The organism is Amycolatopsis acidiphila, from assembly GCF_021391495.1.
Lineage (GTDB): Bacteria > Actinomycetota > Actinomycetes > Mycobacteriales > Pseudonocardiaceae > Amycolatopsis_E > Amycolatopsis_E acidiphila.
On record NZ_CP090063.1, the window covers coordinates 676046 to 732732 of the forward strand.

The window sequence follows — 56687 nt, forward strand, 5'->3', positions numbered from 1 at the left end:
CCGCACCGCCGCCCACCGAGTGCCCCGCCAGGCCCAGCTTCGCGGGGTCGACGCTCAGCCCACCCGCCCCGAGCCGCACCCCGGTGACGACGTCCAGTGTCGAGCGCAGGTCCGCCGCGAAGATCCGGTGCGACGGCAGCGGACCACGTTGCGTCGACGGCGCGGCCGCCACGACGCCCCAGCTCGCCAGGTGACTCAACAGCTCGCGGTAGCGCCCCGGCGGCTGCAGCCAGCCGTGCCCGAACGCGATGCCCGGCAGGCCAAGGCCACTGCGCGGGGTGAACACCACGCCGGGCAGTCCGGCGAGGGCGAGGTTGCCGCGCACGACCTCGTGCGGTCCGCGGTGCGACAGCTCCTCGAGCAGATCCTTGGGCTTGCTGGCCATGGCCGGGAGCCTAGCGGACCGGTCCGACCGGCGCGGGGAGGCGGAAGTGAGCCGGACGAGGGGACGCGGTGTACCTCGTCAGGGCCAGCCGCTTCCCCACCACCACCCTCGAGGGAGACGCTTCGCGCCGCAGTAGTCTCGCTCGGGTGTGCGGAATCGTGGGATACGTCGGTCACCGGCCGGCACTCGACGTCGTGCTGGGCGGGCTCCGGCGGATGGAGTACCGGGGCTACGACTCGGCGGGCGTCGCGGTGCTGGACGGCGCCGGGGCGCTGACCGTCGAGCGCAAGGCGGGCCGGTTGGCGAACCTGGAGAACGAGCTGGAGATCACCGGGCGTGACCGCTTCGCCGGCACGGCCGGGATGGGCCATACCCGCTGGGCGACGCACGGCGCCCCGGTCGACCGCAACTCCCATCCCCACCGCGACGCGAGCGAGCGGGTCGCCGTCGTGCACAACGGCATCATCGAGAACTTCGCCGTCCTGCGTGCCGAGCTGGAGGCCGACGGGGTCGAGCTGAGCAGCGACACCGACACCGAGACCGCGGCGCACCTGGTCGCCCGCGCGTACACCGAAGGCCCGACCGCGGGTGACCTGCCGGCCAGCGTCCGCACGGTCTGCCGCCGCCTCGAAGGCGCGTTCACCCTGGTCGTGACGCATGCCGACGAGCCGGACCTGATCGTCGCGGCACGCCGGTCGTCGCCGCTGGTGGTCGGGGTCGGCGCGGGGGAGACGTTCGTCGCCTCCGACGTGGCCGCGTTCATCGAGCACACCCGCGAGGCGGTGGAGCTGGGGCAGGACCAGCTCGTGGTGATCAGCCGCGACGGCTACGAGGTCACCGACTTCGCGGGTGAGCCCGCGCAGGCCAAACCGTTCACCGTCGCGTGGGACCTGTCGGCCGCCGAAAAGGGCGGGCACGACTACTTCATGCTCAAGGAGATCGAGGAGCAGCCGGAGGCGCTGGCCAACACCCTGCGCGGGCACTTCGACAGCGGCCGCATCGTGCTCGACGAGCAGCGGATGTCCGACCAGGACCTGCGCGACGTCGACAAGGTGTTCGTCGTCGCCTGCGGGACCGCCTACCACTCCGGCCTGATCGCCAAGTACGCCATCGAGCACTGGACCCGGTTGCCGGTCGAGGTCGAGCTGGCGAGCGAGTTCCGGTACCGGGACCCGGTGCTGGACCGCGACACCCTGGTGGTCGCGATCTCGCAGTCCGGCGAGACGGCGGACACGCTGGAAGCCGTCCGGCACGCGCGCGGCCAGAAGGCGCGGGTGCTCGCGATCTGCAACACCAACGGCGCGCAGATCCCGCGCGAGTCCGACGCGGTGCTGTACACGCACGCCGGGCCCGAGGTCGGTGTCGCCGCGACGAAGACGTTCACCTCGCAGATCGCCGCCAACTACCTCGTGGGCCTCGCGCTCGCGCAGGCGCGCGGGACGAAGTACCCGGACGAGGTGGCGCGGGAGTTCGCCGAGCTGGAGGCGATGTCCGCGGCCGTCCAGAAAGCACTGTCCACTGTGGAACGAGTGCGGGAGCTCGGGCGGGACATGGCCGACTCGAAGGCCGTGCTGTTCCTCGGCAGGCACGTCGGTTTCCCGGTGGCGCTGGAAGGTGCGCTCAAGCTGAAGGAACTGGCGTACATGCACGCCGAGGGTTTCGCGGCCGGCGAGCTGAAGCACGGTCCGATCGCGCTGATCGAGAGCGGGCTGCCGGTGGTCGTCGTGATGCCCTCGCCCAAGGGGCGCGCGGTGCTGCACGCGAAGCTCGTGTCGAACATCAGCGAGATCCAGGCCCGTGGCGCCCGCACGATCGTGATCGCCGAGGAGGGTGACGACACCGTGCGCCCCTTCGCCGACGAGCTGGTCGAGGTGCCGGCGGTGCCGACCCTGCTGCAGCCGCTGGTGTCGAGCATCCCGTTGCAGGTGCTGGCCGCGGAAATCGCCCGCACGCGTGGTTACGACGTCGACAAGCCGCGCAACCTGGCGAAGTCCGTGACCGTGGAGTAGACAAGGCCCGGTGCGGCAGGGAATCTGGACGACGGACCGAATTCGCAAGGCTGAGGAGCGGCTGCTCGCCGCGACTCCGGAGGGCGCGCTCATGCAGCGCGCCGCGTTCGGGGTGGCGGTGCAGGCGGCCGATCTGCTGAGCCAGCACACCGGGCGGGTCGCCGCGAGTCGGGTCGTGCTCCTGGTGGGCGCGGGCAACAACGGCGGCGACGCGTTGTGGGCGGGCAGTTTCCTGCGCAAGCGCGGCGTCGGCGTGACGGCGGTGCTGCTCAAGCCCGAGAAGGCACATCCGGCCGGTCTCGCCGCGCTGCGCCGCGCGGCTGGTCGAGTCGTGACTCTCGAGGACGCGCCGCGTGTACTCGAAGCGGCTGATCTCGTGATCGATGGGATCGTCGGCCTGTCCGCGCGTGGGCCGCTCCGCGAGGACGCCGCGAGCCTGCTCGACCACATCAGCGCACCGGTGCTGGCCGTCGACCTGCCCAGCGGTGTCGACCCGGACAACGGCAAGGTGGACGGGCCGGCGATCACGGCGACCCGCACGGTGACGTTCGGCGCGCGGAAACCGTTGCACGTGCTCAACCCCGACCGCTGCGGCGAGGTCGTGTTGATCGACATCGGGCTCGGGCCGGAGCTGGGCGAACCCGACCTGCGGCAGCTGGACGCCGTGGAAGTCGGCGCGGCCTGGCCGGTGCCGGGGCCCCAGGACAACAAGTACAGCCAGGGCGTCACCGGGATCGCGGCCGGTTCGGCGACCTACCCGGGCGCGGCGGTGCTGGCCACCGGGTCCGCCGTGCTGGCGACCTCGGGCATGGTGCGGTATGCGGGTCCGGCCGCCGACGCGGTGCGGGCGCGGTGGCCGGAGGTGATCGCGACGGGTTCGGTGACCGATGCCGGCCGGGTGCAGGCGTGGGTCGTCGGGCCGGGGATCGGCACCGGCAACGACGGGCGCAGCGTGCTGCGGCACGTGCTGTCCGCGGGGGTGCCGGTGTGCGCCGACGCGGACGCGACCACGCTGATGTCGCGGTATCCGGACGTGCTCGACGCGCGCGACCCGGGCACGCCGCTGGTGCTGACGCCGCACGCCGGGGAGTTCGAGCGGCTGACCGGCGCCGCACCCGGCGAGGACAGGGTCGGCGCGGTGAAGGCGGCCGCGCGCCGGTTCGACGCCGTGGTGCTGCTCAAGGGCAACACGACGCTGATCGCCGCGCCCGACGGACGTGTGCTGGCGAACGTGGCCCGCGGCTCCTGGCTCGCGACGGCCGGTTCGGGCGACGTGCTGTCGGGGCTGGTCGGGTCGTTGCTGGCCGCCGGGCTGGACCCGTGGCTGGCGGCGGGGGCGGCCGCGTACGTGCACTCGCTGGCCGCGGATCTGGCCGCCCGGGGCGTCCCGGTGCCGGCAGGCGCGGTCGAGGCCGCGATTCCGGACGCGATCCGCCGGGTCCGCAAGTTCTGCTAGCTCGCGCAAGAACTTATCGAGTTATGTGTTAACAACCGCGTCTTCCTCTGGTAAGAATGAAGCCGTCAAGGGTGCTACCTCGGGAGCGGTTGCTGGTGAGCGAAGCTATGAGGGTCGCGGTCCTGCACGGTGTGCACGACGTGCGGCTGGAGGAGCGGCCGGTGCCGCAGCCCGGTCCCGGTGAGGTCCTGATCCAGGTGCGGTCCGTGGGCACCTGCGGCTCCGACGTGCACTACTACGAGCACGGCCGCATCGGCGACTTCGTGGTCGAACAGCCGCTGGTCCTGGGGCACGAGCCGAGCGGCGTCGTGGTGGCGCGCGGCAGCGAGGCGCGGCTGCACGAGGTCGGGCAGCGGGTCGCGATCGAGCCGGGCGTGCCGTGCTCGGTGTGCGCGCAGTGCAAGGCGGGCCGGTACAACCTGTGCCCGCGGATGCGGTTCTTCGGTACCCCGCCGATCGACGGCGCGTTCTGCGAGTACGTCGTGCTGCGGGAGGATTTCGCGCACCCCGTCCCGGATTCCCTCAGCGATGACGCGGCCGGTCTGCTGGAGCCGCTGTCGGTCGGCGTGTGGGCGAACCGCAAGGCGCGCACCGCGCCCGGTAGCCGGGTGCTGATCACCGGTGCGGGGCCGATCGGCCTGGTCGCGACCCAGACCGCGCGGGCGTTCGGCGCGAGCGAGGTCGTGGTGACCGACGTGAACCCGCGACGGCTGGAGGTCGCGAAGGAGCTGGGCGCGACGGCGACGGTCGACGTGTCCGAGGAGAGCCTTACGGACACCGACTTCGACCCCGACGTGCTGCTCGAATGCTCGGGCGTGCCGGCGGCCGCCGGCCAGGCCATCCGCAAGGTCGGCCGCGCGGGCCGGATCGTGCTGATCGGCATGGGCGGTGACGAGATCCCGCTGCCGCTCGCGCACGTCCAGAACTTCGAGATCGAGGTGACCGGCACCTTCCGCTACGCCAACACCTGGCCGACCGCGATCGCGCTCGCCGCCGGCGGCGAGGTCGACCTGGACCGGCTGGTGACCCACCGGTTCGGTCTGGACCAGGTCGAGGAGGCGCTCACGGTGGCGGCCAAGGACGACACGGTGATCAAGGCCGTGGTGGTGCCCTGACCATGCCCAGACCATCCGAGGCCGAGGTCGAGCAGCGCAGGCAGGACGTCCTGAGCTACGTGATCGAGCACGGCGAGGTGCGCATCGACCAGCTGACCGAGCAGTTCGGCGTCAGTCTGATGACGATGCACCGCGACCTCGACGACCTCGCCGAGCGCAGGCTGCTGCGCAAGCTGCGCGGCCGGGTCGAGGCGTATCCGGCGCTCACCATCGAGACCGCGAAACGCTTCCGCGAGACCGAGCACGTCGACGTCAAGGAGGCCTTGGCGGAGGCCGCGAGCCGCGAGGTTGCGCCCGGCCAGACCCTGTTCCTGGACGACTCGACCACGCTGTTCCCCCTGGCACGCAAGCTGATCGGCCCGCAGGTGGTGATCACGAACTCGCTCGAGGTGGCGCGGATCCTCGGCGACGCCGACGGGATCGAGGTGCGGCTGCTCGGCGGTCGCTACACCGACTTCGACTCGTGCGTCGGCCCGGACACCATCGACGCGCTGAGCCGGATGCGCGCGGACGTCGGCTTCGTTTCGGCGACCGCGGTGGCCTGCGGCAGGCTGTACCACCCGGATCGCGAGTACGCCGAGCTCAAGACGACGGCGCTGCGCGTCGCGGACCGCAACGTGCTGGTCGTGGACCACTCGAAGTTCGGCCGGACCGCGACCTACGCCTACGGCGACGTGAGCGACTACGACCTGGTGATCACCGACGAGGAGACGCCGGGCGACGAGCTCGCGGCGATGGACACCAAGGTCCGGCTGGCCAAGCCGGGCCATCCGCGCGCGGATCACGGAGGTTCCCAGGGATGACAACAGGGCCGTTGGTCGCCGGTGTCGACTCCTCCACCCAGTCGACGAAGGTCGTCGTGTGCGATGCGGGCACCGGCGCCGTCGTGCGCGAGGGCCGGGCCGCGCACCCGGACACCACCGAGGTGGATCCGCGGGTCTGGTGGCAGGCGTTCACCGAGGCGAGCGCGGGGCTGCTCGACGGGGTGCAGGCCATCGGTGTCGGTGGCCAGCAGCACGGCATGGTCACCCTCGACGAGGCCGGCGAGGTCGTCCGGCCCGCCCTGCTGTGGAACGACACCCGCTCCGGCAAGGCCGCCGACAACCTCGTGACCGAGCTCGGCGGCCCACACGTCTGGGCGGAGGCCGTCGGTTCGGTGCCGGTCGCCAGCTTCACCGTGACCAAGCTCCGCTGGCTGGCCGAGCACGAACCGGAGCTCGCCGACCGCGTGGCGAGCGTCCTGCTGCCGCACGACTGGCTCACCTGGCAGCTGACCGGCGAGGCCGTCACCGACCGCGGAGACGCGTCCGGCACGGGTTACTTCTCTCCGGCGGAAAACGTCTACCGCGAGGACATCCTCGCCCGCGCCTTCGGCGGCCGGAACCCTCGGCTGCCCCGGGTGCTGGGGCCGCGCGAGGCCGCGGGCCGCACGGCGGACGGGATGCTGGTGTCCGCCGGCACCGGTGACAACATGGCCGCCGCGCTCGCGCTCGAACTGGGCGAAGGCGACGTCGTCGTGTCGCTGGGCACCAGCGGCACGGTGTTCGGTGTCTCCGAGACGGCGGCCGCGGACCCGACCGGCATCGTGGCCGGGTTCGCCGACGCGACCGGCCGGTTCCTGCCGCTGGCGTGCACGCTCAACGCCGCCCGCGTGCTCACCGCGACCGCGAACATGCTCGGCGTCGACCTGGCCGGGCTGGACCGGCTCGCGCTCGACGCGCGGCCGGGTGCGGGCGGGCTGACCCTGTTGCCCTACCTCGACGGCGAGCGCACGCCGAACCTGCCCGACGCGGCCGGTTCGCTGCACGGCATGCGCCGCGCAAACATGACCCCGCAGAACCTGGCCCGCGCCGCTGTCGAAGGCATGCTGAGCGGGCTGGCCGCCGGGCTGGATGCCGTGCAGGCACACGGGATCACCGCGCGCCGCGTCCTGCTCATCGGCGGTGCCGCGCAGTCCGCGGCGGTGCGCGCGGTCGCGCCGACGGTGTTCGGCCTGCCGGTCGCGGTGCCCGCACCGGCCGAGCACGTCGCGCTCGGCGCGGCCCGCCAGGCCGCCTGGGTGCTGGCCGGCACGGAGGAACCACCCGCGTGGGCGGGAAACAGCAGTCTCGAGCTGGCCGCCGGGGACACCGCCACCGGCGAGGAGCTCCGTCAGCGGCACCTCGACACCCGCGAACTCGTGCATCACGTAGCAGTCAAAACAGGAGAGGACACCTGATGGCCACGATCACCTATGACAAGGCGTCCCGGCGTTATCCCGGTTCCGACCGTCCGGCCGTCGACGCACTCGATCTCGAGATCGCCGATGGTGAGTTCCTCGTGCTGGTGGGCCCTTCCGGCTGCGGCAAGTCGACGAGCCTGCGCATGCTCGCGGGCCTGGAGGATGTCGACGACGGCTCGGTGTGGATCGGGGACCGGGATGTGACGCAGCTGCCGCCGCGGTCGCGGGACATCGCGATGGTGTTCCAGAACTACGCGCTGTACCCGCACATGACGGTGGGGCAGAACATGGGGTTCGCGCTGAAGATCGCGGGCAAGCCGAAGAGTGAGATCAAGCAGCGGGTCGCGGACGCGGCGAAGCTGCTGGACCTGGAGGACTACCTCGACCGCAAGCCCAAGGCGCTCTCGGGTGGTCAGCGGCAGCGGGTCGCGATGGGGCGGGCGATCGTGCGGGAGCCGCAGGTGTTCCTGATGGACGAGCCACTGTCCAACTTGGACGCGAAGCTGCGGGTGTCGACCCGCACTCAGATCGCCGCGCTGCAGCGGCGGCTGGGCACCACCACTGTCTACGTCACGCACGACCAGGTCGAGGCGATGACGATGGGCGACCGGGTGGCGGTGCTCAAGGACGGGCTGCTGCAGCAGTGCGACACGCCGCGGGCGTTGTACGAGCGCCCGGCGAACGTGTTCGTGGCGGGGTTCATCGGTTCCCCGGCGATGAACCTGGCGTCGGCGCGAATGAGCGATGGTGGTGCGACCCTGGGCGGGATCACGGTGCCGCTCTCGCGGGAGACGGTGTCCGCGGCCGGTGGTGAGGACGTCACGCTCGGTTTCCGCCCGGAGTCGCTGGAGCTGGCCGACGAGGGCGGCATCGCGGTGAAGGTCGAGCTGGTCGAGGAACTGGGTTCCGACGCCTACGTCTACGGCAAGATCGCCGCCGACGGGATCGCCAAGGACACGAACGTCGTGGCGCGGGTCGACCCGCGCAAGACCCCCGCCATGGGCGAGACCCTGCGCCTGCGCATCCGCCCCGACGAGCTCCACGTGTTCTCCACCAGCACCGGCCTCCGGCTGGACTGACACTCACACACCGCACGCGCGTGGCCGGGGTCGACCGCGAGCCCGGCCACCCGCGTGTTGTGGGAAAATCGACGGCGATGAGCCCCGAATCCTTCCGCACCGAGGTCGTGATCGACCTCGCGGCGATCCGCCACAACGTCCGCCTGCTGGCCGAGCGGCCCGCGCACGCCGCGACGATGGCGGTGGTCAAGGCGGACGGGTACGGCCACGGTGCCGTGCCGGTGGCCAGGGCCGCCCTCGACGGGGGCGCGACCTGGCTCGGAGCGTGCTCGCTCGCCGAGGGGCTGGCGCTTCGGGAGGCGGGAATCACCGCGCCGGTGTTCACCTGGCTGGACGCGCCGGACGTCGACTTCACGCCCGGCATCACCGCGGACATCGACCTGTCGGCCAGCTCGGCCGATGAGCTCGCGAGGGTCGCCGACGCGGCGCACCGCGCGGGCAAGCGCGCCCGCGTGCACCTGAAGATCGACACCGGGCTCTCCCGCAGTGGCGCGCCCGCCTACGCCTGGCCGACGCTGGTGAAGGCCGCCGCGGCCGAGCCCGGCATCGAAGTGGTCGCGATCTGGTCCCACCTGGCCTGCGCGGACGAGCCCGGGCACACGTCGATCGACCAGCAGGCGCAGCGTTTCCAGACGGCGTACGACATCGCGCGCGAAGCCGGGCTGAACCCGTTGCGTCACATAGCGAACTCGGCCGCGACGCTGACCCGGCCGGACCTGCACTTCGACCTGGTCCGCCCCGGTATCGCGATCTACGGGCTGAACCCCGTGCCGCAGCAGGAAGATCTGCGTCCCGCCATGACGTTCCGGGCGCAGGTCGTGCTGACCAAACGGATCGAGGCCGGCGAGTCCGTCTCCTATGGACAGACCTGGACGGCCGCGCGGGACACCACGCTGGCCCTGGTCCCGGCGGGCTACGCCGACGGCGTGCCGCGGACGTTGTCCGGCCGGATGGAGGTGTGGCTCGGCGGCAGGCGGCGCCCGGTCGTCGGCCGGGTCTGCATGGACCAGCTGGTGGTCGACTGCGGGGACGACGAGCCTGCCGTCGGCAGCGAGGTCGTCCTGTTCGGCGCGGGTGCGAACGGCGAGCCCACGGCGCGCGAATGGGCGGACACCATCGGCACCATCGACTACGAGATCGTCACCGGCATGTACCGGCCGCGGGTCCGGCGGCGGTACGAGGGAGAGTGATGATGCCGTCCCGCCGACTGCTCACCGTCGTCGGCGGTGCCGTCGCGCTCGTGACCGGCGCGGCCGCGGCGGGTATCGCCGTCACCGCCCGGAAGGGCGCTGAGGTCGTCCAGCCGGGGGAGCAGCTCGGCGAGCTGCGGCCGGACCGGGTCTCGACGGTCGCCGCGGACGACGGGACGCCGCTCGCGGTGTCCGAGATCGACCCCGACGACGGCAAGCCGGAGCTCACCGTCGTCGGCGTGCACGGCTTCGCGCTCTCCCAGCGCAGCTGGTACTTCCAGCGCCGCGACCTGTCGTCGCTGACGCTGCCGCGCGTGCGGCAGATCTACTACGACCACCGCGGCCACGGGCTTTCCGGTGCCGCGAACGCCGAGACCAGCACCATCGAGCAGCTGGCCAGGGACCTCGACGCCGTGCTGCGGGCCGTCGCACCGGACGGGCCGATCGTGCTGCTGGGCCACTCCATGGGCGGCATGGTCCTCATGGAGCTGGCGCAGCAGAACCCGGAGCTGTTCGCCGAGCGGGTGTGCGGGGTCGCGTTGATCGCGACCGCCGCCGGCGAGGTGGGCGCCCGCGGCCTGCCGCGCAGCCTGCTGTCGAAGTACAACCCGCTGACCCGGGGCGTCGGTGAGCTGGCCGGATGGCAGCCGGGCCTGGTGGAGTTCGTGCGCGCCGCCGGCGGCCAGTTGACGCGCCCGGCCGTGCGGCGGCTGTCGTTCGGGTCGCGGGACGTGCATCCGAAGGTCGTCGACTTCCTGCTGGAGATGCTGGCCGTGACGCCCGTGCGGGGGCTGGTGAACTACATCGACACCCTCGGCAGTCACAACCGGTACGCGGCCTTGGCGGGTCTGAAGCACGCGCACGTGCTGGTCGTGCACGGCGACGCAGACCGGCTCACCCCGTTCTCGCATGCGGAGCGGATCGCCGCCGAGCTGCCGGACGCGGAGCTGGCGCGCGTGCGCGGGGCGGGGCACATGGTCCAGCTCGAACAACCCGAGCTGGTGAACAGCCACCTGATCGACCTGCTGCAGAAGTGTGCTGGAGTGGACGACATGAGTTCCTCACAACGGATCTGGCGATGGCTGAACAAGTAGTCGAACTGCCCGCGGAGCGGGACACGGTCGCCTTCGGCGAGTCACTCGGCGAGCAGCTGCGCGCGGGCGACCTGGTGTTGCTCGCCGGGCCGCTCGGCGCCGGTAAGACGGTGCTGACCAGGGGTATCGCCGCTGGACTCGGCGTGTTGGGGCGGGTCAGCTCGCCCACGTTCGTGCTCGCGCGGGTGCATCCCGCGGGTGCGCGCGGGGTGCCGCTGGTGCACGTGGACGCCTACCGGCTGGGCGGCGACCTGGCCCAGCTCGACGACCTGGACCTGGACACCGATCTGGAGGCGTCCGCGGTCGTCGTCGAGTGGGGCGAGGGCTCGGCGGAACGGTTGTCGGCGGACTACCTGGTGGTGCGGCTCGAGCGGCGCGAGGACGACGTCCGGGTCGCGACGCTGGAGCCGCACGGCGCGTGGAAAGAGCGGGTATGAGCCGGGCCGTCGTGATCGAACGCCCGCGTGAGCTGCGGCTGGTGCGCATCGAACCGCAGCTGCCGGGGCACGGCGAGGCCGTCGTGCGCGTGGCGTGGTCGGGCATCTGCGGGTCCGACCGCGAGGTGTTCGCGGGCACGCGGGCCGAGGGGTACGTCCGGTATCCGGTGACGCCGGGGCACGAGTGGTCGGGCACCGTGGTCGAGCTGGGCCCCGGCACGGACCAGTCGCTGCTGGGGAAGCAGGTGGTGGGCGAGGGTTTCCGCAACTGCGCCCGCTGCGACGCGTGCCGCCGTGGTGACACGAACCTGTGCGAGGCCGCGTACGACGAGACGGGTTTCACGCGGCCCGGCGCGTGGGCGGACGAGCTCCGCCTGCCGGCGCGGTTGCTGCACGAGCTGCCCGCGGACGCCGACCTACGCGCGGCGGCGCTGCTCGAACCCGCGGCGTGCATGGCCGCGGCGGCGCTGACGGCGAACGTCGTGCCGGGCGAGCGCGTGGCCGTCGTCGGTGGCGGGACGCTGGGGATGCTCGCGGTGCAGTTGCTGGCGGCGAGCAGCCCGGGTTCGCTGGTGGTGGTCGACCCGCGGCGGGACAGGCTCGAGCTGGCCCGGCGGTTCGGTGCCACGTCGGCCGCCCCGGAGGACGACCTGGACCCGTTCGACGCGGTCGTCGAGGCGGCGGGTGCCCCGGGGACGGGCAGCCTGGCGGTGGGCCTGACCAAACGCGGCGGCCGGACGGTGCTGACCGGTCTGGCGGGTACGGAAACCGTGCCACTGGTACCCGCGGACCTGGTCGCCGCGGCGGTCACGGTGCACACGGTCTTCGGCGCCTCCTCGGCGGCGTGGACGCACGCCGTCCGAGCCTTCGCGACCGGCCTCCTCGACCCGGCGCCCCTCATCACGCACGAGTTCGCCCTGGAGAACGCGGAAGACGCACTGGCCACAATCGTGGGGAAGGTGCTGCTGCACCCCTGAGTGGTGGGTCTTGCCTTGGGGTTGGGGCTTGGGTGAGCTCATCGCTGTGGCTGGTGTGCTCGGGTCGCGAAGCTGCCGTCGTCCGAGCCGGGTGCTCCCACCCGCGCCGGTATTTCGCGTACTAGGCGAGTTGCGGCTTCTGGGCGTTCGCCGCCGTGGTTTTCGCGTAGATCGGGAGGGTGCGACAGGCTGAGCCCGGGTGCTGCCATCTGGGCTGGTGCTCTGTTCCCGAGAGGTTCCGGCTGCATGGGGTCGCTTGCCGCTGCCTGGGCTGATGTCTCGCGTTGTGCGTGAGCCGCGGCATCCGGAGTGTTCGCCGCCACGGCTGGTGTTTCGCGTGGTCGGGAAGTTGCGGCGTGCCAAGTCTGTTTGCCGCTGCCTGGGCAGATGTCTCGCGTTGGTACGTGGGCTGCGGCGTCCAGAGTCCCCCCGCCGCGGGGGCGCTGTTTTGCTTTCGTACCAGGCGACCCGGCCGCCCGAATTGCTCGCCACCGCCTTGGGCCTACACGATTCCTTCTGCGACGCCGAGTTCCACCAGATCCTGCGGCCGCAGCCGAAGCTGGTTCGCCGTCGCCGGGACTTCCTCGGGGCCGCGCTTCAGGATCGCCGTGGCGGCCTCCGGTGACGTCACCGAGAAGTAGCTGTCCGGCGTCACCCACGTCCGGCCCGGCGCGGCGAACGCCAGCGCGCCACCCGATCCGCCTTCCCCGATGACCAGCGTGGTCACCGGCACCGAAGCGCCCGCCACCGCGGCGAAGACCTCCGCGATGGCCGCCCCGGCGCCGGCCCGTTCCGCCGCGCCGTCGTTCGCCGCGCCAGGGGTGTCGACGAGGGTCAGCACGGGAATGCCGAGACGGTCCGCGAGCCGGATCAACCTCGCCGCCGTCCGGAAGCCGGAGGGAAGCGTCGCCGTGCCGCACTGGGCGGCGTAGGCGATCGTGACGCCGTCGCGGGAACCGAAACCGCAGCGAACGCCGTCGTCCACGCCGCCGCACCGGTCGCCGCTGATGTTCTCGCGCCAGTCGAAATACGCGTCGAGGTAGTCGTCCGCGTGCGGACGGTCCGGGGCGCGCGCGGCCCGCACCGCGTCCCAGCTCGTAGCCGGCAGATTCGAAGTACCAAGCGCGGCAGGCGGTTCCGGCGCGGTCCCGGAGGCGTTCGTCAGGAGGGTGAGCCAGCGTGCCAGCGTGCCGGGGAGATCCTCGACGATCTGGTCCACGTGACCGGACGCGAGCTGCGACTCCGCGGTGTAGGCCGAAGCGTCACCCGCGGGCCGCACCCGGGAGCCGGCGAACCCGACCTGCGCGCCCGGCAAGGCGAGCACGACATCCGCGCCCGCGCCGAGGGTCGCCCAGCCGCCGCCGGTCGTCGGATCACGCAGAACCGAGAGCAGCGGAATTCCGGCCGCCCGGGTGAGGGCGGCCTGCCGGGCGATGCGCTGGAGCTGGGACAGCGCGGCCATGCCCTCCTGCATCCGGCTGCCACCGGTCGCGATCAGGGACACCACCGGGGTGCGCAGCTCACGCGCCCGGGTGAAGGCGGCCTCGATCCGGTCACCGGTTCGCCGCCCCAGCGAACCACCCAGGAAGCCGAACTCGAACACGATCAGCGTCGCCTCGACATCACCGATCTTGCCCGCGCCGCAGATCACCGACTCTCGCTCGCCGGTGCGCTCCTCGGCTCGTTCCAGCGCGGAACCGTAGCCAAGCCAGTCGATCGGTCCGTCCACATCGGACTCCGACAGTGGTACGTCGAACTCGGTGAAGCCCGAGCAGACGGACTCGATCAGTTCACGCATTCAGCGCCCGCTTCATCACCTTGCCCATGTCGTTGCGGGGCAACGCATCCAGGTACCGCACGACGCGGGGCCGTTTGTGCGGCGAGAGCAACCGCGCCACGTGATCGGCCAGCTCCTGCTCGCCGGGCGGCGGCCCGGCGGGGACGATCCAAGCCACGATGCGCTCGCCGAGATCCGGGTCGGGTTCGCCGGTGACCGCGGCCTCGGCGACGCCGGGATGCTCCAGCAGCGCGTTCTCGATCTCGCCGGCGCCGATCTTGTAGCCGCCGCTCTTGATCAGGTCGGTGGCCTTGCGCCCGACGATCCGCAGGTAGCCGTCGGCGTCGCGGGTGGCCATGTCGCCCGTGCGGAACCACCCGTCGGTGAACACGTCAGCCGTCGCGTCAGGGCGGTTGAGGTACTCGGTGAACAGGTTCGTGCCCCGCACCTGGATCTCGCCGACCGTCTCCCCGTCGCCGCCCGAGATGACCGCGCCGGACTCCTCGACCAGCCGTACCTCGACGCCGCGCAGCGGCACGCCCACCGTCCCCGGCTTGCGCTCGCCGTCGGCGCGGACGCTGGTGTTCATCAAGGTCTCGGTCATGCCGTACCGCTCGACGACCTGCTGCCCGGTCGCGGCCGTGATGCGCTGGTGGTCGTGCACCGGCAGTGCCGCCGAGCCGGAGACCAGGAGCCGCGCGTGCCCGAATGCCTTCGCGAGCCCGGGGTTCTCGGTGACCTCGCCCGCGATCCGGTGGTACATCGTCGGAACGCCGAACATCATGGTCGCCCCGCCCGTGAGTTCGTCGGCGGCGGCTTCGACGGAGAACCGGCCCAGGTGGCGGACACTGCCGCCGCGGCGCAGCGGACCGAGGATGCCGAGGATCAGCCCGTGCACATGGAACAGCGGCAGCCCGTGGACGAGCACGTCGTCGCCGGTCCACTGCCACGCGTCTTCGAGAGCGTCCAGGGTGGTGGAAATGGCGCGTCGCGGCAGGACGACGCCCTTGGGCGGGCCGGTCGTGCCGGAGGTGTAGACGATCAGCGCTGGCGCTTCAGCCTCCGGCTCGTCCGGCAGGTCGCCGGGGTGGGCGGTGGGCTCGCCGGTGAGCTCGATGTCGGTGCGGGGGAGCGCGGCCAGGGCGTCCGGAAGGGTGACGCCCGCTTCGGCGAGCACGAGTGAGGGGGTGCTGTCGGAGACGATGTGCCCGAGCTCGCGCTCGCCGATCTTGGGGTTGATGGGCACGGCGGCCACGCCGGCCAGCAGCGCCCCGATCACGGCGATGCTCGTGTGGATGGTCGGCGTCGCCCAGACGGCGACGCGGAGCGGCTCGGCCTCGCGCAGCTCCCGCGCCACCTTTCCGGCGACGGCGGCCAGCTCGGTGTAGCTGAGCGAGACCTCGCCGAAGCGCAGCGCCTCCTTGTCGGGCTTCGTCGCCAGCGCAGGGAACAACCGTTCGGCCACGTCATGCCTCCTCGGGCGGAAATTGGCTAAGTGGCTGAACCACTTTGCGGCTCCAGGGCGGCCGCTGTCAAGCGCGGGCTTTTGGCGGCGTTGGACGGAATGGGCCGGCGGGCGGACGGCTTCGCGGGGGCGACGGGTGGATGGCGTGGTGGGTGTGGTGCGGGAAGGCTGGGGTGGCTCCGCCGGCTGGGCCTGGGGAGGGCTGGGTGGCTCCGCGACCGAGGCTGGGGAGGGCTGGGTGGCTCCGCCGGCTGGGGCTCGGGAGGGCTGGATGGCTCCGCCGACTGGGGCTGGGGGAGGGCTGGATGGCTTCCGTCGACCGGGGCTGGGGAAGGCAGGGGCGGCTCCGCCGGCTGAAGCTCGGGAAGGCTGGAAGGCTGGAAGGCTGGATGGCTAGCGGCGGGCATGTCGGGACGGCTCGCGGCAGGCACGTCGGGTTGGGCCGCAGGGGCATGTCGGGACGGGTTTCGGCGGGCATGTCGGGAGGGATTTCTGTGGGCACGATGGGATGGACTCCGGTGGCCGGCCGGCACGGCTTTCGCAGGCGCGACGGAATGGGCCGCGGCGGGCGCGTCAGGACGGTTGCGGCGGTATGGGGCGGACGGGCCTCTGTGGGTGGCGGATGCGGGGCCGGGAGTGGCGCACGTGGGTCGTGATGAGTGAGAGCTTGCGGCGACGTGGGAGTGCTGTCGGTGAGCGCGGGGTGGGGAAGGGCTTCCGGCGGGCATGCGAGGGGGAGAGCGGATGGTCGACCATGCCGGTGAGACGGCTTGCGGCGGCGGATGACGCTGCTTCCGAGGGGCGCGGCTGGGGCGTCCGGCGGGTGGCGGGTGAGGTGGCGTTCGTGAGGGGTGCCCGGCGGGTGAGTGACGTCGGGGGCTCGTGGGCGAGACGGCTTCCAGTGGTGCGGCGCGTTGAGCGGCCCACGGGGGAGGGGCGCCGTGTGGAGGGCATACCCTGGTACACCGTGCTGGTACTCGCCATCGACACTTCTACGCCTGCGGTCACCGCGGGGCTGGCGACGCTGGCGGGTGCCGACGTCACGGTGCTCGCCGAGCGTGTCACCGTCAGTCCTCGCGCGCACGGGGAGTTGATCACCCCGCACGTGCTCGACGCCGCGAAGGAAGCGGGCGTGACGTTGCGCGAGGTGGGCGCAATCGTTTGCGGCGTTGGCCCCGGACCGTTCACCGGGCTTCGCGCCGGGATGGCCACCGCCGCGGCGCTTGGGCACGGGCTCGGCATCGACGCGTACCCGGTGTGCAGCCTCGACGCGATCGCGGCAGCCACCGACGCCACCGAACCGTTCCTCGTCGTCACCGATGCCCGGCGCCGCGAGGTCTACTGGGCCTCCTATGACGCGAAGGGCGCGCGGACCGACGGCCCGCACGTGCAGCCGCCGGAGTCGCTCGGCTTGTCCGTCGCCGCCGGGGATGGGGCTCGTCTGTACGCCGAGAAGCTCGGCGTCCGCGTGCTCGAGCCGCACTACCCGACCGTCGCCGGCCTGGTCACCGCCGCCCGTGGCGCCTTTGACGCCGAGCCGGCGGCGTTGACGCCGTTGTATCTGCGTCGGCCCGACGCTGTGGAGCCCGCGGCTCGGAAGCGGGTGACGGCGTGAAGCTTGCCCTGCTTGGCCCTGAGGACATTGCGCGCCGCGTGGAGATCGAGAGGCAGCTCTTCGCGGGTGACGACCGGTGGGGCGCCCGCGTGTTCCAAGTCGAGCCGGCCGCGTTGACGCCGTGGTATCTGCGTCGGCCTGACGCCGCGGGGCCGACTGTCCGGAAGCGGGTGACGGTGTGAAGCTCGCACCGCTTCGTCGTAAGGACATCCCGCGCTGCGTGGAGATCGAGAGGCAGCTCTTCGCGGGTGACGACCCGTGGAGCGCCCGCGCGTTTCAATCCGAGCTCGACGCCGGTGGCTACTACATCGGCGTGTACACCGACGAGGACGAGCTGGTCGGCTATGCCGGCCTCGCGACCGTCGGACGGCCCGGCGACTTCGAGTCCAGCGTGCACACCATCGGCGTCGACGAGGACTACCAGGGGCAGGGCATCGGCACCGCGCTGCTGCGCGCCCTGCTGGCTCGCGCCGACGAGCTGCACGCGCCCGTCTTCCTCGAGGTCCGCACCGACAACGAGCGCGCCCTCGAGCTGTACGCCCGGCACGGTTTCACCCGGATCGGGGTCCGCAAGCGCTACTACCAACCCTCGGGTGCCGACGCCTACACCATGAAGCGCCCCGCCCGCTCCGAACAGGAGGTCGGCTGATGTCACGGATCATCATGGGCATCGAGAGTTCCTGCGACGAGACGGGCGTCGGCCTGGTCCGGCTGCACGACGACGGCGCCGTGGAGCTGCTCGCCGACGAGGTCGCCTCCAGCGTCGAGCAGCACGCGCGCTTCGGCGGCGTGGTGCCCGAGGTCGCGAGCCGTGCACACCTGGAAGCCATGGTGCCGACGGCGAACCGCGCCTTCGAGAAGGCCGACCTCAAGCTGTCCGATGTGGACGCCATCGCCGTCACCGCCGGGCCCGGCCTCGCGGGCGCGCTGCTCGTCGGGGTCTCCGCGGCCAAGGCCTATGCCGCCTCGCTCGGGGTGCCGCTGTACGGGGTGAACCACCTGGCCGGCCACATCGCCGTCGACACGCTGCAGCACGGACCGCTGCCGAAGCCGTGCCTGGCCCTGCTCGTCTCCGGTGGCCACACGCAGCTGCTGCGGGTCGACGACGTCGCCACGAGCATCACTGAACTCGGGTCTACTGTGGACGACGCGGCCGGTGAGGCCTACGACAAGGTCGCACGCGTGCTCGGCCTGCCCTATCCGGGCGGCCCGCCGATCGACAAGGCCGCGAAGCTCGGCAACCCGTCGGCCATCGCCTTCCCGCGCGGCATGACCGGCCCCCGCGACGCGAAGTTCGACTTCTCCTTCTCCGGCCTGAAGACGGCCGTGGCGCGCTGGGTCGAAGGTGCCGAACGTCGCGGCGAGGAGATCCCGGTGAACGACGTCGCGGCCTCGTTCCAGGAGGCCGTGGCCGACGTGCTGACCGCGAAGGCGGTGCGCGCGGCCAAGGAGTACGGCATCGGCACCCTGGTCATCTCCGGTGGGGTCGCGGCCAACTCGCGGCTTTCGGAGCTGGCGCGCGAGCGCTGCGAAGCCGCCGGTATCGAACTGCGGGTGCCGCGGCCCAGGCTGTGCACCGACAACGGCGCGATGATCGCCGCGCTCGGGGCGCATGTAGTGGCGGCCGGTGCCCGTGAGTCCTCTTTGGACATCTCCGCGAACCCGGCCCTGCCGGTGCACGTCGTCTCGGTTTGACCTCTTCACGCATCCCAGTTCACACGCGGGCGGTCCGGAACTGAATCCCGAAACCGCCCGGCTGTGGACAACCGGGGTGCTGTGGACAACTCGTCAGGGCCGGCCGACCACCACGTCGTCCGCCTTCACGTAGGCGACGCGGTGCCCGAACTGGATCTGGACGTACTCCGTCTTCCCGCGCACCACGACGTGGGTCGACGGGTCGAACGTCGTCGCCCAGTAGTACTCGCCCGGCAGCACCGGCCCGGCCACGTACTTCTGGCCCGCGGCGAACGTGTATTGCAGCGGCGTGAGGTCCTGCGGCGGGATGTTCGCCGGGTACGCCTCCGCTTCGGGATACGCCCGGCCGTAGACCGGAACCGTGGCCAGGCCCGGCTTCGGCGTGACGACCTGGCCGAGCGCGGGCACCGCGGCCGAGCTGCGGAACCAGCCCTTCTGGCCCAGGTACCAGATCGCCGTCCAGTCCCCGCGGACCTCGGCCACCGCGTACTGCTGCCCGGTCGAGGCGCGGCTGCCCACGTCGGAAACGCCCATCGTCGACGGCGAGCCGTCCGGGTGCAGGCCCAGGTCCTGCAGCAGCGGCGCGTCGTCGCGCGGTTCGGTGTGCAGGATGACGGCGGACGACCCACGCAGCGTGCAGGCGGCGCCGGCGGTGTCGCAGTCGGTGAAGCCCGGCCGGTTGGTGGCGAAGTCCGGCTTGATCATGACCAGCCCGGTGTTCTGCCGTGCCCAGCTGCGCAGCGGCGCGCCGAGCAGGTCGAAGTAGTGGCCCCAGTCCCAGTACGGGCCCGGGTCCCAGTGCATGCCCGCCACCGTCGAGGGGATCGTGCCCGGCACGTTGTCGTGCCCGATGATGTGCCGGCGGTCCAGCGGAATGCCGTACCTGTCGGCCAGGTAACGCACCAGCTTCGCCGAGGTGCGGTACATCGCCTCGGTGTACCAGGTGCCCTGCGCCCCGAAGCCCTCGTGCTCGACGCCGATGGACTTCGCGTTGACGTACCAGTTCCCGGCGTGCCAGCCGACGTCCTTGGTCTGGATGTGCTGGGCGATGTGCCCGTCGCTCGAGCGCAGCGTGTAGTGCCAGCCGAGGTACGTCGGGTCCTGCACCAGGGCCAGCGCCGCGTCGTAGCTGCACTCGGTGTCGTGGATGACGATGTGCGTGACCTGCTGGCTCTGCGGGCGCTCGGCCTTGTCGTAGTTGCCGTAGTCGCCGGCGCCGTCACCGGTCTGCTGGTACGGCGCGGGAATCCACTCGGCGGACACGTCCGGCGGCGCTTCGACGTCGCCGCGTGCGGCGGCAGGCAGGCCGAGGGACCGCAGCTGACCCCGCGCGGGCGAGACCTGCTGGGCGTCCAGGCGCACGGACTGGCCGTCGTCGGTGACGCGGCCGGCGCCGCCGGTGATCGTGCCGAAGACCTCGTCGGCGAAGAACGCGGCGGCGGTGGAGTCCGTCGCTCCGCTGTAGCGGGCGACCGCGCCGTACCAGTCGGCCGGGTTGTCGCTGGTGATGCCGAGCTCTCGTTGGTACTGAGCCAGAACCGCCGCACCACCGCGGATGTTCTGGGTGGGGTCCGTGCGCAGCGCGGCCGGGTTCGCGCCGGTCAGTTCGGCGGCGAGGTCGACGGTCTGCAGGGTGGGCGCCGGGGCGGCCTGCTGCGGCTCGGCGGGGTGCAGCGTGGCGCGGGCGAGGTCGCCGCGCGGGTCCTCGGAACCCTTGTCGTGGTGACTGCCGCCGGCGGCGACGGCACGAAGGTCGGTGAGGTGCATGGGTCCGAACCCGGCGCCCGTGCTCGGCGTGCCCGCGTTGTAGTCCCAGCGGGACTTCAGGTACGAGACCCCGAGCAGCACCTGCTCCGGCACCCCGAACTCCGCGGCGGCGGCGGCGAAGGCGCGCTGCCGCGCCTGGTCGGCGGCGACGCTCGCGCCCGCGATGCCGGGAACGGTGACGGCGAGCCCGGCCGTGCCGGCTGCGGCGACGCGCAGAGCGGTGCGGCGAGTGAACGGATCCATGAACTCTCCTCGCATGCCGATGATGCGAGAAACCTACACACCGCCTGCGTACTCCGGGAGCGCCTTTCGTAGTTTCCGAAGATCGGGCCCCTGGTCCCGGCGGGGGACCAGGGGCCCGTCGATTCAGCCGGTCAGCACTTGCCGCAGCAACCGCAGTTGGAGCCGGAGCACGAGCTGCAGCAGTTGCATCCACTCATGTGGAGACACCATCCCTTCGGGTTCGGCCCGGGCCGTGTCCCAAGCTAGGGAGGCGATGGAATGACGGGAAACCGCCCAATGAGTGACAGTGCCATTACGTCCTGTCACAGCAGCTCGGTCTCGCAGGAGAACTGGTCGCCCAGTTCCTCGAGCACCTTCCGCAGTGCCTCACGCCCGCCCCGGCGGTGCCCGCGACCAACGGTGAACGGCACGAGCCGGCCGGAGACGCCACGGGCGAGGTTGTACGTCCGATACACGATCCGCGCACCGGCGGGGTCGTCGCGGACCTCGAACCGACCGCACCACCACCACTGCCCGCGGGCCTCGATCCACCCCTGCTCGAGGTCGACGTCGACGCGCAGCGGTATCGGCGTGGTGCGGAAGGGGCCGTGCTGCACGCTGAGCACGGCGTCACGGACCTGCTGCACGGGCGCGTGCACGAGCCCGGCGTGCTCGTGGAGGATCCTCATGCGCCGAGTATGGCGTGCGGACGGCAGCTCGAACCCCCACTTCAGGGCGGCGGCCCCGGCCAAAACCGACCCTCCTTGCGCGGCTAGCACTCGCGTGGCTAGAGTGCTAATTGCACGGCACCGCACACGCCCCGGCACCCGCGACGGCGGGGGTGGTAGGCGCCAAAACCTGTAAGTACCTGCCAACGCTTTCGACGACCCGTGGAGGTCAACCCGGTGAGCGTGAACATCAAACCGCTCGAGGACAAGATCGTTGTCCAGACGAGCGAGGCCGAGGAGACGACGGCTTCCGGTCTCGTCATCCCTGACACCGCTAAGGAAAAGCCCCAGGAGGGCAAGGTTCTGGCCGTGGGCCCGGGCCGCGTGGACGACAAGGGCAACCGCATTCCCGTGGATGTCAGTGTCGGCGACGTCGTCATCTACTCCAAGTACGGCGGCACCGAGGTCAAGTACAACGGTGAGGACTACTTGATCCTGTCCGCTCGCGACGTGCTGGCCGTCGTCAACTGACGTCGGTACCTGCGCTTGATGCCCCGGGCCCCGCATTAGCCGGGGACCGGGGCATTTCGCACTGAGAGGACTCAAATGCCTAAGCAGATCAACTTCGACGAGGACGCTCGTCGAGCCCTCGAGCGCGGGGTGAACAAGCTCGCCGACGCGGTCAAGGTCACCCTCGGCCCGCGTGGCCGGCACGTCGTGCTCGACAAGAAGTTCGGCGGCCCCACCATCACGCTCGACGGCGTGACGGTGGCCCGTGAGATCGAGCTGGACGACCCGTTCGAGAACCTGGGCGCCCAGCTCGCGAAGAACGTCGCCACGAAGACCAACGACGTCGCCGGCGACGGCACCACCACGGCCACCGTGCTGGCGCAGTCCCTGGTGAAGGTCGGCCTTCGCAACGTCGCCGCCGGCGCCAACCCGACCGCGCTCGGCCGGGGCATCGAGGCGGCCGCGGACAAGGTCATCGAGGTGCTCAAGAGCAAGGCGACCCCGGTCAAGGGCCGCGAGAGCATCGCCCAGGTCGGCACCGTCACCTCCCGTGACGCCACGATCGGCGCGCTGCTCGGCGAGGCCGTGGAGAAGGTCGGCGAGGACGGCGTGATCACCGTGGAGGAGTCCTCCACGATGGCCACCGAGCTCGAGATCACCGAGGGCGTGCAGTTCGACAAGGGCTACCTGTCGGCGCATTTCGCGACCAACCCGGAGGAGCAGCGGGCGATCCTCGAGAACGCCTACGTGCTGCTGCACCGCGAGAAGATCTCCGCGCTCGCGGACCTGCTCCCGGTGCTGGAGAAGGTCGTCGAGGCCAAGCGGCCGCTGCTGATCATCGCCGAGGACGTCGAGGGCGAGGCGCTGTCCACCCTGGTGGTCAACTCCCTGCGCAAGACGATCACCGCGGTCGCGGTGAAGGCGCCGTTCTTCGGAGACCGCCGCAAGGCGTTCCTGGACGACCTCGCCGTCGTCACCGGTGGCCAGGTCGTCTCGGCCGAGATCGGCATGAAGCTGTCCGAGATCGGGCTCGACGCGCTGGGCTCGGCCCGCCGCATCGAGGTCACCAAGGACACCACGACGATCGTGGACGGGGCTGCCACCAAGGAGGACATCGCCGCGCGGATGGCCCAGATCCGCAAGGAGATCGAGACCACCGACTCCGACTGGGACCGCGAGAAGCTGCAGGAGCGGCTGGCCAAGCTGGGTGGCGGCGTCGCCGTCATCAAGGTCGGCGCGGCCACCGAGACCGAGCTCAACGAGCGCAAGCACCGCATCGAGGACGCCGTGGCTTCGACCAAGGCGGCCGTCGAGGAGGGCATCGTCCCCGGTGGTGGGTCGGCGCTCGTGCACGCGGTCAGGGAGCTCGAGGACGGCCTCGGCCTCACCGGCGACGAGGCGACCGGCGTGAAGATCGTCCGCGACGCGCTGTCCGCGCCGCTGTTCTGGATCGCCAGCAACGCCGGCCTCGAGGGCGCGGTCATCGTGTCCAAGGTGCAGGAGCAGGGCTGGGGCCACGGTCTCAACGCCGCCACGGGTGAGATCACCGACCTGCTCGCGGCCGGCATCGTCGACCCGGTGAAGGTCACCCGCTCCGCGGTGGCCAACGCCGCGTCGATCGCCCGCCTGGTGCTCACCACGGAGAGCTCCGTGGTCGAGAAGCCCGTCGAGGAGGACGAGTCCGCGACCGGCCACGGTCACGGGCACGCGCACTGACGCTCGCGTTCAGCGCCTGGGAGGGGCGGTGTCCCGGAAACGGGATACCGCCCTTTCCGCATTCGGTGCACAGTCGTGCACCGCAGTCCGGAATTCACGCATGAAAAAAGGGGTGACGCCCCTGCGACGTCACCCCTTTTTCCTCCCCCTCACTGGCCGGAAAGACTCAGTTGGCGCTTGCCGGTCTTGAGGATGTTCTCCCGCTCGGCCTCGGAAAGGCCGCCCCAAATTCCGTAGGGTTCGTGCACGGCCAGTGCGTGCGCGCGGCACAAGCGCAGGACCGGGCAGGACTGGCAAATCGCTTTCGCCCGGGCCTCCCGTCGTGCCCTGGCCGGTCCGCGCTCCCCGTCGGGATGGAAGAAAGCCGCACTGTCCATCCCTCGGCAGGACCCCTCCAGCTGCCAGTCCCAGATGTCCGCATTGGGGCCTGGAAGCCTGCGCGTGTCTGCCATCGTGACCGCCTCCGTTATTCGGTCGGATCCCCTCGTTGTCGCACTGCGACTACTCCATTTGGTGCAACGGCGGTAACGTTAGAAGCGCGCCAATAGTTGTTCAAGGGAATCGTCCGGATTCATCCTTTGGATATCCCCCGCAAGCGTGAGAATCAGATGTTTCGCAGGTCGTGGGGCATAACTTCCAGGTTGCTGGGTAGTCAGACCTCCGCAATATTGGAGCGAATGGATCGTGCACGGGAGGCAGAGCCGACGATGCCGGTGGCCGCAGTGGCCCGCCGGCTCGGTGTCGCCCCCGCGACGCTCCGGACCTGGGACAGGCGCTACGGGCTCGGCCCGAGCAGGCACACCGGTGGCAAGCACCGCCGCTACGGCGCCGCCGACATCCGCCGCCTCGAGCTGATGCAACGAGCCCTGCTCAGAGGTGCCTCGACGGCCGAAGCCGCCCGCTTCGCGCTCGCAGCACCCGTCACCGACGCCCCCGCCGAAACCGCCCAGCCCGTACGCGCCGAGCCGGACCGCTCGGTCGCGCGGCGGCTACGCGGCGCGGCGCTCGCCATGGACGCCGCCGCGACGCAGCGGCTGCTGGCCGAGGCGATCGCCGACGCCGGCGTGCTGGCCGCCTGGGAGAACGTCATCGAGCCGGTGCTGACGGCGTTCGGCGCCGGCTGGCACGGGGCGCACTCCGGCGTGGAGGCGGAGTACCTGCTGACCGAGTGCGTGCTCGGCGCACTGATCCGCGCGACGCCGCTGCTCGACGAGCCGCGCAACTCCCGGCCGGTGCTGCTGAGCGGGGTGCCGGACGAGCGGGTCAATCTGCCCCTCTACGCACTCGCCGCCTGCCTGGCCGAGCGGGGTATCGCCGCCCAGCTCTTCGGAACGCCGCCGCCGGCCGAGGTCCTCGCCGTCGCCGTCCGCCGCAGCGCCCCGGCCGCCGTCGTGCTGCGGGCGCAGCGGAGCACGGTCGCCGACGGCAGGCTGTTCCCGCGCGTCTCGCGTGGCCGACAGCGCAGCCGGGTGTTCGCCTGGGGGCCGGGCTGGGTCCACACCCCGTTGCCCGAGAAGGTCGAGTTGCTGCCCGGCCTGCGCACGGCCGTCGATCGCATCGAATATGTCCTACTGGGTCGCTAGGGTTTCGGACGTGTCCACGGACGAGCTGCGGCAGGCGGCCTTCGGCGACGCGCCGGTGGTCCCCGTCGGCGCGCCCCGGTCGCCACGGGCGAAGTTGCTGACCGCCATCGTGCTCGGCGCCCAGGGCCGCTACGCCGGCGCGGCGTCCCTGCTCGGCGAGGTCGCCAAGGGACGAGACCCGGTGCTCGCCGCATTGGCCCTCTCGGCGTTCGCCTCGCACCGCCGCCAGCTCGGCGGGCACCGCGCGGCCTTCGGGCCGGACGGCGCCGCGCTGCGGCTCGTGGCCGGGCTGTCCGGCCATGCGGAACCCGACGGGATCGACGCCGCGGGGGCGCGGGCCGACGCGCTGCTCGGGCTGGCCGCGGACAACCTCGGCGTCGGCCGCCTGGCGGTCGCCCGCCGGCTGCTGGCCCGCGTGCGGGCGGAGAGCTGGCGCTCCCAGGTCCGTCGCGGCTGGGTCACCGCGGAGATCGAACTGGCCGACGGCCAGGCGAGGGCCGCCGTAGCGCCGGCGGAGGCCGCGCTGGGCCTCGCGACGGCGTCCGGCGCGCTCCGGCACGTCGTGAAGTCGCAGCTGGTCCTGGCCGCCGCGCTGGGGGCGACAGGGGAGCGGGAACGAGCGGTGCACCTCGTGGACGAAGCCCTCGGCGTGTCGGACAAATACGCACTACGCTCGCTTGGTTGGCCCGCCGGGCTGCTCGCCGCCGAGCACGGTTCCGACCTGTATGGCCGGGATCGATTCAGGGTCGACGCGGTGCTGCACGCTGTGTTACTACGGTCTGACCCGGAGGGGAGGCGGCTGGCGCGTGATTCGCCCTGGGTCCCGGTGTGACGCCGGTTGGAGCAGTCGAGGCGGCCATACCGACATCCGGGCGAAGATCTTCCAAAAAAAGCCACCGGATCGTGTCAAGGTGCGGCCTAAAGCGTCCGATAGGGGATATGGAAGGTCACCCGGCTGCAGGAAGGAAACCCCGTGACTACGGTCTTGATCTGCGACGACCGACGCAGTGTCCGCGAAGGGCTCACTCGCGTGATGTCTGCTGTCCCTGGCGTCAGTCGCATCGACTGCGTAGCGCACGGTGACGAGTTGCTGGCCAGGTATTCGCGCCAGCCGGTGGACGTCGTCCTCGTCGGCACCCAGCGCGCGATGCCGGCCGGGGTGGAGGCGACTCGGCGGCTGGTGTCCGCCAATCCCCAGGCGAACGTGATCGTCTTCGGCGCGCCCGACGATGCCAGCAGCATCGCCGCCGCGATCGCCGGTGGCGCCCGCGGTTACCTGAGGTGGGACGCCTCTCGCCCCGAACTCGTGGCCGCACTGGCGCACACCCTCGCGAGCACCTCGGTGCCCGCGCCGCGCCAGCCCGCCGACCCCGGCGTCCAGCTCACCGAGCGCGAGCTGCAGGTACTGCGTGGTATGAGCCAGGGCAAGAGCAACGGCCAGATCGGCCGCGAGCTCTACCTGTCGGAGGACACCGTGAAAACCCACGCCCGACGGCTGTTCCGCAAGCTCGGCGTGCGGGACCGCGCGCAGGCGGTCGCCCACGGTTTCCGCCGCGGGTTGGTGTCCTGATTCAGAAAGTGCTTTTCTGAGCATCTTTCATCTTGTAAGCTGCGCAAGTCGTTGAATTCTTGAACACCTTGATGTGACCGCTCGCCGGCGCGTCCCGGTTTCCGGGGCGCGCCGAAGGCGACCGTGCACGAGCGATGTCGATGCCGGACGGTACGGTGGGCATCACCGGTGCGAGGGATGTCTATCTCGCGCGCCGTCATTTTGTACGCCTACACGTAACGCTGGGACTGTTGTCTGCGATGGCCAATGTGGGGGACGGACTGGAGGAGTCGGTCGCCGCCGCTGTCGAGGGAGATCCTCAGGCGGTCGAGCGGCTGCTGGCCGCCATTCGTCCCTTGGTGGTGCGGTACTGCCGCGCCCGAGTAGGACGGCAGGAGCGTTCGTTCGCTTCAGCAGACGACGTAGCTCAGGAGGTGTGTCTCGCGGTGCTCACGGCCCTGCCCTCGTACCGTGACCAAGGACGCCCGTTCCTGGCATTCGTGTACGGCATCGCCCAGCACAAGGTGGCCGACGCGCATCGCGCTGCCGCTCGCAACCGGGCCGAGCCCGTGGCCGAGATCCCCGACGAGATCGAGGGTGACATCGGTCCGGAGCAGCACGCCTTGCAAGGGGAGTTGAACGAGCGCATGGCCCAGTTGCTGCGGGTGCTGCCGGACAAACAACGCGAAATCGTGGTGCTGCGAGTGGTCGTGGGGCTTTCCGCTGAGGAGACCGCGGAAGCGGTCGATTCGACGCCGGGCGCGGTCCGGGTCGCTCAGCACCGGGCTCTCGCGCGGCTCCGCAAGGCGCTGGCGTCCGAGGAGGTGGCCTGAGTGACCGACCGCGACAGCCGCGACGAGGTCAGACGCGAGCTCGGTGAGTTCCCGTTCGACGACAGCATGAGCGCGTCCAAGGCCGCGTTCGAGGCCGACCTCTCCGCGGTGCACGCCGACGACGCGCTGCTGGACGCGCTCGGCGGTTCCGACCCCAAGGTCGCCGACGGGCTCGGCGACCAGGAGCTCAACGCGCTGCTGCTGGCCTGGCGGCGGGACATCGACAGCGAGCCGCTCGCCGAGCTGGTGGACACCGACACCGCCGTCACCACGGTCAAGACGGCGGCACTGGCCCGCAGGCACGGCCAGAAGGCGCGCAAGCGCCGCATCCTGGTCCCGGTGGCGGTCGCCGCCGCCGTGCTGGCCATCGCCTTCAGCGGCACCGGCATCGCCGCACGTGACGCGCAGCCCGGGGACACGCTGTGGGGTCTGACCAAGGTCCTCTACGCCGACCACGCCCGCTCGGTCGAGGCCGCCTCCGCGGCGCGCACCGACCTGCAGCAGGCGAGCATCGCGCTGTCCCAGGGCCGGATCGCCGAGGCGCAGCAGGCGCTGGCCGAGGCGGCCGCGAAGCTGCAGCAGGTGTCCACGGAGGACAACCTGGCGCAGCTGATGCAGGAGCACCAGCAGCTCACCGCGATGCTGCAGAACCCGGCGTCGCCCCAGTCGCCGCCGAGCTCGTCGCAGCAGTCCTCGCCGAGCGTGCCGGTGACCTCGACCACGACGTCCCCGCCGCCGACCTCGACCACGACCAGCCCGCCGCCGACCTCGAGCACGACGTCCCCGCCCGACACCTCGACCACGACGCCGCCGTCCACGGACAGCAGCTCGGTGTCCGCGGCGGGCACCAACAGCGGCGACAACACGATCCGCTACGACTCGACCGACTCCGGCGGCGAGGCGCCGGCGCAGGTGGGTACCGGCGGCAACTGACGAAGCCCATGAGAAGGGCCCGGCTGCGAAGCCGGGCCTTTTCTCATGCGGGCGGTGCTCTCAGTAGGCGCTCTCGGTGGCCGTTACGCCGTCAGCGAAACCACGGCAGTAATCCCAGCTGACGTAGTCGGCCGGGGCCGGGTCGTAAGCGGGCTCGTGCGGGCGCATCCGCCCGTCGGCGAGCAGCTGTTCGAGGCTGGCGCGCAGCAGGTGCCAGTCGTGGTAGTGCGGCTGGTCACACTCGCCGCAGTCGACGACAATGCCACGAACCCCGCGCGGCTCCAGCAAAGCCTGGTAGACGGCCAGGTCGGACAGGTCCGCCAGCAACTCGGTGCGGGCCTGCGAGTCCATGGGTTCATCCAGGTCATCGCCGAAAGCGGCCAGGTCCTTGGCGGGGTCGTCGGGGTCGTCGGCGAACGGGTCCGGGGGCAACACGTCGTGCGGCACGGCCTGCACGGTACCGGGCGGGGGTGGGGAGCTGTCCAGATACCATCGGCAAGGAGTTCTCCGAAATGCCGAGGAAGGTCAGTCACCAGCCATGACGAGCGAGTTCACCCAGGAAGACAAGTTCGCGATGCTGGGCCTGACCTTCGACGACGTACTGCTGTTACCGGCGGAGTCGGACGTGGTGCCCAGCAGCGTCGACACCAGCACCCGGCTCTCCCGCAACGTCACCCTGCGCATCCCGCTGGTCTCCGCGGCGATGGACACCGTGACCGAGGCCAGGATGGCCATCGCGATGGCCCGCCAGGGCGGGATGGGCGTGCTGCACCGCAACATGCCGGTCGACGAGCAGGCGGCGGCGGTCGAGGTGGTCAAGCGGTCCGAGGCCGGCATGGTGACCGACCCGGTGACCTGCTCCCCGGACGACACCCTCGCCGAGGTCGACGCGCTGTGCGCCCGCTTCCGCATCTCCGGCGTGCCGGTCACCGACGCGGCCGGCCAGCTCGTGGGCATCATCACCAACCGCGACATGCGCTTCGAGGTGGACTACAGCCGCCCGGTCAGCGAGGTGATGACCAGCGAGAACCTCATCACCGCGCAGGTGGGGGTCACCGCGGACGCGGCGCTCGGGCTGCTGCGCCGGCACAAGATCGAGAAGCTGCCGATCGTGGACGGCGCGGGCAAGCTGCGCGGGCTGATCACGGTCAAGGACTTCGTCAAGACCGAGCAGTACCCCAACGCCACCAAGGACCCGGACGGCCGGCTGCTGGTCGGCGCGGCCGTCGGCGTCGGCCCCTCGGGCCACCAGCGCGCGATGGCGCTGGCCGACGCGGGCGTGGACGTGCTGATGGTCGACACCGCGCACGGGCACTCGCGCGCCGTCGTCGACATGGTCACGACGCTGAAGAAGGAGTTCGGCGACACCGTCGACGTCGTGGGCGGCAACGTCGCGACCCGCGCCGGGGCGCAGGCACTGGTCGACGCGGGTGCCGACGGGGTGAAGGTGGGTGTCGGTCCGGGCTCGATCTGCACCACCCGCATCGTCGCCGGCGTCGGGGTGCCGCAGATCTCGGCGATCTACGAGGCCGACAAGGCCTGCCGCCCGGCCGGGGTGCCGGTCATCGGCGACGGCGGCATCCAGTACTCCGGCGACATCGCCAAGGCGATCACCGCGGGCGCCTCGAGCGTGATGCTCGGCAGCCTCCTCGCGGGCACCGCCGAGTCGCCGGGCGACCTGATCCTGGTCAACGGCAAGCAGTTCAAGACCTACCGCGGCATGGGCTCGCTGGGCGCCATGCAGTCGCGCGACGGCCGCAAGTCCTACTCGAAGGACCGCTACGCGCAGGACGACGTGCTCAGCGAGGACAAGCTCGTCCCCGAGGGCATCGAGGGCCGGATCGCGTTCCGCGGGCCGCTGGTCAACGTCGTGCACCAGCTCGTGGGCGGGCTCCGCTCGGGCATGGGCTACGCCGGCGCGGAGACGGTCGCGCAGCTGCAGCACGCGCAGCTGGTGCGGATCACCGCGGCGGGTCTGAAGGAGAGTCACCCGCACGACATCACCATGACGGTCGAGGCGCCCAACTACACCGCCCGCTGACGGGCAGCAGCACACGAGAGGGGATCCGCACGTGCGGGATCTGGTCGAGATCGGCATGGGACGTACCGCGCGGCGCGCGTACGACCTCGACGACGTGGAGATCGTCCCGTCGCGCCGGACGCGTTCGTCCGCGGTGGTGTCCACCGCCTGGCAGATCGACGCCTACCGCTTCGACCTGCCCCTCGTCACGCATCCGAGCGACGCGATCGTGTCGCCGGCCAGCGCGGTCGAGATCGGCAAGCTCGGCGGGCTCGGCGTGCTCAACGCCGAGGGCCTGTGGGCGCGGCACGCCAACGTCGAGGAGGCGATGCAGCGCCTTGTCGACACGATGAAGGACGAGGACCCGACCGCGCTGGTGCGGGTGCTGCAGGAGCTGCACTCGGCGCCGGTGCGGCCGGAGCTGCTGGCCGAGGCGCTGCGGACGGTGCGTGAGTCCGGCGTGACGGTGGCGGCGCGGGTGAGCCCGCAGCGGGCGGCGGAGCTGACCCCGCACCTGATCGCGGCCGGCGTGGAGATCCTGGTCGTGCAGGGCACGATCATCTCGGCCGAGCACGTGTCCGGCGACGCCGACCCGCTCGACCTCAAGGAGTTCATCGGCGGGCTCGACGTGCCGGTGATCGCGGGCGGCACGGCCGACTACCGCACGGCGATGCACCTGATGCGCACCGGCGCGGCGGGCGTGATCGTCGGGCACGGCTACACGCCCGGCATCACGAGCACGGACCGCGTGCTGGGCATCGGCGTGCCGATGGCCACCGCGATCATCGACGCGGCGGCGGCGCGGCGTGACTACCTCGACGAGACCGGCGGCCGCTACGTGCACGTCCTGGCAGACGGTGGCATGACCTCCTCCGGCGACATCGCGAAGGCGATCGCCTGCGGGGCGGACGCCGTCGTGCTGGGCGCGCCCCTCGCCGCCTCCTCGGCCGCTCCCGGGCACGGGCTGTACTGGACGGCGGCTGCCGCGCACCCGTCGCTGCCGCGTTCGCGGGTGGCCGCGGGCCCGGACTTCGAGACCGATCTGAAGACGCTGCTGTACGGTCCGTCGTCGGATGCCGAAGGAGCGGTCAACCTGTTCGGTGCGCTGCGCCGGGCGATGGCGAAGACCGGGTACTCCGACCTCAAGGAGTTCCAGCGCGTCGGGCTGTCGGTCCGCCGCTGAGGTCACCCGGTCGAACCCGTCAGTAACTTACTCCTGGTCAGAAGCTCGTCCCGGCGCTACAGTTTTACGTGTGACCGCGAGTAACAGCAGTGCAGCTGACTATGACGTGATCGTGGTCGGGTCGGGCTTCGGCGGCAGCGTCGCGGCCCTCCGGCTCACGGAGAAGGGCTACCGGGTCGCCGTGCTCGAGGCGGGCAGGCGGTTCGCCGACGACGAGTTCGCCAAGACATCCTGGGATCTCAAGCGGTACCTGTGGGCACCGGCGCTGGGCTGCTTCGGCATCCAGCGCATCCACCTGCTCAACGACGTCATGGTGCTCGCGGGCGCCGGGGTCGGCGGGGGCTCGCTGGTCTACGCGAACACGTTGTACCGGCCGCTCAAGCCGTTCTACCGCGATCCGCAGTGGGCGCACATCACCGACTGGGAGGCCGAGCTCGCGCCGCACTACGACCAGGCCAGCCGGATGCTCGGGGTGGTCACCAACCCGACGGTGACGCCGTCGGACGAGGTGATGCGCAAGGTCGCCGCGGACATGGGCGTCGAGCGCACCTTCCACGCCACGCCCGTCGGGGTGCATTTCGGCAAGCCGGGCGAGCGGGTGGCCGACCCGTACTTCGGCGGGGCGGGCCCGCAGCGCACCGGCTGCACGGAGTGCGGCGCGTGCATGACCGGCTGCCGGGTCGGGGCGAAGAACACGCTGGTCAAGAACTACCTGTACCTCGCCGAGCAAGGCGGCGCGAAGGTCGTCCCCATGACCACCGTGGACGCGGTGCGGCCGCAGGCCGACGGCTCCTTCGTGGTCGATATCCACAAGACGGGCAAGCGGTTCCGGCACAGCCTGACCGCGGACCAGGTCGTGCTCGCCGCCGGCACCTGGGGCACCCAGCAGCTGCTGCACCGGATGCGCGACACCGGCGTGCTGCCGCAGCTGTCGTACCGGTTCGGCGAGCTGACCCGCACCAACTCCGAGGCGATCATCGGCGCCGGGCGGCTCAAGGTGGACCCCGAGCACGACTTCAGCAAGGGCGTCGCGATCACGTCGTCGATCCACCCCGACGAGAACACCCACATCGAGCCCGTGCGCTACGGCAAGGGCAGCAACGCGATGAGCCTGCTGCAGACGATCGCGACCGACGGCTCGCTGTCCACGCCGCGCTGGCTGCAGGCGGTCAAGACGATCGTGCGGAAGCCGGTCCAGTCGCTCAAGCTGCTCAACGGCTACCGCTGGAGCGAGCGGACCGTGATCCTGCTGGTGATGCAGAGCCTGGACAACTCGATCACGACGTTCACCAAGCGCGGGCTGTTCGGGCGGCGCAGGTACACCTCGAAGCAGGGGCACGGCGAGCCGAACCCGTCGTTCATCCCGGCCGGGCACGAGGCGAACCTGCGCACGGCCGAGCACATCGGCGGCGTCGCGGGCGGCACCTGGGGCGAGATCTTCGACATCCCGCTGACCGCGCACTTCATCGGCGGCGCCCCGATCGGGACGACCGCGGACGAGGGCGTGATCGATCCGTACCACCGGGTGTTCAACTACCCGAATCTGTCTATTGTGGACGGCACGGCGGTGACCGCGAACCTCGGGGTGAACCCGTCGCTGACCATCACCGCCCAGGCCGAGCGGGCGTTCTCCTTGTGGCCCAACAAGGGCGAGGCGGACCAGCGGCCGGTCCAGGCGGCGGCCTACCGCCGCCTGGACCCGGTCGCGCCGAAGAACCCCGCCGTCCCGGCCGAGGCTCCCGCGGCGCTGCGTCTCACAACGAGATCCCGGTGAAGACCGTGACCCGCTCCTCGGTGAGGTCGTGCATGGCCGCGGGGACACCCTCGCGGCCCACGCCCGACCCCTTGACCCCGCCGTAGGGCATCTGGTCGGCGCGGTAGGACGGCACGTCGCCGACGATCACGCCGCCGACCTCCAGCTCGGCCGAGGCGCGGAAGGCGAGCTGGACGTCGCGCGTGAACACGCCTGCCTGCAGGCCGTACGCCGACGCGTTGACGGCCGCGAACGCCTCGTCCGCACTGTCCACGATGGACACCGCGAGCACCGGGCCGAAGATCTCCTCCGACCACGCCTTGGCGTCCGCGGGCACGTCCGTCAGCAGCGTCGGCTCGACGCTCGCGCCGTCCCGTCCGCCGCCGGTGAGCACCTTCGCGCCGCCGGACACGGCCTCGTCGACCCAGGCGACGATCCGCTCGGCGGCCGCCTCGTCCACCACCGGTCCCACGTCGACAGTCGTGTCGTACGGGTCCCCGGTCTTCTGCGCGCGCACGGCGTCGAGCAGCGCCGGGACGAACTCGCCCGCGACCGAGCGCTCGACGAGCACCCGCTGCACCGCGATGCACGACTGGCCGGCCTGGTAGTTGCCGAACGTCGCGATGCGCGCGGCCGCGCCCGGCAGGTCCGGCCAGTCGCCGAGCACGACCGCAGCCGCGTTGCCGCCCAGCTCCAGCACGATGTGCTTGCGGGGCACGGCTTCCGCGAGCGACCAGCCGACGGGTCCGGAACCGGTGAACGACACGACCGGCAGCCGCGGGTCGGCCACCAGCGCGGCGGTGTCGGCGTTGCCCAGCGGCAGCACCGAGAACGCGCCCTCCGGCAGGTCGGTCTCGGCCAGGAGCTCGCCGAGGATGAGCGCCGAGAGCGGCGTGCGCGGCGCGGGCTTGACCAGGATCGGTGCGCCGACCGCGAGTGACGGCGCGACCTTGTGCGCGACCAGGTTCAACGGGAAGTTGAACGGCGCGATGCCCAGCACCGGCCCGCGGGGCACCCGGCGGACCAGCGCGAGCCTGCCCTCGCCACCGGCGTCGGTGTCGAGTCGCTGGAGGTCGCCGGTGAACCGCCGGGCCTCCTCGGCGGCGATCCGGAACACCGAGATCGCCCGCTTGACCTCGATCTCGGCCCACTTGAACGGCTTGCCGTTCTCCGCCGTGATCACCTCGGCCAGCTCCTCGGCGCGTTCGGCGAGCCCGCGGGAGACGTGCTCCAGTGCGGCGGCCCGGACGTGTGCGGGCGAGCGGCGGAACGCGGGTGCCACCGCCGCCGCCGCGGCGACGGCGCGTTCCACCTGGTCGGGCCCGGGCACGGCGACGGTCGCGACCTCGCTGCCGTCGAACGGGTGGGTGACCTCGAGCGTGCTGCTCCCCTGCTCCGCCCGGCCGGCGATCCACGCGGGGCGTGGCTCCGGAGTGAAGGTGTCCATGCCCTAAAGGTAAGGCGCGGCGGGCGTGACACTTCGCCGAGGGAGACCGTGACGAATGGCAGAAACACCGCGGGCCGGGTGTTCCTACATTCGGATCATGAAGACGCACCCGGTACTCGCCACCCTCGACACGCTCGGCGACCCGAAGCGGCGCCCGGTCGTCACCGGGGTCGTCTTCGCCGTCACGGCGGCGACGAGCATCGCCCAGCTCGTCGACCACCCGCTGCTGGGCCGGTTCCAGCGCGACCCGGCGATCGCGCACGGCGAGTGGTGGCGGCTGGTCACCGCGTCGTTCTTCCAGGACGGCTGGCTGCTCGGCACGATCTTCAACCTGTTCATCCTGGCCGTGGTCGGGCTGCGCGCCGAGCGGGTGTTCGGGCACTGGCGCTGGCCGGTGCTGTACTTCGCTGCCGCGCTGTTCGGCAACGTGATGAGCTATCTGTGGCTGCAGCCGGTCGGCGCCGGGAACTCGATGGCCGTCGCCGGACTGGTCGGGGCGCTCGCCACGGCGGTGCTGTGCTCGCAGGCGCCCAACCGGTTCGCCGCGCTCGCCGTGCCCGCCCTCGCCGTGGTCGACACGGCTCTGGGCGACAACCACGGCCTGCCCGCGCTGTTCGGGATGGCGCTGGGCTGGCTGCTGCTGGGCCGGGGGCGGCGTGGTGCAGCTCACCTGGGACGATAGGCGTATCGACTTTCGCTTCCCGAGGAGGTGCGGGTGCCCAGTCCGAGCGGCCCGGTCATCGTGGTGGACTTCGGCGCGCAGTACGCGCAGCTGATCGCGCGCCGGGTCCGCGAGGCCCAGGTGTACTCCGAGGTGGTGCCGCACACCGCGACGGTCGAGGAGATCATGGCGAAGGACCCCGCCGCGGTCATCCTCTCCGGCGGCCCCGCGAGCGCCTACTCCCCGGGTGCCCCTGGGATGGATCCCGAGCTGGCCAAGCAGGGCGTCCCCGTGTTCGGCATCTGCTACGGCTTCCACGTGCTGGCCCAGGCACTGGGCGGGACGGTCGAGGCGACCGGTGCCCGCGAGTACGGCCGCACCGAGGTCAAGCTGTGCGAGGACGGCGGTGTCCTGCACCGCGAGCTGCCCGCGCGGCACCAGGTGTGGATGAGCCACGGCGACAGCGTCACCAAGGCGCCCCCCGGCGCCGCGGTCACCGCCACCTCCGAAGGCGCGCCCGTCGCCGCCTACGAGAACCCCGACGAGCGCTACGCCGGGGTGCAGTACCACCCCGAGGTGCTGCACTCGCCGCACGGCCAGGAGGTGCTTCGCCGCTTCCTGCGCGACATCGCGGGCATCCGTCCCGACTGGACGACCGCGTCCATTGTGGACGAGCAGATCGCCGCGATCCGCGAGCAGATCGGCGACGGCCGCGCGATCTGCGGGCTGTCCGGTGGCGTGGACTCGGCCGTCGCGGCGGCGCTCGTGCAGCGCGCCATCGGCGACCGGCTCACCTGCGTGTTCGTCGACCACGGCCTGCTGCGGGCAGGCGAGCGCGCCCAGGTCGAGCGGGACTTCGTCGCCGCCACCGGGGTCAACCTGGTCACCGTCGACGCCCGCGAGCGGTTCCTCGACGCGCTGGCCGGGGTGACCGACCCCGAGGAGAAGCGCAAGATCATCGGCCGCGAGTTCATCCGCGTGTTCGAGCAGGCCGAGCGCGACCTCAAGGCGGAGGGCGACTACCGGTTCCTCGTGCAGGGCACGCTGTACCCGGACGTCGTCGAGTCCGGCGGCGGCTCCGGCGCCTCGAACATCAAGAGCCACCACAACGTCGGCGGCCTGCCCGAGGACCTGCAGTTCGAACTCGTCGAGCCGTTGCGGCTGTTGTTCAAGGACGAGGTGCGCCGGGTCGGGCTGGAGCTGGGCCTGCCCGAGACGATCGTGCACCGCCAGCCCTTCCCCGGCCCCGGCCTCGGCATCCGGATCATCGGCGAGGTCACGCACGACCGGCTGGAGACCCTGCGTGCCGCGGACGCCATCGCGCGCGAGGAGCTGACGGCGGCGGGCCTGGACCGCGACATCTGGCAGTGCCCGGTGGTGCTGCTCGCGGACGTGCGCAGCGTCGGCGTCCAGGGCGACGGGCGCACCTACGGCCATCCCGTGGTGCTGCGCCCGGTGTCCAGTGAGGACGCGATGACCGCGGACTGGACCCGCCTGCCCTACGAAGTGCTCGAGCGCATCTCGACCCGGATCACCAACGAGGTGGCCGAGGTGAACCGCGTGGTGCTGGACGTGACCAGCAAGCCGCCGGGCACCATCGAGTGGGAGTGACATGTGGGTCATCGGCCTGGTGCTGATCGCCGCCGCGGTCGCCGGGTTCTTCTGGATGCAGGCCACCAAACGCGAGCTGCACGCCATGATCGGCACGGAGACGCTGTCGATCCCCGAACTGGAGGACCTGCGGCGGATCTCCGACGAGCTCGGCGCGCGCGGCGGCTTCCGCAAGACCGCGGAAGTCGTGGGCGCCGCGTACCCGCGCCCAGAGGGCCCGCTGACCGCGGAGATCAGCAAGACCCCGTGCGTCTGGTACCGCTACCAGGTCGAACGGCAGTACGAGCACGTCCAGTACCGCGACGGCCGCCGCTACCGGTCCAAGCGCACGGAGAAGGTCGCCGAGCACACCTCGTCGGAGGGCTACGCGCTGATCGACGAGCAGGGCCGCACCATCGGGGTCGCCCCGGACGGCACGAAGCCCGAGGGCGTCGAGCAGACGGTGAACCGGTTCGAGCCCTACCGCGGCGGTGACCAGTCGTTCGAGCTGTTCGGCATCCGGCTGCCGGGGTTCCTCGCGGGCAACCGGGATTCGACGATCGGCTTCGAGTACAAGGAGTGGCTGATCCGCCCCGGCACCCGGCTCTACGTCCTGGGCGAGGTGCACGACGTCATCGGCCCGCTGGTGATCGGGAAGCCCCGGGAGAAGGGGCACTTCCTCGTCGCGGCGAAGACCGAGCAGGAGCTGCGGGCCGATCGCACCCGGCGGCACAAGCTCTTCGCGGTCGGCGTGATCGTCGCGTTCGTCGCCGGTCTCGCGCTCACCGTGGTGGGCATCGTCCGCTAGGGGTGCGCCGCGGCCCTGGCGAACCTCGTGCCCCAGTCGCGCAGCCGCTCGTGCAGCTCGGGCGGGCGGACCACGTGGAAGTCGGCCGCCATCACGCCGAGCGCCATGAGGGCCCAGTCCAGCTGGTCGACCGTCATGCGCACCCGGCAGTGCCCGGCGTCCACCTCGTCGACCGTGCTCCACCGGCCGATCCGCTCGCGCACTTCCGCGGCCGGGGCGTCGGCCAGCGCCTCCACCTCGTACGGGCGGGGGACGTTCTCCAGGCCCGCGCGGACGAACGCGGCCGCGTCGGCGGCGGGCAGCTCGCGGTCACGGAACCGGGCTCCGGTCGTGGCGGGGGAGAGAACCCGGTCGGCACGGAAGTTGCGCCAGTCGTGCCGGGTGAGGTCGTAGGCGACCAGGTACCACCGGTGGCCGACGGAGACCAGCCGGTGGGGCTCGACGTGCCGCTCGGTGCGGACGCCGGCGGCGGCGGTGTAGGAGAAGCGGAGGCGCTCGCTGTCGCGGCAGGCGAGCGCGATGGTGGTGAGCACTCCGGAGTCCGTGGGCGGCGTGGCCGGCGCACCCCAGCCGGCCGGCACGGTCATCGCCCGTAGCGCGTCCACCCGGCGGCGGAGCCTGGCCGGCATCACCTGCACCACCTTGGTCAGCACCCGCACCGAGGACTCGGCGATGCCGTCCACCGCGCCCTGGGCGGCGGCCTGGAGCCCGACCACCAGCGCGACCGCCTCCTCGTCGTCGACGACCAGCGGCGGCAGCGCCGCGCCCGCCGCGAGCTGGTAGCCGCCTTCGACGCCGCGCTGCGCCTCGACCGGGTAGCCCAGCTCGCGCAGCCGGTCGATGTCGCGGCGCAGGGTGCGGGCCGAGACGCCGAGCCGCTCGGCCAGTTCCGTGCCCGGCCAGTACCGGTGACTCTGCAACAGGGAGAGCAGACGCAGCGTGCGGGAGCTCGTGTTCGCCATGTTCTGAATTGTCCCGCAATTGAGGTCAGGAAGTGGCCGCTGTGACTTGTAGCGTGAGTTTCGACCGAAGGAACGGGAACGAAAGGCCGAGAACATGACCACGACCGAGCTGACCACGACCGGCGAGCGTGCCGACCTGCTCGAGATGCTCGCGAAGCACCGTCATTTCCTGCGCTTCACCACCCGCGACCTCACCGACGAGCAGGCCGGGCGGCGCACCACGGTCAGCGAGCTGTGTCTCGGCGGTTTGGTCAAGCACGTGGCGTCGGTGGAGCGGGGCTGGGCGGAGTTCATCGTGCGGGGCCCCTCGGCGATGCCGGACTTCACGGCGATGACTGAGGAGGACTTCGCCAAGCGGGCCGACGAGTTCCGGATGCTGCCGGGGGAGACGCTGGCCGGCGTGCTGGCCGACTACGCCGAGGTGGCCCGGCGGACCGACGAGCTGGTGGTGACGTTGCCGGACCTGAACGCCACCCAGCCGCTGCCGAAGGCCCCGTGGTTCGAGCCGGAAGCGGCGTGGTCGGCGCGGCGGGTGCTGATGCACATCATCGCCGAGACAGCGCAGCACTCCGGCCACGCCGATATCATCCGCGAGTCCCTCGACGGGGCGAAGAGCATGGGCTGACCGCGGACGCGGGAAGACCTCCGGCGAATGGTGCCGGAGGTCTTCCCTGTTCTCGGCCTCAGCTCTTGCGCCCGCCACGCAGGGACGCGCCCAGCATCAGGACCCCGAACAGGACCGCGCCACCGGCGAGCAGCCAGCGCAGGTCGAACTCGGGCAGCCAGGTCACGCCGTCGGTCAGCGTGTAGGCCGACACGAACAGGGTCGCGATCCCGATCAGCAGGGTGAAGACGTCGACCCCGCGGCGGCGCGGCCGCTGCTCGGTCGTCGTCTCGTCGTAGTCGTACTCAGCCACGGCGCACCTCGATCTCTCCCGCTCCCTGTGAAACGTTCACGTTCACCTGCAGTCCGCCCGCACCGTCGGTGCCCAGGTCCCGGCCGGTGACCGCCGGGCGGCCGACTCCGTCGGTCTGCTCACCGAGGCAGTTCACGTTCCCCGCGTCGACCTGGCAGATGTACTGCACGTCCGCGGTCTGCGGCACGATGATCGTCGTCTGCCCGGCCCCGGCGCGGACCTCGGTCGTGACCGGCGCGGTCGGGGGCAGCTGCGTCAGGTCCAGCCGCATGTCACCCGCGGTGTGCGAGTACACCGGCTGCACCTGGGCGGCCGTCGTGGGCGTGGCGTCGATGTCCCCGAAGCCGCCCGAGTAGTTCGACACCGGCACGGACGTGAGCACCGCGCCGGCGATCGACAGCGGCACCGCCAGCCAGATCAGGCTGCGGCCGCCCCTGGCGAACGCCCCGGCGACCAGGCCGACGCCGAGCACGGCGAGCACCAGGCCGATGACGTGCTGCGCGGAGAACCAGGCGATGCCCATGGACGCGCAGGCCGCGCCCGCGCCGGCGACCAGCAGGGCCGCGCCGAAGGTCGCCGCCCCGACCTTGGACCGCGGCCGCCGCGGCTCGTGCACCGGGGCCACCGGTGGCGGGGCGTAGGCGGGCTCGGGGTCCGGCAGGTCCCACGCCAGCGGCGGTGCGCCGAGCGGGTCCGTCCCGGCGGCCGCACCGGGCGTGGACATCGGGTACGTCATGGTCTCCTCCGCGTGTGCGACCGGCCGGTTCTCGTGGCCGCGGCTTCGATGCAGCAGGTAGAGCGCGGTCACCAGCAGTGCCAGTGCGACGATGCCGCCGCCGTTGAACCAGCCCCAGCCGCTGCCGAAGCCCAGGCTCACCAGCGGGAAGAAGGCGATCACGAGGACGATCGTGAAGCCCTTCGACATCGTGCTGCGGCCACGACCGATCAGCGCCTCGACGGGGGAGACCTGGTCGTCCTCGCCGGGGAAGAACAGCCAGCCCAGCACGTACAGCGCCAGGCCCATGCCCCCGAACACGGTCGCGACCACGAAGGCCACTCGCACGATCACCGGATCGATGCCGTACCGCTCGCCGATCCCGGCGGCGACCCCGGCGATCTTCCGGCCACGGGCAGGCCGCCGGGGCCTGCTCACCCAGAAGTCCTTCAGCGTCTCCTCGAACCCGCCGAGGCCGTGTGCCCTGGTCCGGTCTGCTGCGCCACTCATGCCATCGAATATCGGGCACGCACGCGGCGGGCACATCGGGGAACGTCCCTGAGATTCACGATCAGGGAGTTTCCCTGATGAATCGGGCTTGCGGCCGTGTGAGCATGGAAGAACCATGGAAGACGTGCAGGAAAGGGCCCGCGAGACGGCCGTCAGCCGAGTGCCGTCGAGCGCACTCGCGGAGCCGGACGGGCCACCGAAGCTCTACCGGCACCGGGCCGGCCGCGCGGTCGCGGGGGTCTCCGCGGGCTTGGCCGACCACCTCGGCGTACGCGTGATCTGGGTGCGCGCGACCTTCGCCGTGCTCGCCGCGTTCGGCGGGGCGGGGCTGCTGGCGTACGGCCTGCTGTGGGTGTTCGTGCCGCAGCGGTCGGGGGAGGACGCGTCCCAGCCGAGCTCGCCCAAGGAACGTCAGCAGGCGATCGGGCTGCTCGTGCTGGGCATCGGCCTCGCCGTCGGTGGCAGCACGATCACCGGCGTGATCAGCGGCTGGGTCGCCGTGCCGCTGGCGGTCGCGCTGGTCGGCGCAGCGGTGGTGTGGCGCGAGGCCGACGAGTCACAGCGACGCCGGTGGCGCACCGGGGCGCGCTCGGGTGTCGCGGGCGTCGTCCTCGGGGGCGGTGGCTGGTCGGCGGCCGTGCGGATCCTCGCCGGTGTCGCGCTGGTCGTCACCGGCATCGGCGTGATGGTCATCCGCAGCGGCAGTTTCGACCAGGTGCAGTTCGCGCTGATCGCGGTGTTCGCCACGCTGGTCGGGGTCGCCGTGCTGACCGTGCCGTTCTGGCTGCGGATGGTGCGGGACCTGGGGGAGGAGCGCCGGGCCCGGATCCGCACCGAGGAACGTGCCGAGATCGCCGCGCACCTGCACGACTCGGTGCTGCAGACGCTGGCGCTGATCCAGAAGCAGGCCGAAGCGCCCAAGGAGGTCGCGCGGCTGGCGCGCGGCCAGGAGCGGGAGCTGCGCGGCTGGTTGTACGGGCCGTCGGGCTACGGCGGCAAGGAGATCACCGACGGGGGCGGGCAGCTGTCCGCCGCGATCGCGGCGGTGTGCGGCGAGGTGGAGGACTCGTTCGCCATCTCGGTCTCGCAGGTCGTGGTGGGGGACGCGGAGCTGGACGAGCCGCTGACAGCGCTGGTGCAGGCTGCCAGGGAGGCGATGGTCAACGCGGCCAAGCACGCGGACGTTGAGGAGGTCAGCGTGTACGCCGAGGTCGAGCCCACCGCGGTCACGGTGTTCGTGCGGGACCGGGGCAAGGGCTTCGACCCGGACACCGTGTCGGGCGACCGGCACGGTCTCGCGGACTCGATCCGGGGCAGGATGGAACGCAACGGCGGTACGGTGCGGCTGCGCACCGCGCCCGGCGACGGGACGGAAGTGCAGTTGGCGATGCCGATCAAGACGGGGAGTGCCGCATGAGTGAGACACCGGTGACCGTTTTCCTGGTCGACGACCACGCGTTGTTCCACGCCGGGGTGCGGACGGAGCTGGACTCGATCACCGACGAGGTGCGGGTGGTCGGCGAGGCGGGCTCGGTCGCGGAGTCGGTCGCCGGCATCGTCCGGACGAAGCCGCAGGTCGTCCTGCTGGACGTGCACATGCCCGACGGCGGTGGCGCCGAGGTGCTGCGCCGGTTGCGGCCCGAGCTGCCGGACGTCGTGTTCCTCGCGCTGTCGGTGTCCGACGCCGCGGAGGACGTGATCGCCGTGATCCGCGCGGGCGCGCGGGGCTACGTCACGAAGACGATCTCGTCGAAGGAGCTGGTCCGCGCGATCACCCGCGTCGCCGACGGGGACGCGGTGTTCTCGCCCCGGCTGGCCGGGTTCGTGCTCGACGCGTTCGCCGACCGGCCCGGCTCGGCGCCGATCAGCGACCCGGAGCTGGACCTGCTCACCCCGCGCGAGCGGGACGTGCTGCGGCTGCTGGCGCGTGGCTACGCGTACAAGGAGATCGCGTCGGAGCTGTTCATCTCGGTGAAGACGGTCGAGACGCACGTGTCGAGCGTCCTGCGCAAGACGCAGCTGTCCAACCGGTACGAGCTCTCCCGCTGGGCCTCAGACCGCCGCCTCGTCTAGAGAGCTTTTCGAGAGTCGTTTGCGTAGCGGTGCGGGTGGTGGAACCTCAGACGCCCTCTCGCTGTGGGATCGCCTCCTCATGAATGCCATCCGCCGCTTATGCAACAGAACTCAGCGTCTCGACCCGCGCGCGGCGGCGCAGCCGGGTGAGCGCGACGCCCGCGAGCACGATCACCATGCCGACCAGCACCCGCGGGTTCAGCTCCTCGTGCAGGAACACCGTGCCGAGCAGGACCGAGACCACGGGGATCAGGTAGCCGACCGTCGACACCGCCACCGCGCTTTCGGTCGCGAGCAGCCGGTAGTTCAGCGCGAAGGCGATACCCGTGCAGAACACGCCCAGCACGACCACGGCGAGGACCGGCACGAGGCTCAGGTGCACGGGCCGGGTGCCCCCGGCCGGCATCGCGAACAACACGAACCCGCTGGCCACCATCATCTGCGCGCCCGCGAGCGCGACCGGCGAGGAGCCGGTGGCCGACAGGAACCTGCCCTCGTAGGTGTAGATGAAGCCGTAGCTGACCGCCGCCGCGACGCAGGCGAGCGCGCCCCAGCTGAGCAGGCCGTCGGCGTGCCACGGCGCGAAGATCACCAGGATGCCCGCCAGGCCGAGGACGAGCCCGGCGAGCCGGGGCAGGCCCAGGTCGCGGTCGACGCGGAAGGCGAGCGCGACCACGAGTGTCCACAGTGGAGTCGTCGCGTTGAGCACGCCGGTGATGCCGGAGCTGACGGTCTCCTCGCCGACGGCGAACAGCAGGAACGGCAGCGCGTTGTGGAACAGCGCGGCCATCGCCAGGTGCAGCCACACCCGCCGGTCCGACGGCAGGCGGCCGCGCTGGAAGTAACCGATGACCAGCAGCACCACGGCGCCCAGCACGATGCGGATCAGCACCAGCTGCACCGGGGTGAACGCCTCCAGCGCGAGCTTCATCCACAGGAAGCTCGACCCCCACATCAGCGCCAGCGCGCCCAGGCGCAGCAGCGTTTTCGTCTCTCCCACGCTGCCAGGTTCCCGTCCCTGACCTGTAAGGACAAGCGAAATAAACTACATGCCGCGTTCAGCAGAACTGTACGATCGGACCATGCTCGACACCCGCCGAATGCAGGTCCTGCGGGCGGTGATCAGCAGCGGTTCGATCACCGCCGCCGCGCGCAACCTCGGGTACACGCCGTCCGCGATCAGCCAGCAGCTGGCGACGCTCGAGCGCGAGGCGGGCGTGGAACTGCTGGAGCGGGTCGGCCGCGGCGTCCGGCCGACCGCCGCCGGCGCCCTGCTGTCCGAGCACGCGGAGGTGCTCAGCGGTCAGCTGTCGAAGGCCGAGTCCGAGCTGGCCGACCTCAAGGCGGGCCGCACGGGCCGGCTCGCGGTCCGCTACTTCGCCACCGCCGGTGCGGCGCTCGTCCCGCCCGCGATCGCGGCGATCGGGCGCGAGTTCCCCGGCATCCAGCTGGACCTGAAGCTGCGCGAGCCGCTCGACTCGATCCGGGAGGTCGAGGCGGGCGAGGTCGACGTGGCGATCGTCGTGTGGCGCGGGGAGTGGCGGATCAAGACGGCCGAGCTGGTGCACCTGCTCGACGACCCGTACCGCGCGACGCTGCCGCGCACGCATCCCCTCGCCCACAAGCGGGTGCTGGACCTGTCCGACCTGCGCGACGAACCGTGGGTCGGCAACGAGGGCACGCCCGGCCCCTGCCGGGACGTGCTCCTCGCCGCGTGCGGCGCCGCGGGCTTCGTGCCGAACTTCGTGGTGGACTGCGAGGACTACCAGACCGCACAGGGGTTCGTGGCCGCCGGGCTCGGCATCAGCCTGGTGCCGGCGCTGGGCCTGGGCTCACCGCATCCCGGCGTGGCGATCAAGCGCATCCGCAGGCCGGAGCCGATCCGGTCGATCCACGCCGCGGTGGCCACCCGGGCGAAGGGCAGGCCCGCGGTCCGGCACTTGCTGGACACCCTGCGCGCAGCGGCGCCCGCTGCCGCCTAGAGGAACAGGACCTGCGTGATCCCGACGCCGATCGCGGCCGCGCACAGCACGGCGAGCACGGTGAGGATCAGCGCCCGCACGCGCGCGGGCGTCAGCTGGATCAGCGGCGCCTTGGTGGCGACCGGCTGCGGCAACGGCTGTCCCACCGGCCACGCGACGGGGATCGTCGGCAGCGCCGGTGCGGTCGGCGGGATGAACGCCGACTGACGGCCCTGGGTGATCGCCTGGAACGCGATGATGCTGTCCGCCAGCGTCGGCCGCGTCATCGGGTCCACGCGCAGCAGCTTCATCAGCGCACCGGTCAGCTGGCCCGCCCGCCGCGGCTGGCGCAGCGGGCCGGTGCCGTTCTCGCCGTAGGGCGGCACGCCCTCGACCGCCTGGTACAGCGTCGCGCCGAGGGAGAACGCGTCGGCGGCGTGGTCCGGCGGGGCGCCGTGCAGGATCTCCGGGGCGCGGAACGCCGGGTTCTGCCCGGGGCCGGTGATGCCGATGTCGGTGATCTTCACGCCACCGTCGTCGGCGAGCAGCACGTTGCCCGGTTCGAGCCCGCGGTGCAGGATCCCGGCCCGGTGCGCGGCCGACAGCGCGGACGCCAGCTGGATGCCCAGGAACGCGGCCTGCTCGGGTGTCAGCGTGCCGTGCTCGGTGAGGAAGTGCGCCATGCTGCGCGACGGCACGTACTCCATGACCAGCCACGGGTCGGGCCCGTCCCGCACCACGTCGTACACGGTGATCGCGCTGTTGTGCAGCACGCGGGTCGCGGCGCGGCCCTCCTGGAGGGCGAGGTTGATCATGTGCTCGGTCCGCGCGGGATCGAGGCCGGGCTGGACGAACACCCGCTTCGCGGCGACGGTGCGATGCAGCAGCGTGTCGTACGCCAGCCACACGATCCCGGCACGGCCACGGCCGATCGGCTGATCCAACCGGTACCGGCCGCCGACGACTGCGCCCTCAGTTCCCAAAGCAACCTCTCGTCGCGCCGACGGTCGGATAGTTACCGTCCACCCTACTGATCCAGCCTGAGAACTTACGGAGTCCCGGTCGGTGATGCCGTATCGCTGGGCGGCGGCGAGCTCGGCTTCGAACTCGGCGAACTCGGCGTCGACCGCCTCGAGCTGCTCGCCGAGTTCTCCGTCGTTTCCTCGACCGCGCTGCTTCGCCTGGAGGAGCTCCTCGTCGACCTCGTCACGCTGGACTCCGTGCTCCCGGTCTCCGTGGCGCTCTCCGTCGTCTGCACCAACGAGCTGGTGGTCGCGGGCGGCGGCACGACGGGCTGGTTGTCGGTGATGTTGCTGCTGCCCCTGTCCGGCCCGTTGAACAGCCAGACGCCCAGTGCGATCAGCCCGATCACGACGACGCCGCCGATCGCGGCCGGCACCTTCCACTTCCCGGGCTTCTCGTCCTCGTCCTCGGCCGTCGCGGCCGGGTCCTCGTCGTCGTACCCCGCGTAACCGGCCGGGACGGCACGGGTGCGACCGTCGTAGTCCTCGGTCGGGTACGCCGCGGTGGTGCCGTCGTCGGCGTAGTCGTCCTCGTAGTCGTCGTAGAAGTCGTCCGGCCGGTTGTTGCCGAGGCTCCCGCTGAACGCCCGCGTGGCACCCGCTCCGGCCGCCGCACCCGCCGCGGCCGCGCCGAGCATTCCAGGGGAGGCGATCTGCGTCGGGTCGGCCGGCCCGCCCAGCGGGGTCTCGCCGCGACCGACCGCGTCCAGCAGCTCCTCCGCCTCGGCGGCGGTCGGCCGGTGGCTCACCTCGGGGTGCAGCAGGACCGCGAGCACGCTCGCCAGCGGGCCGGACTGCCGGGGCGGGTTGATCTGCCCGGCGGCCACCGCGTGCAGCAGGCTCAGCGTGTTCTCGCTGAGGCCGAACGGGGGCTGGCCCTCACAGGCCGCGTACAGCGTCGAACCGAGCGAGAACACGTCGGCCTCGGGGCCGGGCTCGCCGCCGATCGCCACCTCGGGCGCCAGGTAGGCGGGCGTGCCGGCGATCATCCCGGTCTTGGTGACCGTGACGTCGTCCTTGGCGCGGGAGATGCCGAAGTCGGTGATCTTCACCAGCCCGCTGTCGGCGAGCAGGATGTTGCCGGGCTTGATGTCGCGGTGCACGATGCCGACCGCGTGCGCCTCCTTGAGCGCCGCCGCGATCTGCGCGCCGATCCGCGCCACCTCCTGCGGTGGCAGCGTCTTCCGGTCGCGCAGCACCTCGGCCAGGCTCGTGGACTGCAGGTACTCCATCACCAGGCACGGATGGTCGTTGTCGTCGGTGACGACGTCGAACACCGTGATCGCGTTGGGGTGGTGCAGCCGGGCCGCGATCCGGCCCTCACGCATGGTGCGTTGCTTGGCGTCCTCGGCCTCGTGCTGGTCGAGACCGGGCTGGAGCAGGAGCTGCTTGATCGCGACGGTGCGTGCGAGCACCTCGTCGTGCGCCTGCCAGACCGCGCCCATGGCACCGGTGCCGATCCGCCGGACCACACGGTACCGGCCGGCGACCAGGCGACCCTCGTCGCTCACGCGACCTCCTTCGGGGCTGCTTGCAGGGCGCGACCCGTGGCCGCACGCCCGGAGCGTATGCACATATCGCGGCCCGCAGGCCGGTTCAGCCGAGTCGAGCTCGTGACAAGGCTAGGGCGCTCACTCTGCGCACATACACTCGGCACGCTTCGGGGCGATTCGAGGTTGCCTGCTATGGCGAAGCTAGAGCTGCTCCGCGGACAGCAGCACCGCCCGCGAGATGACAGCGCTCTTGCCCTTGGTCAGGCTGAGCACCTGCGTGACCCGCAGCCGGGTGCCGTCCTGCTGAAGCATGGTGACCACCGCGCGCACCGTGCCGTCCGACTGCACCACGACCTCGTCCACGTCCACCTCGGCCATCGAGCTCCACGCCCGGACCAGGTCGCCGGGTTCGTCCCCGGCCAGGTCCGGGGTGAGCATGGCCAGCGCGTCCTCCGGACGTTGCGTCATGCGCTGGTAGAACTGTTTGACCAAGGCCACCTTCTCGTTGTCGGTGGCCTGTGCCTGGGTCGAGGTGGTGGTCTGGCCCGCCACGGCGGCGTCGCCGCCGGCGGGCTGGGTCTGGGCGACCGGGACCTGGGAGGTCGCGACGGCGCTGGGCGCCGATGCCCCGGTCTGGCCCTGGCGCGCGACGTCGGTGGCGTTGGGCACGAAACCGCCGAGCGCGGCGGCACCGGTGATCTGCGGGGGAGCAGGGCTCGCTTCGCCCGCCTTGTCGGGCCGCTCCCGGGTCAGCATCGAGGACGCGACGACGGCGCCGACCAGCAGCGACGCGGCAGTCGTGAGACCGGCGAGCTTCGCCACCTTCGACAGCGTGCTCTCCGGCTCGCGCGTGGGCACGACGGTGCCCTTGGCGCGCACCCGGGGCGGCGGCAGGAACTTGCTCGGCTCGTGCGCCGGTTCGGTGAGGTAGGTGTCTTCGACCAGCTCGAAGTCGAGCTCCTGTGCCGACAGGAGGTCCTCGACGGTGAGGGCGTCCGGCGTCTGCCGGTACCGCCGCCGATCGTGCACGACTCTCATGGCCTCTGTCCCGGTTGATCGTGTTGTCTGTTCGTTCATCAGCGAACCGTGGCGAGTCGTTACCGGCCACCCTCGATCGGTGGACAGCCACCAGGACACGACGAACGGCAGTAACGTCACCCAACCGGAGCAACGACCGCGCGAGGGATCAGGAGCCGTCGCTGGCGATCTTGCCGCGCTGGAAGGTCAGCGTGCGCTGCTCGGTGCTCGCGGAGCCGTTCTTGCGGACCAGCTTCACCGTGCAGACCGTCTTGCCGTCGTACTGGTGCACCTGTACGTGCTCGACCTGGAAATAGGCTACGTCGGCGTACTTGCGTTCGAGGCCCTGGGTGCCTTCCTGCTGCAGCTCACCGGTGGTCATCGCGTACGCGGCCTGCGGATCCTCGGTGACGGAGTCCAGGAAGGTCTGCGAGTCCTTGGCCAGCGTCTGCGGGTCGGCCTCGGCGAACTGGAAGCGCCACGGGTCGGCGTCGTACGGCGCCGGGGTGGGCTGCGGCTTGGCCGGGATCGGCGTCGTCGTGGGCGTCGGTGCCGAGCTGGGGCCGCTGCCGGTGCTGTCCGTCGGGACGATCGTGGTGCCGGCGGTGCCTTCGGTGGTCGTGCCGTCGGGAGCGCGGAGGCTGTCGGGACGGCGGGAGGGGTCGCTCGAGGTGCTGGGGTCGGGCGCCGCGTGCCGCCCGCTGGTGACCGTGTCGCTGGAGCGGCCGGCCGGGCCGGGCACGACGCGCTCGCCCTCGACCGTGGGCAGGCCGCCGCCGAGCCCGGGGATCCAGGCGTCACCGGCCTGGTCGGGCGCGGGCTTGCCGACGAGCGCGGACCCGGCGAACAGCAGCGCGACGACGACGCCGCCGGAGGAGGCGGTGGCGAACCACGCGGCCTTGCGCCAGGTGCGGGGCGGGGTGACCGACGCGGGGACGCTGCCGAGGTCGAACGAGCCCAGCCCGGTCTCCGGCGGCGCGATGTACACGCGCACGTCGTCGTCCTCGCCGTTCTCGTCGTGGCAGGTCGGCGGGGTCAGCTTGACCTTCGTCCGCCGTGGCGGCTTCGCGCGCGGCGCCGGGGCGGACGGTGGCACGGGCAGTTCGCCGCGGGCGGCGGGGAACGCGGGGGTGCCCTCTTCGAGGATCTGGGAGATCAGCGGAAGCGAACCGCGGGCCGGCGGATCCAACGGCCCCGGCGCGAACGAGGAGTGCCGGCCGGCGGCCGGGCGCGGGGGCACCATGGGTGTCCAGGTGCCCGCGCCGCGCCGGTGCCTGCCGGTTGTGAGAGGAAGCTGTTCGGTCGAATCGGCCCCACCTGTCATGCCGGGTGGACCCCTCTCCCCGTGCCGCGTGACGTCGCCGGGAGGGCGGTTAAGCCGAACGGAGCAACCTGCACACGTGAAGATGCACGTTCATCTGCACGCGCACGCCGAGTTGGCGCGCGAGTGCCCTTGATCGTGCGAACGTCCACCCCCCAAGGGTAAAAGGCTTCGTCGGCAACGGGAGCACGGGCTCCCAAGTTCACCCTGTCGGGGTTAAGCCGCGCGAGAAAGTGCGACTTGCAGTGTGTAACCGCGGTAGTTCGCGGTGTTCAGCCGCCGCTGCGGTACTTCGCCTGGGTCGACTGCAGCGCCTTGACGGCTACCGCGCCACTACCGGCGGCGACGAGGATGGCGATGATGTCCATCCCGGTTCCCCCGGCCGTGAACAACCAGGCGAGCAACGACGCGGCGGTGGTGCCGCCGGCGACCGCCCACCGGCTACGGACGTACTCGGCGACCGGGGTGCCCCCGGCCCGCTTGTTCGCCGCGTTGTTGAGCAGCGCCAGATAGCCGACATGGCCGAGCGCGGCGAGCACACTGGCTATCGCGATCACGACCGCGATGAAATTAATCATGTCTCCAGTGTGCCCGCGTGCGGCCCGTCCGGGGTCGGGGAAACACCCTGAAATTATTCAGCGGCCCAGACGCCCGCGGCCCAGGTTGAGCAGCGCCATCGCCAGCTGCCTGCCGTCCGGGCCGAGGTCGCGGTAGCGCGCCAGCACGTCCATCTCGCGGTTGTAGACGATCCGGGTGCCGCCGGCGGCCATCCGGGCGCGACCGATGGTCTGGGAGACCTCGACCCGGCGTTTGACGAGGCGCAGGATCTCGGCGTCCAGCCAGTCGATCTCCTTGCGCAGCTCGCCGATCTCCTCGGCCGAGGCGACCGGCTCCGCGGAGGAGACCTGATCTGGCGTTTCGTGTGTCTGTGCGTTCATCTGGACCTCCGGTCGGTCCGGACTCCCACCTGGTCCCAGAGCCGACGAAAGCCCCGGGTCCGTGGACTCCGGGGCTTGGCGGTGATTGCGGTCGGACACTACGCGATCACGGGAGCCGGAGTCCGGGTCCCGTAGAAAAATCGGTACGCGTGGTGCCGCATACGGTCAGTATTGCACAACCGACCGCCGGTACCGCAGTCCCGCGTGCCCGACGAGGCTCATCGTGAGCCAGAACAGCGGCACGACCGGCCAGAAGAACGGTGCGCCCGACGCGGCCCACGCCACGACCAGCAGCGCCCCGAGGAGCGCGACGACGGCGGCGTGCACGCGCAGCGGGGGCGGGAAGCGCCGCTGCGGCACGGGTGCGGCGGGCAGGTCGGCCACGAAGCCGGCCAGCTCGTCGACGTAGGTTGCGGCATAGACGTCGCCGAGGCGTTGTTCTGTTTCAGCGAGGGTGAGACGGCCCTCGGCACTGGCTTGCTGGACACGGGCGGCGATCCGCTCGCGCTCGGTGTCCGAGGCGCGGATCCGGGTTTGGGTGGTCATGGACCCGATCTTCCGCGCCGGAGGAAGGCGCGGCATCGGCTGCCGGGCGACATTCCCGGCTACGTCCTGTGCGGTAGACCGTCGGTGCCCCCGAGTAGCGTGGATCCCCGATGAGCACCCTCTTCGATCTCCCTGCCGAAAAGCCCGCGGCCGCCCCCACCGGCCGCCATGCCGACCTGCTCGCGGACCTGAACCCGGCCCAGCGCGACGCGGTGACCCACGCCGGAGTTCCGCTGCTGGTCGTGGCGGGTGCCGGTTCGGGCAAGACGAGGGTGCTGACCCGGCGGATCGCCTGGCTGCTCGCCCAGCGCGGCGCCCAGCCGGGGCAGATCGTGGCCATCACCTTCACGAACAAGGCCGCCGCCGAGATGCGGGACAGGGTCGGCGAGCTGGTTGGCCGCCGCGCCAACGCGATGTGGGTCTCCACGTTCCACTCGATGTGCGTGCGGTTGCTCCGGCGCGAGGCCAAGACGCTGGGCATGTCCTCGAACTTCTCCATCTACGACTCCGACGACACCAAGCGCCTGATCACGCTGGTGGCCAGGGACCTGGACATCGACCCGAAGCGTTACCCGGCCCGCACGCTCGCGGTGCACATCTCGAACCTGAAGAACGAACTGGTCGACGCCGAGGGCGCGAAGGACAAGGCGACCAACGACCTGGAGCGCCGGGTCGCCGAGGTGTACGCGGAGTACCAGCGGCGGCTGTCGCTGGCCAACGCGATGGACTTCGACGACCTGATCATGCGCACGGTCGAGCTGCTGCAGGTCTTCCCTGACGTGGCCGAGCATTACCGGCGCCGGTTCCGGCACGTGCTGGTCGACGAGTACCAGGACACCAACCACGCGCAGTACACGCTGGTCCGCGAGCTGGTGGGCACCGAGCGCAGCGAGTCCGGCGTCGAGCCCGCCGAGCTGTGCGTGGTGGGTGACGCGGACCAGTCGATCTACGCCTTCCGCGGCGCCACGATCCGCAACATCGAGGAGTTCGAGCGGGACTTCCCCAACGCCCGCACGATCCTGCTGGAGCAGAACTACCGGTCCACGCAGACCATCCTGTCGGCCGCGAACGCGGTCATCTCGCGGAACCCGAACCGGCGCGACAAGCGGCTGTGGACGGACTCGGGCGACGGCGAGCGCATCGGTGGCTACGTCGCGGACAACGAGCACGACGAGGCCGCGTTCGTCGCGGGCGAGATCGACGCGCTGGCCGACAAGGGCGAGGCCCAGTACTCGGACGTGGCCGTGTTCTACCGCACCAACAACCAGTCGCGGGTGTTCGAGGAGATCTTCATCCGGCTCGGCCTGCCGTACCGGGTGGTCGGCGGGGTCCGCTTCTACGAGCGGCGCGAGGTGCGGGACATGCTGGCGTACCTGCGGGTCATCGCCAACTCCGAGGACACGGTGAGCCTGCGCCGGATCCTGAACGTGCCCAAGCGCGGTATCGGGGACAGGGCGGAGGCCGTCATCGCCACGCACGCAGAGCGCGAGCGGATCTCGTTCAACGCGGCGCTGCGGGAGGCGGTCGAGGGCAAGGTCACGCTGCTCAACCCGCGGTCGGCGAAGGCGATCACCGGGTTCGTCGAGCTGCTGGACGGCCTGCGCGAGCTGGCCGACGAGGGCACCGAGGTGGCCGACGTCCTGGAGGCGGTGCTGGACCGCACGGGCTACCGGGCGGAGCTGGAGGAGTCGGACGACCCGCAGGACGCGTCCCGGGTGGAGAACCTGACGGAGCTCGTGACCGTCGCGCGTGAGTTCACCGAGGCGGCGGCGGAGCTGCCCCCGTCCGAGGACGTGGACGCTGGGGCGCCGGAGCCCGGTTCGTTGCCGGCGTTCCTGGAGCGCGTGTCGCTGGTGGCGGACGCGGACTCGATCCCGTCGCCCGACGGCGAGGACGAGGAGGAGGACGCCGGCGTGGTCACGTTGATGACCGTGCACACGGCGAAGGGCCTGGAGTATCCGGTGGTGTTCTGCACCGGGTGGGAGGACGGTGTCTTCCCGCACATGCGGGCGCTGGGCGAGCCGGCGGAGCTGGCCGAGGAGCGGCGCCTGGCGTACGTGGCGATCACCAGGGCGCGGGAGCGGCTGTACCTGTCGAGGGCGATCACGCGCTCGGCGTGGGGGCAGCCGATGACCAACCCGGCTTCGCGGTTCTTCGACGAGATCCCGGCAGAGCTGATCGACTGGCGTCGTGAGGAGCCGGTGTCGTCCGCGGGCTCGTACGGCTCGCCACGGGCGGCTACCACGTGGGGCCGCCGGTCGTTCGGCGGTGACTCGGCTTCCACACGTCCGGCGCCGACCAAGGGCTGGCAGAACACGGTGGCGCTGAAGCTCGATGTCGGGGACAGGGTCAGCCACGACAAGTACGGCCTCGGCACGGTGGTCGAAGCCCAGGGCGAAGGCCCCCGAGCCACGGCGACGATCGACTTCGGCGCGGCGGGCAAGGTGAAGCTGATGCTGATCGGCAGCGTCCCGATGGTGAAGCTGTAGCGGGTTCCGGTTGCGGCGCCGGTTGTGGCGGGGAGCGTCCCCGGCGGGGCGCCCCGCCGGTGGTGGCGGGTTCCGGCTTCCGGCGGGGCACCCCGGCGGTGGCGGGTTCCGTTCCGGCGGAGCGCCTCGGCTGTAGCCGGTTCCGGTTGCGGCTTTCCGGTTCCCGCGGAGCGACTCGGCTGTGGCGGCTTCCGTTCCGGCACCGGTTCCGGCGGAGCGCCTCGGCCGCAGCGGTTTTGGGTTGCGGCTTTCCGGTTCCCGCGGAGCGCTGTAGCGGCTTCTGTTCCGGCGCCAGTTGCGCGGAGCACCTCGGCCGCAACGGCTTCCGGTTCCCGCGGAGCGCCCCGGCCTGTCATGAGGCACCGAGGCGTTCTTTTTGCTCCTGGTCCACGGATCCAGCCACCTGAACGCGTCCGTGAGCACCTGAGCCCGAAAATTGTCGGACCCCTCCGCTATACCTGATCTCGAACACGAGTTCGACCAGGAGGAGGGGTTCCCATGCCAGCGATCATCGAGTCACGCTCGCCCTGGCGCCGGCTCCTGCGCCTTGGCGCACGGGTGTTGAAAGCGGTTTCCGGTGTGCGGTCGCATCGCGTCGGGCGCCAGGCTCCCCCAGACGTCGGAGAGGCCGCCTCCGCGCGCATGAGAAGCCGCCCACGGCAGCCTCCACGCGGGACTTCCCTACAGGCGCACGCCTCGCGCCACGAACACGGGTCTCCGCCGGATACCCGCACGCTGCCGGACGCCGGGGGCCTGAGACCCCACCCGCCGCCAGACAGCGAGGCTGTCTCCGCACGCCTGAGACGCTGCGCGCGACACCCTCCAGACGGGACTTCCCTACACGTACACGCCTCGCGCGGCGAGCCACGGCCGCGGGTCGATCTTCTTCGTCCCGTTCTGCCACACCTCGAAGTGCAGGTGCGGCCCGGTCGCCTGGCCGCGCTCGCCGATCTCGGCGATCTGCTGCCCGCACTTGACCTTCTGGCCCTCGTGCACGGAGAAGGTGTTCATGTGCCCGTAGACCTGAATGGTCCCGTCGGCGAGCTGGATCCGCACCCACAGGCCGAAACCGCTGGCCGGCCCGGCGTCGATCACGGTGCCGTCCGACGCGGCGTAGATCGGCGTGCCGATCGAGTTGGCGATGTCGATGCCGAGGTGGGTCGTGCCCCACCGGGCACCGAAGCCGGAGGTGAACGTGCCGTGCGCGGGCAGGCAGGTCTTCGGGCGGGCGGCCTCTTCGGCGGCGGTCTTCGCGGCGGCGGCGTCGCGCGCTTCGCGATCCTGCGTCACCTGGAGGCTGTTGTTGAGCTTCTGCACCTCGGCGGACGCGTCGGTGTAGTGCGCGGCCGGCACGAGCTCGGGGGCGCCGGCAGGGGCGTCACCACCCAGGGCGAACGAGGCGCTGGCGTCCGCGGCGTTGGCCAGCGGCGTCACGCCCTCGGAGTCGGTGGAGCCGAAGGACTGCAGGGTCTGACCTGCCGCTGCGGCGGCGAAAGCGCCCGCGGCGACAGCGGCGACCACGACCCGGCCACGCAGGGCCGACGGCGGCGCCGGAAATCGGTGTCCACCCCGGACACGGACGACCGCACCGTCCAGTGCGTCATCGAGCTCCGGGGAAGGGGCTTCGCCGCTGGGGGAGCGGTGTCGAGCCAAGACGAGGCCTTCCGTTACTCAGGGGAGTCAAATCGCGAACCCGGGCGGGGACCCGGTGAGCCGACCTCGGGGGTGGTTGGCTCGATGTTCGCTTCGTGACCTGACCGTAATGGGGACCGGGGGACAGTAACGAAGGGAGGTCCTTCTGGGCAAGATGCCGCCGGTTTCTGGGCTGAACGTGTGAGCAGCGCAAGCGCTCTAGCAGGACTGATGACCGAGCGTGGAAGAATGATTACCCCATTTGTGTGAGGTGGATTACGTTTGCTTCCAAGGTGGGGCGGGCACCGCCGCCCCGGGCTGAACCGGTGAACCAAGGCGGACCTTGCTAGCGTTCCGTGGCAATGACCCGGACTCGCTGGACTGTCGCCGACCGGCTCTCGCGGACCGATCCGCGTTCGCCGGACGCCCTCGACGTGCCTTCGGCCACGACGCTGCTCGCCGCCCTCGTTCTCGGCACTCTCGCGGCCCTGCTACTGGCGCTGGGAGCCGTGCTCCCGGTGGTGACCGGCGCCGCCCGCGGTTACGCGAGCGCGCCCCTGCTGATCGTGCTCGCGGTGGCTCCCATGGTGCTGGCGGGCGCCTTCGTGCTCCGCGGACGGCAGGCCGCCGCGGTCGGGGTGCTGGCCGGGGTCGCCGCGCTCGCGCCGGGGCGCGCGGTATTCGACCTGCAGTTCCTGGCCGACCCGTCGGCGGTCTCCCGGCCCGAGCTGTACCGGCCGCTGGAGTTCGCGCTCCCCGGGCCGGGCGCCGGGCTGTGGTTGCTGCTCGCCGGGCACGCCTTGACGATCGCCGCCGGGGTGGTCGCCGTGCGCGCCATCGGGTCACGGCCCGAGCCGGGTTCGGTCGGGCGCGGGCTGCTGCCGATCGGGCTGGTGGCCGCGGGCGTCGCCGCGATCGGCGTGATGATGGCGCCGTTCTCCGGTGACGACGCGTTCATGCCCGTGGGCAGCGCCTTCGAACGGCCCGCCCTGGTGCTGACCGGATGCCTGCTGCTGGCCTTCGCGTTACCCGCGGCGGCCGGGCTCGCGATCAGCTCCGGTACCGGCGGGCTGAGCACGGGCGGCCTGCTGGGGCTCGGCCTCGCCGCGGCGACGGTCGCGCTGCCCGAGCTGGTGTCCGGGCTCGCGGTCACCGGCATCGGCCTGTCGGCCGGGCCTGTCGTCGTGCTGGTCGGGGCGCTCGGATTCGTGGTCGTCGCCTTCCTGCCGCAGGAGAGCACTCCGGCCGAGGTCGCCGACGACGAGGCAGGCGAGGCGAGCCTTCCCGGCTCGCCCCGCCTGCGGATGACCACCGGCGCGCTGGGCCTGGTGAC

Annotated in this window: 53 protein-coding genes (2 of these 53 running past the window's edge); 33 read left to right on the forward strand and 20 right to left on the reverse strand. The window is 71.6% G+C overall.

Going from position 1 to position 56687, the window contains the following annotated elements; translation table 11 throughout:
- A protein-coding gene (locus LWP59_RS03360; RefSeq protein WP_191334866.1) for a dienelactone hydrolase family protein crosses the window boundary here: on the reverse strand, positions 1-385 show its 5' portion. 431 nt of this gene lie to the left of the window's left edge; 385 of the gene's 816 nt are visible here — the first part of the coding sequence; it begins with the start codon at positions 383-385; its stop codon lies beyond the left edge, outside the window.
- A gap of 146 nt (positions 386-531) precedes the next feature.
- Here LWP59_RS03360 and glmS point away from each other — a divergent pair, with 146 nt between their 5' ends.
- From glmS to LWP59_RS03410, 10 genes are all read left to right on the forward strand, one after another.
- Entirely contained in the window at positions 532-2394 is a 1863-nt protein-coding gene (gene glmS, locus LWP59_RS03365) for a glutamine--fructose-6-phosphate transaminase (isomerizing) (protein WP_144645631.1), read from the forward strand.
- Between the two features lie 10 nt (positions 2395-2404).
- A complete protein-coding gene (locus LWP59_RS03370) occupies positions 2405-3850 on the forward strand; it encodes an NAD(P)H-hydrate dehydratase (RefSeq protein ID WP_229858297.1) in 1446 nt (481 codons plus the stop codon).
- Positions 3851-3957: 107 nt separating this feature from the next.
- A complete protein-coding gene (locus tag LWP59_RS03375; RefSeq protein ID WP_186383622.1) occupies positions 3958-4965 on the forward strand; it encodes an NAD(P)-dependent alcohol dehydrogenase in 1008 nt (335 codons plus the stop codon).
- A 2-nt stretch (positions 4966-4967) separates the two neighbouring features.
- The gene (locus tag LWP59_RS03380; RefSeq protein ID WP_144645627.1) at positions 4968-5768 is read left to right on the forward strand and encodes a DeoR/GlpR family DNA-binding transcription regulator; all 801 of its coding nucleotides are present in this window, start codon (positions 4968-4970) and stop codon (positions 5766-5768) included.
- Positions 5765-7183 carry a xylulokinase gene (xylB, locus tag LWP59_RS03385; RefSeq protein WP_144645625.1) on the forward strand — a complete coding sequence of 473 codons (1419 nt, stop codon included), beginning with the start codon at positions 5765-5767 and terminating at the stop codon, positions 7181-7183. The genes LWP59_RS03380 and xylB overlap by 4 nt, the downstream gene beginning before the upstream one ends.
- Positions 7183-8265, forward strand: a complete 1083-nt coding sequence (locus tag LWP59_RS03390; RefSeq protein WP_144645623.1) for an ABC transporter ATP-binding protein — start codon at positions 7183-7185, stop codon at positions 8263-8265. The genes xylB and LWP59_RS03390 overlap by 1 nt, the downstream gene beginning before the upstream one ends.
- 77 nt (positions 8266-8342) lie before the next feature.
- Positions 8343-9455 (forward strand): alanine racemase, encoded by a 1113-nt coding sequence (gene alr / locus LWP59_RS03395; RefSeq protein ID WP_144645621.1) that lies wholly within the window; start codon positions 8343-8345, stop codon positions 9453-9455.
- Positions 9455-10549: an alpha/beta fold hydrolase gene (locus LWP59_RS03400; protein ID WP_186383621.1), complete on the forward strand. Its 1095-nt coding sequence runs from the start codon at positions 9455-9457 to the stop codon at positions 10547-10549. Before alr ends, LWP59_RS03400 begins: the two co-directional genes overlap by 1 nt.
- A complete protein-coding gene (gene tsaE, locus LWP59_RS03405) occupies positions 10534-10986 on the forward strand; it encodes a tRNA (adenosine(37)-N6)-threonylcarbamoyltransferase complex ATPase subunit type 1 TsaE (RefSeq protein ID WP_144645619.1) in 453 nt (150 codons plus the stop codon). Before LWP59_RS03400 ends, tsaE begins: the two co-directional genes overlap by 16 nt.
- Positions 10983-11963, forward strand: a complete 981-nt coding sequence (locus tag LWP59_RS03410) for a zinc-dependent alcohol dehydrogenase (protein ID WP_144645617.1) — start codon at positions 10983-10985, stop codon at positions 11961-11963. The genes tsaE and LWP59_RS03410 overlap by 4 nt, the downstream gene beginning before the upstream one ends.
- Before the next feature lie 502 nt (positions 11964-12465).
- Here LWP59_RS03410 and LWP59_RS03415 read toward each other — a convergent pair.
- Positions 12466-13761, reverse strand: coding sequence for a carboxyl transferase domain-containing protein (locus LWP59_RS03415; RefSeq protein ID WP_144645615.1), 1296 nt, complete (start codon positions 13759-13761; stop codon positions 12466-12468).
- Positions 13754-15205 (reverse strand): acyl-CoA synthetase, encoded by a 1452-nt coding sequence (locus tag LWP59_RS03420; RefSeq protein WP_191334865.1) that lies wholly within the window; start codon positions 15203-15205, stop codon positions 13754-13756. The genes LWP59_RS03415 and LWP59_RS03420 overlap by 8 nt, the downstream gene beginning before the upstream one ends.
- 967 nt (positions 15206-16172) lie before the next feature.
- On the opposite strand from LWP59_RS03420, the gene tsaB reads away from it, so the two are divergent.
- Genes tsaB through tsaD form a run of 4 tightly spaced genes read left to right on the forward strand, consistent with a single transcriptional unit; the run spans position 16173 to position 18515 of the window.
- Positions 16173-16820: a tRNA (adenosine(37)-N6)-threonylcarbamoyltransferase complex dimerization subunit type 1 TsaB gene (gene tsaB, locus LWP59_RS03425; RefSeq protein WP_144645717.1), complete on the forward strand. Its 648-nt coding sequence runs from the start codon at positions 16173-16175 to the stop codon at positions 16818-16820.
- Complete coding sequence (locus LWP59_RS03430; protein WP_229858294.1) at positions 16817-17002, forward strand: hypothetical protein; 186 nt, start codon at positions 16817-16819, stop codon at positions 17000-17002. The genes tsaB and LWP59_RS03430 overlap by 4 nt, the downstream gene beginning before the upstream one ends.
- Positions 16999-17469, forward strand: coding sequence for a ribosomal protein S18-alanine N-acetyltransferase (gene rimI, locus LWP59_RS03435; protein WP_144645719.1), 471 nt, complete (start codon positions 16999-17001; stop codon positions 17467-17469). The genes LWP59_RS03430 and rimI overlap by 4 nt, the downstream gene beginning before the upstream one ends.
- Positions 17469-18515 carry a tRNA (adenosine(37)-N6)-threonylcarbamoyltransferase complex transferase subunit TsaD gene (gene tsaD, locus LWP59_RS03440; RefSeq protein WP_144645721.1) on the forward strand — a complete coding sequence of 349 codons (1047 nt, stop codon included), beginning with the start codon at positions 17469-17471 and terminating at the stop codon, positions 18513-18515. The genes rimI and tsaD overlap by 1 nt, the downstream gene beginning before the upstream one ends.
- 93 nt (positions 18516-18608) lie before the next feature.
- On the opposite strand, the gene LWP59_RS03445 is transcribed toward tsaD, so the two are convergent.
- Together LWP59_RS03445 and LWP59_RS03450 are read right to left on the reverse strand one after the other, a co-directional pair.
- Complete coding sequence (locus LWP59_RS03445) at positions 18609-20525, reverse strand: N-acetylmuramoyl-L-alanine amidase (protein ID WP_144645723.1); 1917 nt, start codon at positions 20523-20525, stop codon at positions 18609-18611.
- Between the two features lie 302 nt (positions 20526-20827).
- On the reverse strand, positions 20828-21193 hold the full coding sequence (locus LWP59_RS03450; RefSeq protein ID WP_144645725.1) for a hypothetical protein: 366 nt from the start codon (positions 21191-21193) through the stop codon (positions 20828-20830).
- A 216-nt stretch (positions 21194-21409) separates the two neighbouring features.
- On the opposite strand from LWP59_RS03450, the gene groES reads away from it, so the two are divergent.
- Positions 21410-21703: a co-chaperone GroES gene (groES, locus tag LWP59_RS03455; RefSeq protein ID WP_139095519.1), complete on the forward strand. Its 294-nt coding sequence runs from the start codon at positions 21410-21412 to the stop codon at positions 21701-21703.
- Positions 21704-21778: 75 nt separating this feature from the next.
- Positions 21779-23398 carry a chaperonin GroEL gene (groL, locus tag LWP59_RS03460; protein ID WP_144645727.1) on the forward strand — a complete coding sequence of 540 codons (1620 nt, stop codon included), beginning with the start codon at positions 21779-21781 and terminating at the stop codon, positions 23396-23398.
- A 149-nt stretch (positions 23399-23547) separates the two neighbouring features.
- Here the strand turns inward: groL and LWP59_RS03465 are convergent, their stop codons facing one another.
- Positions 23548-23850 carry a WhiB family transcriptional regulator gene (locus LWP59_RS03465; RefSeq protein ID WP_186383624.1) on the reverse strand — a complete coding sequence of 101 codons (303 nt, stop codon included), beginning with the start codon at positions 23848-23850 and terminating at the stop codon, positions 23548-23550.
- Positions 23851-24075: 225 nt separating this feature from the next.
- Between LWP59_RS03465 and LWP59_RS03470 the strand changes: the two genes are divergently transcribed.
- The 5 genes from LWP59_RS03470 (at position 24076) to LWP59_RS03490 (ending at position 28296) form a co-directional block, all read left to right on the forward strand.
- The gene (locus LWP59_RS03470) at positions 24076-24981 is read left to right on the forward strand and encodes a MerR family transcriptional regulator (protein WP_144645731.1); all 906 of its coding nucleotides are present in this window, start codon (positions 24076-24078) and stop codon (positions 24979-24981) included.
- Positions 24982-24991: 10 nt separating this feature from the next.
- The gene (locus tag LWP59_RS03475; protein WP_229858291.1) at positions 24992-25813 is read left to right on the forward strand and encodes a hypothetical protein; all 822 of its coding nucleotides are present in this window, start codon (positions 24992-24994) and stop codon (positions 25811-25813) included.
- A gap of 141 nt (positions 25814-25954) precedes the next feature.
- Positions 25955-26551, forward strand: a complete 597-nt coding sequence (locus tag LWP59_RS03480; RefSeq protein WP_027940930.1) for a response regulator transcription factor — start codon at positions 25955-25957, stop codon at positions 26549-26551.
- A 239-nt stretch (positions 26552-26790) separates the two neighbouring features.
- Positions 26791-27363 carry a sigma-70 family RNA polymerase sigma factor gene (locus LWP59_RS03485; RefSeq protein WP_144645737.1) on the forward strand — a complete coding sequence of 191 codons (573 nt, stop codon included), beginning with the start codon at positions 26791-26793 and terminating at the stop codon, positions 27361-27363.
- Positions 27364-28296, forward strand: a complete 933-nt coding sequence (locus LWP59_RS03490) for an anti-sigma-D factor RsdA (RefSeq protein ID WP_144645735.1) — start codon at positions 27364-27366, stop codon at positions 28294-28296.
- 60 nt (positions 28297-28356) lie between these two features.
- Here the strand turns inward: LWP59_RS03490 and LWP59_RS03495 are convergent, their stop codons facing one another.
- A complete protein-coding gene (locus tag LWP59_RS03495) occupies positions 28357-28752 on the reverse strand; it encodes a DUF5319 domain-containing protein (protein ID WP_144645739.1) in 396 nt (131 codons plus the stop codon).
- Positions 28753-28834: 82 nt separating this feature from the next.
- On the opposite strand from LWP59_RS03495, the gene guaB reads away from it, so the two are divergent.
- From guaB to LWP59_RS03510, 3 genes are all read left to right on the forward strand, one after another.
- Entirely contained in the window at positions 28835-30337 is a 1503-nt protein-coding gene (guaB, locus tag LWP59_RS03500; protein WP_144643809.1) for an IMP dehydrogenase, read from the forward strand.
- Between the two features lie 31 nt (positions 30338-30368).
- Entirely contained in the window at positions 30369-31499 is a 1131-nt protein-coding gene (locus tag LWP59_RS03505) for a GuaB3 family IMP dehydrogenase-related protein (protein WP_144643810.1), read from the forward strand.
- Between the two features lie 70 nt (positions 31500-31569).
- Complete coding sequence (locus LWP59_RS03510) at positions 31570-33273, forward strand: GMC family oxidoreductase (protein WP_144643811.1); 1704 nt, start codon at positions 31570-31572, stop codon at positions 33271-33273.
- On the opposite strand, the gene LWP59_RS03515 is transcribed toward LWP59_RS03510, so the two are convergent.
- Entirely contained in the window at positions 33254-34699 is a 1446-nt protein-coding gene (locus LWP59_RS03515) for an aldehyde dehydrogenase family protein (RefSeq protein WP_144643812.1), read from the reverse strand. The two genes, LWP59_RS03510 and LWP59_RS03515, sit on opposite strands and share 20 nt — an antisense overlap.
- A 97-nt stretch (positions 34700-34796) precedes the next feature.
- Between LWP59_RS03515 and LWP59_RS03520 the strand changes: the two genes are divergently transcribed.
- From LWP59_RS03520 to LWP59_RS03530, 3 genes are read left to right on the forward strand one after another with little or no spacing between them, the layout of a single operon-like run.
- On the forward strand, positions 34797-35381 hold the full coding sequence (locus tag LWP59_RS03520) for a rhomboid family intramembrane serine protease (RefSeq protein WP_144643813.1): 585 nt from the start codon (positions 34797-34799) through the stop codon (positions 35379-35381).
- Between the two features lie 33 nt (positions 35382-35414).
- Positions 35415-36971 (forward strand): glutamine-hydrolyzing GMP synthase, encoded by a 1557-nt coding sequence (gene guaA / locus LWP59_RS03525; protein WP_144643814.1) that lies wholly within the window; start codon positions 35415-35417, stop codon positions 36969-36971.
- Position 36972: 1 nt separating this feature from the next.
- The gene (locus LWP59_RS03530) at positions 36973-37758 is read left to right on the forward strand and encodes an E3 ubiquitin ligase family protein (RefSeq protein WP_144643815.1); all 786 of its coding nucleotides are present in this window, start codon (positions 36973-36975) and stop codon (positions 37756-37758) included.
- On the opposite strand, the gene LWP59_RS03535 is transcribed toward LWP59_RS03530, so the two are convergent.
- On the reverse strand, positions 37755-38720 hold the full coding sequence (locus LWP59_RS03535) for a helix-turn-helix transcriptional regulator (protein ID WP_144643816.1): 966 nt from the start codon (positions 38718-38720) through the stop codon (positions 37755-37757). The two genes, LWP59_RS03530 and LWP59_RS03535, sit on opposite strands and share 4 nt — an antisense overlap.
- Positions 38721-38814: 94 nt before the next feature.
- On the opposite strand from LWP59_RS03535, the gene LWP59_RS03540 reads away from it, so the two are divergent.
- On the forward strand, positions 38815-39345 hold the full coding sequence (locus tag LWP59_RS03540; protein ID WP_144643817.1) for a DinB family protein: 531 nt from the start codon (positions 38815-38817) through the stop codon (positions 39343-39345).
- A 58-nt stretch (positions 39346-39403) separates the two neighbouring features.
- On the opposite strand, the gene LWP59_RS03545 is transcribed toward LWP59_RS03540, so the two are convergent.
- Entirely contained in the window at positions 39404-39637 is a 234-nt protein-coding gene (locus LWP59_RS03545; RefSeq protein WP_144643818.1) for a hypothetical protein, read from the reverse strand.
- Complete coding sequence (locus tag LWP59_RS03550; protein WP_144643819.1) at positions 39630-40862, reverse strand: PspC domain-containing protein; 1233 nt, start codon at positions 40860-40862, stop codon at positions 39630-39632. Before LWP59_RS03550 ends, LWP59_RS03545 begins: the two co-directional genes overlap by 8 nt.
- 115 nt (positions 40863-40977) lie before the next feature.
- Here LWP59_RS03550 and LWP59_RS03555 point away from each other — a divergent pair, with 115 nt between their 5' ends.
- Entirely contained in the window at positions 40978-42279 is a 1302-nt protein-coding gene (locus LWP59_RS03555) for an ATP-binding protein (protein ID WP_144643820.1), read from the forward strand.
- On the forward strand, positions 42276-42935 hold the full coding sequence (locus LWP59_RS03560; protein ID WP_144643821.1) for a response regulator: 660 nt from the start codon (positions 42276-42278) through the stop codon (positions 42933-42935). The genes LWP59_RS03555 and LWP59_RS03560 overlap by 4 nt, the downstream gene beginning before the upstream one ends.
- A gap of 97 nt (positions 42936-43032) precedes the next feature.
- On the opposite strand, the gene LWP59_RS03565 is transcribed toward LWP59_RS03560, so the two are convergent.
- On the reverse strand, positions 43033-43935 hold the full coding sequence (locus LWP59_RS03565; RefSeq protein ID WP_144643822.1) for a DMT family transporter: 903 nt from the start codon (positions 43933-43935) through the stop codon (positions 43033-43035).
- Positions 43936-44017: 82 nt separating this feature from the next.
- Here LWP59_RS03565 and LWP59_RS03570 point away from each other — a divergent pair, with 82 nt between their 5' ends.
- Entirely contained in the window at positions 44018-44917 is a 900-nt protein-coding gene (locus LWP59_RS03570; protein WP_144643823.1) for a LysR family transcriptional regulator, read from the forward strand.
- Here the strand turns inward: LWP59_RS03570 and LWP59_RS03575 are convergent.
- The 7 genes from LWP59_RS03575 to LWP59_RS03605 form a co-directional block, all read right to left on the reverse strand.
- The gene (locus tag LWP59_RS03575) at positions 44914-45879 is read right to left on the reverse strand and encodes a serine/threonine-protein kinase (protein ID WP_144643824.1); all 966 of its coding nucleotides are present in this window, start codon (positions 45877-45879) and stop codon (positions 44914-44916) included. The genes LWP59_RS03570 and LWP59_RS03575 overlap by 4 nt on opposite strands.
- A gap of 65 nt (positions 45880-45944) precedes the next feature.
- Positions 45945-47429 (reverse strand): serine/threonine-protein kinase, encoded by a 1485-nt coding sequence (locus LWP59_RS03580; protein ID WP_144643825.1) that lies wholly within the window; start codon positions 47427-47429, stop codon positions 45945-45947.
- A 183-nt stretch (positions 47430-47612) separates the two neighbouring features.
- Positions 47613-48449, reverse strand: coding sequence for a hypothetical protein (locus LWP59_RS03585; RefSeq protein ID WP_144643826.1), 837 nt, complete (start codon positions 48447-48449; stop codon positions 47613-47615).
- 148 nt (positions 48450-48597) lie between these two features.
- Complete coding sequence (locus LWP59_RS03590; RefSeq protein WP_144643827.1) at positions 48598-49671, reverse strand: hypothetical protein; 1074 nt, start codon at positions 49669-49671, stop codon at positions 48598-48600.
- A 350-nt stretch (positions 49672-50021) separates the two neighbouring features.
- Positions 50022-50327: a hypothetical protein gene (locus LWP59_RS03595; RefSeq protein WP_144643828.1), complete on the reverse strand. Its 306-nt coding sequence runs from the start codon at positions 50325-50327 to the stop codon at positions 50022-50024.
- 57 nt (positions 50328-50384) lie between these two features.
- Positions 50385-50687: a chorismate mutase gene (locus tag LWP59_RS03600; RefSeq protein WP_144643829.1), complete on the reverse strand. Its 303-nt coding sequence runs from the start codon at positions 50685-50687 to the stop codon at positions 50385-50387.
- A 165-nt stretch (positions 50688-50852) separates the two neighbouring features.
- Complete coding sequence (locus LWP59_RS03605; protein ID WP_144643830.1) at positions 50853-51233, reverse strand: DUF1707 SHOCT-like domain-containing protein; 381 nt, start codon at positions 51231-51233, stop codon at positions 50853-50855.
- A gap of 110 nt (positions 51234-51343) precedes the next feature.
- Here LWP59_RS03605 and pcrA point away from each other — a divergent pair, with 110 nt between their 5' ends.
- Positions 51344-53722, forward strand: a complete 2379-nt coding sequence (gene pcrA, locus LWP59_RS03610) for a DNA helicase PcrA (RefSeq protein WP_144643831.1) — start codon at positions 51344-51346, stop codon at positions 53720-53722.
- Between the two features lie 837 nt (positions 53723-54559).
- Here the strand turns inward: pcrA and LWP59_RS03615 are convergent.
- The gene (locus tag LWP59_RS03615) at positions 54560-55243 is read right to left on the reverse strand and encodes a M23 family metallopeptidase (protein WP_144643832.1); all 684 of its coding nucleotides are present in this window, start codon (positions 55241-55243) and stop codon (positions 54560-54562) included.
- A 473-nt stretch (positions 55244-55716) separates the two neighbouring features.
- Between LWP59_RS03615 and LWP59_RS03620 the strand changes: the two genes are divergently transcribed.
- On the forward strand, positions 55717-56687 hold the 5' portion of the coding sequence (locus tag LWP59_RS03620; protein WP_144643833.1) for a hypothetical protein. It continues 787 nt past the right edge of the window; the window shows 971 of its 1758 coding nt (coding positions 1-971); its start codon is at positions 55717-55719; the stop codon falls past the right edge of the window.

Excerpts from the sequence above, each read along its gene's own strand:
- LWP59_RS03410 (WP_144645617.1), top strand. The coding sequence starts at position 10,983 with ATGAGCCGGGCCGTCGTGATCGAACGCCCGCGTGAGCTGCGGCTGGTG.
- LWP59_RS03585 (WP_144643826.1), bottom strand. The coding sequence starts at position 48,449 with ATGAGAGTCGTGCACGATCGGCGGCGGTACCGGCAGACGCCGGACGCC.
- LWP59_RS03600 (WP_144643829.1), bottom strand. The coding sequence starts at position 50,687 with ATGAACGCACAGACACACGAAACGCCAGATCAGGTCTCCTCCGCGGAG.
- LWP59_RS03560 (WP_144643821.1), top strand. The coding sequence starts at position 42,276 with ATGAGTGAGACACCGGTGACCGTTTTCCTGGTCGACGACCACGCGTTG.
- xylB (WP_144645625.1), top strand. The coding sequence starts at position 5,765 with ATGACAACAGGGCCGTTGGTCGCCGGTGTCGACTCCTCCACCCAGTCG.
- LWP59_RS03605 (WP_144643830.1), bottom strand. The coding sequence starts at position 51,233 with ATGACCACCCAAACCCGGATCCGCGCCTCGGACACCGAGCGCGAGCGG.
- pcrA (WP_144643831.1), top strand. The coding sequence starts at position 51,344 with ATGAGCACCCTCTTCGATCTCCCTGCCGAAAAGCCCGCGGCCGCCCCC.
- LWP59_RS03485 (WP_144645737.1), top strand. The coding sequence starts at position 26,791 with ATGGCCAATGTGGGGGACGGACTGGAGGAGTCGGTCGCCGCCGCTGTC.
- LWP59_RS03515 (WP_144643812.1), bottom strand. The coding sequence starts at position 34,699 with ATGGACACCTTCACTCCGGAGCCACGCCCCGCGTGGATCGCCGGCCGG.
- groL (WP_144645727.1), top strand. The coding sequence starts at position 21,779 with ATGCCTAAGCAGATCAACTTCGACGAGGACGCTCGTCGAGCCCTCGAG.
- tsaD (WP_144645721.1), top strand. The coding sequence starts at position 17,469 with ATGTCACGGATCATCATGGGCATCGAGAGTTCCTGCGACGAGACGGGC.
- LWP59_RS03540 (WP_144643817.1), top strand. The coding sequence starts at position 38,815 with ATGACCACGACCGAGCTGACCACGACCGGCGAGCGTGCCGACCTGCTC.
- LWP59_RS03375 (WP_186383622.1), top strand. The coding sequence starts at position 3,958 with ATGAGGGTCGCGGTCCTGCACGGTGTGCACGACGTGCGGCTGGAGGAG.
- LWP59_RS03535 (WP_144643816.1), bottom strand. The coding sequence starts at position 38,720 with ATGGCGAACACGAGCTCCCGCACGCTGCGTCTGCTCTCCCTGTTGCAG.
- LWP59_RS03445 (WP_144645723.1), bottom strand. The coding sequence starts at position 20,525 with ATGGATCCGTTCACTCGCCGCACCGCTCTGCGCGTCGCCGCAGCCGGC.
- LWP59_RS03450 (WP_144645725.1), bottom strand. The coding sequence starts at position 21,193 with ATGAGGATCCTCCACGAGCACGCCGGGCTCGTGCACGCGCCCGTGCAG.
- LWP59_RS03520 (WP_144643813.1), top strand. The coding sequence starts at position 34,797 with ATGAAGACGCACCCGGTACTCGCCACCCTCGACACGCTCGGCGACCCG.
- LWP59_RS03415 (WP_144645615.1), bottom strand. The coding sequence starts at position 13,761 with ATGCGTGAACTGATCGAGTCCGTCTGCTCGGGCTTCACCGAGTTCGAC.
- LWP59_RS03400 (WP_186383621.1), top strand. The coding sequence starts at position 9,455 with ATGATGCCGTCCCGCCGACTGCTCACCGTCGTCGGCGGTGCCGTCGCG.
- LWP59_RS03465 (WP_186383624.1), bottom strand. The coding sequence starts at position 23,850 with ATGGCAGACACGCGCAGGCTTCCAGGCCCCAATGCGGACATCTGGGAC.
- LWP59_RS03595 (WP_144643828.1), bottom strand. The coding sequence starts at position 50,327 with ATGATTAATTTCATCGCGGTCGTGATCGCGATAGCCAGTGTGCTCGCC.
- LWP59_RS03555 (WP_144643820.1), top strand. The coding sequence starts at position 40,978 with ATGGAAGACGTGCAGGAAAGGGCCCGCGAGACGGCCGTCAGCCGAGTG.
- tsaE (WP_144645619.1), top strand. The coding sequence starts at position 10,534 with ATGGCTGAACAAGTAGTCGAACTGCCCGCGGAGCGGGACACGGTCGCC.
- LWP59_RS03390 (WP_144645623.1), top strand. The coding sequence starts at position 7,183 with ATGGCCACGATCACCTATGACAAGGCGTCCCGGCGTTATCCCGGTTCC.
- LWP59_RS03470 (WP_144645731.1), top strand. The coding sequence starts at position 24,076 with ATGGATCGTGCACGGGAGGCAGAGCCGACGATGCCGGTGGCCGCAGTG.
- LWP59_RS03590 (WP_144643827.1), bottom strand. The coding sequence starts at position 49,671 with ATGGTGCCCCCGCGCCCGGCCGCCGGCCGGCACTCCTCGTTCGCGCCG.
- LWP59_RS03380 (WP_144645627.1), top strand. The coding sequence starts at position 4,968 with ATGCCCAGACCATCCGAGGCCGAGGTCGAGCAGCGCAGGCAGGACGTC.
- LWP59_RS03570 (WP_144643823.1), top strand. The coding sequence starts at position 44,018 with ATGCTCGACACCCGCCGAATGCAGGTCCTGCGGGCGGTGATCAGCAGC.
- guaB (WP_144643809.1), top strand. The coding sequence starts at position 28,835 with ATGACGAGCGAGTTCACCCAGGAAGACAAGTTCGCGATGCTGGGCCTG.
- alr (WP_144645621.1), top strand. The coding sequence starts at position 8,343 with ATGAGCCCCGAATCCTTCCGCACCGAGGTCGTGATCGACCTCGCGGCG.
- LWP59_RS03530 (WP_144643815.1), top strand. The coding sequence starts at position 36,973 with ATGTGGGTCATCGGCCTGGTGCTGATCGCCGCCGCGGTCGCCGGGTTC.
- LWP59_RS03550 (WP_144643819.1), bottom strand. The coding sequence starts at position 40,862 with ATGAGTGGCGCAGCAGACCGGACCAGGGCACACGGCCTCGGCGGGTTC.